General features: G+C 31.7%; 59 protein-coding genes and 1 pseudogene (2 of these 60 running past the window's edge). 38 read left to right on the forward strand and 22 right to left on the reverse strand.

Annotation, left to right across the window (positions count from 1 at the left end; all coding sequences use genetic code 11):
* The 3 genes and pseudogenes from trxA to BUE95_RS11000 form a co-directional block, all read left to right on the forward strand.
* Positions 1-310, forward strand: a pseudogene (gene trxA / locus BUE95_RS10990) (thioredoxin); its annotated part reaches 8 nt to the left of the window's first position; the annotation flags it as partial.
* A 31-nt stretch (positions 311-341) separates the two neighbouring features.
* A complete protein-coding gene (locus BUE95_RS10995; protein ID WP_073584436.1) occupies positions 342-731 on the forward strand; it encodes a rhodanese-like domain-containing protein in 390 nt (129 codons plus the stop codon).
* 6 nt (positions 732-737) lie between these two features.
* The gene (locus tag BUE95_RS11000; RefSeq protein WP_073584438.1) at positions 738-1,070 is read left to right on the forward strand and encodes a tRNA-binding protein; all 333 of its coding nucleotides are present in this window, start codon (positions 738-740) and stop codon (positions 1,068-1,070) included.
* Positions 1,071-1,130: 60 nt separating this feature from the next.
* Here BUE95_RS11000 and BUE95_RS11005 read toward each other — a convergent pair whose 3' ends face one another.
* From BUE95_RS11005 to BUE95_RS11015, 3 genes are all read right to left on the reverse strand, one after another.
* Positions 1,131-3,170, reverse strand: coding sequence for a M56 family metallopeptidase (locus BUE95_RS11005; RefSeq protein ID WP_084530284.1), 2,040 nt, complete (start codon positions 3,168-3,170; stop codon positions 1,131-1,133).
* 1 nt (position 3,171) lies between these two features.
* A complete protein-coding gene (locus BUE95_RS11010; protein WP_073584588.1) occupies positions 3,172-3,531 on the reverse strand; it encodes a BlaI/MecI/CopY family transcriptional regulator in 360 nt (119 codons plus the stop codon).
* A gap of 100 nt (positions 3,532-3,631) precedes the next feature.
* Complete coding sequence (locus tag BUE95_RS11015) at positions 3,632-4,858, reverse strand: MDR family MFS transporter (protein ID WP_073584442.1); 1,227 nt, start codon at positions 4,856-4,858, stop codon at positions 3,632-3,634.
* A gap of 84 nt (positions 4,859-4,942) precedes the next feature.
* On the opposite strand from BUE95_RS11015, the gene BUE95_RS11020 reads away from it, so the two are divergent.
* From BUE95_RS11020 to BUE95_RS11030, 3 genes are read left to right on the forward strand one after another with little or no spacing between them, the layout of a single operon-like run.
* The gene (locus tag BUE95_RS11020; protein ID WP_073584590.1) at positions 4,943-5,533 is read left to right on the forward strand and encodes a DUF1684 domain-containing protein; all 591 of its coding nucleotides are present in this window, start codon (positions 4,943-4,945) and stop codon (positions 5,531-5,533) included.
* A complete protein-coding gene (locus BUE95_RS11025; protein WP_073584444.1) occupies positions 5,526-6,173 on the forward strand; it encodes a TatD family hydrolase in 648 nt (215 codons plus the stop codon). The genes BUE95_RS11020 and BUE95_RS11025 overlap by 8 nt, the downstream gene beginning before the upstream one ends.
* Before the next feature lie 33 nt (positions 6,174-6,206).
* Positions 6,207-6,923, forward strand: a complete 717-nt coding sequence (locus tag BUE95_RS11030) for a tRNA threonylcarbamoyladenosine dehydratase (RefSeq protein ID WP_073584446.1) — start codon at positions 6,207-6,209, stop codon at positions 6,921-6,923.
* A 5-nt stretch (positions 6,924-6,928) separates the two neighbouring features.
* Here BUE95_RS11030 and BUE95_RS11035 read toward each other — a convergent pair whose 3' ends face one another.
* The 4 genes from BUE95_RS11035 to BUE95_RS11050 form a co-directional block, all read right to left on the reverse strand.
* Complete coding sequence (locus BUE95_RS11035) at positions 6,929-8,125, reverse strand: LETM1-related biofilm-associated protein (protein ID WP_073584448.1); 1,197 nt, start codon at positions 8,123-8,125, stop codon at positions 6,929-6,931.
* 2 nt (positions 8,126-8,127) lie between these two features.
* Positions 8,128-10,917 carry an excinuclease ABC subunit UvrA gene (gene uvrA / locus BUE95_RS11040; protein WP_073584450.1) on the reverse strand — a complete coding sequence of 930 codons (2,790 nt, stop codon included), beginning with the start codon at positions 10,915-10,917 and terminating at the stop codon, positions 8,128-8,130.
* Positions 10,918-11,076: 159 nt separating this feature from the next.
* A complete protein-coding gene (locus tag BUE95_RS11045; RefSeq protein ID WP_073584452.1) occupies positions 11,077-11,451 on the reverse strand; it encodes a PUR family DNA/RNA-binding protein in 375 nt (124 codons plus the stop codon).
* A 63-nt stretch (positions 11,452-11,514) separates the two neighbouring features.
* Positions 11,515-13,281 carry an ABC transporter ATP-binding protein gene (locus BUE95_RS11050; RefSeq protein ID WP_073584454.1) on the reverse strand — a complete coding sequence of 589 codons (1,767 nt, stop codon included), beginning with the start codon at positions 13,279-13,281 and terminating at the stop codon, positions 11,515-11,517.
* 193 nt (positions 13,282-13,474) lie between these two features.
* Between BUE95_RS11050 and BUE95_RS11055 the strand changes: the two genes are divergently transcribed.
* The 4 genes from BUE95_RS11055 (at position 13,475) to yajC (ending at position 16,368) form a co-directional block, all read left to right on the forward strand.
* Positions 13,475-14,578 carry a Glu/Leu/Phe/Val family dehydrogenase gene (locus tag BUE95_RS11055; protein WP_073584456.1) on the forward strand — a complete coding sequence of 368 codons (1,104 nt, stop codon included), beginning with the start codon at positions 13,475-13,477 and terminating at the stop codon, positions 14,576-14,578.
* An 84-nt stretch (positions 14,579-14,662) separates the two neighbouring features.
* Positions 14,663-15,604: a transcription antitermination factor NusB gene (gene nusB, locus BUE95_RS11060; protein ID WP_073584458.1), complete on the forward strand. Its 942-nt coding sequence runs from the start codon at positions 14,663-14,665 to the stop codon at positions 15,602-15,604.
* 11 nt (positions 15,605-15,615) lie between these two features.
* The gene (locus BUE95_RS11065) at positions 15,616-16,092 is read left to right on the forward strand and encodes a DUF1573 domain-containing protein (RefSeq protein WP_084530285.1); all 477 of its coding nucleotides are present in this window, start codon (positions 15,616-15,618) and stop codon (positions 16,090-16,092) included.
* Between the two features lie 6 nt (positions 16,093-16,098).
* Complete coding sequence (gene yajC / locus BUE95_RS11070) at positions 16,099-16,368, forward strand: preprotein translocase subunit YajC (protein WP_073584460.1); 270 nt, start codon at positions 16,099-16,101, stop codon at positions 16,366-16,368.
* 50 nt (positions 16,369-16,418) lie between these two features.
* Here yajC and BUE95_RS11075 read toward each other — a convergent pair whose 3' ends face one another.
* The 3 genes from BUE95_RS11075 to prmA all read right to left on the reverse strand — a co-directional run bounded on the left by BUE95_RS11075 (position 16,419) and on the right by prmA (position 19,156).
* Positions 16,419-16,991, reverse strand: coding sequence for a YdeI/OmpD-associated family protein (locus BUE95_RS11075; protein WP_073584594.1), 573 nt, complete (start codon positions 16,989-16,991; stop codon positions 16,419-16,421).
* 7 nt (positions 16,992-16,998) lie between these two features.
* Positions 16,999-18,240, reverse strand: coding sequence for a peptidase T (gene pepT / locus BUE95_RS11080; protein WP_073584462.1), 1,242 nt, complete (start codon positions 18,238-18,240; stop codon positions 16,999-17,001).
* A gap of 82 nt (positions 18,241-18,322) precedes the next feature.
* Entirely contained in the window at positions 18,323-19,156 is an 834-nt protein-coding gene (gene prmA, locus BUE95_RS11085) for a 50S ribosomal protein L11 methyltransferase (protein WP_073584464.1), read from the reverse strand.
* Between the two features lie 91 nt (positions 19,157-19,247).
* Here prmA and BUE95_RS11090 point away from each other — a divergent pair, with 91 nt between their 5' ends.
* From BUE95_RS11090 to ygiD, 4 genes are all read left to right on the forward strand, one after another.
* Positions 19,248-20,465, forward strand: a complete 1,218-nt coding sequence (locus BUE95_RS11090) for a porin (RefSeq protein ID WP_073584466.1) — start codon at positions 19,248-19,250, stop codon at positions 20,463-20,465.
* Between the two features lie 132 nt (positions 20,466-20,597).
* On the forward strand, positions 20,598-21,434 hold the full coding sequence (locus tag BUE95_RS11095; protein WP_073584468.1) for a CvfB family protein: 837 nt from the start codon (positions 20,598-20,600) through the stop codon (positions 21,432-21,434).
* Position 21,435: 1 nt separating this feature from the next.
* Positions 21,436-21,720, forward strand: coding sequence for a hypothetical protein (locus BUE95_RS11100; protein WP_073584470.1), 285 nt, complete (start codon positions 21,436-21,438; stop codon positions 21,718-21,720).
* A 110-nt stretch (positions 21,721-21,830) separates the two neighbouring features.
* Positions 21,831-22,664 (forward strand): 4,5-DOPA-extradiol-dioxygenase, encoded by an 834-nt coding sequence (gene ygiD / locus BUE95_RS11105; protein ID WP_073584596.1) that lies wholly within the window; start codon positions 21,831-21,833, stop codon positions 22,662-22,664.
* On the opposite strand, the gene BUE95_RS11110 is transcribed toward ygiD, so the two are convergent.
* Entirely contained in the window at positions 22,665-23,846 is a 1,182-nt protein-coding gene (locus BUE95_RS11110) for a serine hydrolase domain-containing protein (protein WP_073584472.1), read from the reverse strand.
* Positions 23,836-24,282, reverse strand: coding sequence for a PH domain-containing protein (locus tag BUE95_RS11115; protein ID WP_143165282.1), 447 nt, complete (start codon positions 24,280-24,282; stop codon positions 23,836-23,838). The genes BUE95_RS11110 and BUE95_RS11115 overlap by 11 nt, the downstream gene beginning before the upstream one ends.
* Positions 24,283-24,471: 189 nt before the next feature.
* Between BUE95_RS11115 and BUE95_RS11120 the strand changes: the two genes are divergently transcribed.
* The 11 genes from BUE95_RS11120 to miaE all read left to right on the forward strand — a co-directional run bounded on the left by BUE95_RS11120 (position 24,472) and on the right by miaE (position 34,007).
* Positions 24,472-25,311 carry a 1,4-dihydroxy-2-naphthoyl-CoA synthase gene (locus BUE95_RS11120; RefSeq protein WP_073584476.1) on the forward strand — a complete coding sequence of 280 codons (840 nt, stop codon included), beginning with the start codon at positions 24,472-24,474 and terminating at the stop codon, positions 25,309-25,311.
* 14 nt (positions 25,312-25,325) lie between these two features.
* Positions 25,326-25,916: a hypothetical protein gene (locus tag BUE95_RS11125; RefSeq protein WP_073584478.1), complete on the forward strand. Its 591-nt coding sequence runs from the start codon at positions 25,326-25,328 to the stop codon at positions 25,914-25,916.
* Positions 25,903-26,511 carry an outer membrane beta-barrel protein gene (locus tag BUE95_RS11130; RefSeq protein ID WP_073584480.1) on the forward strand — a complete coding sequence of 203 codons (609 nt, stop codon included), beginning with the start codon at positions 25,903-25,905 and terminating at the stop codon, positions 26,509-26,511. Before BUE95_RS11125 ends, BUE95_RS11130 begins: the two co-directional genes overlap by 14 nt.
* Positions 26,512-26,514: 3 nt before the next feature.
* On the forward strand, positions 26,515-27,093 hold the full coding sequence (locus tag BUE95_RS11135; protein WP_073584482.1) for a PH domain-containing protein: 579 nt from the start codon (positions 26,515-26,517) through the stop codon (positions 27,091-27,093).
* Positions 27,086-28,588, forward strand: a complete 1,503-nt coding sequence (locus tag BUE95_RS11140) for a PH domain-containing protein (RefSeq protein WP_073584484.1) — start codon at positions 27,086-27,088, stop codon at positions 28,586-28,588. Before BUE95_RS11135 ends, BUE95_RS11140 begins: the two co-directional genes overlap by 8 nt.
* A 166-nt stretch (positions 28,589-28,754) precedes the next feature.
* Positions 28,755-29,645 (forward strand): 1,4-dihydroxy-2-naphthoate octaprenyltransferase, encoded by an 891-nt coding sequence (menA, locus tag BUE95_RS11145; protein WP_073584486.1) that lies wholly within the window; start codon positions 28,755-28,757, stop codon positions 29,643-29,645.
* A gap of 38 nt (positions 29,646-29,683) precedes the next feature.
* Positions 29,684-30,361 carry a metal-dependent hydrolase gene (locus BUE95_RS11150; RefSeq protein WP_073584488.1) on the forward strand — a complete coding sequence of 226 codons (678 nt, stop codon included), beginning with the start codon at positions 29,684-29,686 and terminating at the stop codon, positions 30,359-30,361.
* Positions 30,362-30,467: 106 nt separating this feature from the next.
* Positions 30,468-31,664, forward strand: coding sequence for a tetratricopeptide repeat protein (locus BUE95_RS11155; RefSeq protein WP_073584490.1), 1,197 nt, complete (start codon positions 30,468-30,470; stop codon positions 31,662-31,664).
* A gap of 67 nt (positions 31,665-31,731) precedes the next feature.
* Positions 31,732-32,238, forward strand: a complete 507-nt coding sequence (locus BUE95_RS11160) for a TPM domain-containing protein (protein WP_159433512.1) — start codon at positions 31,732-31,734, stop codon at positions 32,236-32,238.
* 41 nt (positions 32,239-32,279) lie between these two features.
* A complete protein-coding gene (locus BUE95_RS11165) occupies positions 32,280-33,329 on the forward strand; it encodes an o-succinylbenzoate synthase (protein ID WP_073584494.1) in 1,050 nt (349 codons plus the stop codon).
* Positions 33,330-33,425: 96 nt separating this feature from the next.
* Positions 33,426-34,007, forward strand: coding sequence for a MiaE family protein (gene miaE, locus BUE95_RS11170; RefSeq protein ID WP_073584496.1), 582 nt, complete (start codon positions 33,426-33,428; stop codon positions 34,005-34,007).
* 110 nt (positions 34,008-34,117) lie between these two features.
* Here miaE and BUE95_RS11175 read toward each other — a convergent pair whose 3' ends face one another.
* Together BUE95_RS11175 and BUE95_RS11180 are read right to left on the reverse strand one after the other, a co-directional pair.
* On the reverse strand, positions 34,118-34,498 hold the full coding sequence (locus BUE95_RS11175) for a Rid family detoxifying hydrolase (RefSeq protein WP_073584498.1): 381 nt from the start codon (positions 34,496-34,498) through the stop codon (positions 34,118-34,120).
* Positions 34,499-34,509: 11 nt separating this feature from the next.
* Positions 34,510-37,080 (reverse strand): putative LPS assembly protein LptD, encoded by a 2,571-nt coding sequence (locus BUE95_RS11180; protein ID WP_234977651.1) that lies wholly within the window; start codon positions 37,078-37,080, stop codon positions 34,510-34,512.
* Positions 37,081-37,288: 208 nt separating this feature from the next.
* Here BUE95_RS11180 and BUE95_RS11185 point away from each other — a divergent pair, with 208 nt between their 5' ends.
* The 12 genes from BUE95_RS11185 (at position 37,289) to BUE95_RS11240 (ending at position 50,131) form a co-directional block, all read left to right on the forward strand.
* Positions 37,289-38,353, forward strand: a complete 1,065-nt coding sequence (locus BUE95_RS11185) for an N-acetylmuramoyl-L-alanine amidase family protein (protein WP_073584502.1) — start codon at positions 37,289-37,291, stop codon at positions 38,351-38,353.
* A gap of 13 nt (positions 38,354-38,366) precedes the next feature.
* The gene (locus BUE95_RS11190; protein ID WP_073584598.1) at positions 38,367-39,461 is read left to right on the forward strand and encodes an N-acetylmuramoyl-L-alanine amidase family protein; all 1,095 of its coding nucleotides are present in this window, start codon (positions 38,367-38,369) and stop codon (positions 39,459-39,461) included.
* Positions 39,462-39,496: 35 nt separating this feature from the next.
* Positions 39,497-40,450, forward strand: a complete 954-nt coding sequence (locus tag BUE95_RS11195) for an MlaD family protein (RefSeq protein ID WP_073584504.1) — start codon at positions 39,497-39,499, stop codon at positions 40,448-40,450.
* A gap of 10 nt (positions 40,451-40,460) precedes the next feature.
* A complete protein-coding gene (locus tag BUE95_RS11200; RefSeq protein ID WP_073584506.1) occupies positions 40,461-41,783 on the forward strand; it encodes a 4Fe-4S dicluster domain-containing protein in 1,323 nt (440 codons plus the stop codon).
* 49 nt (positions 41,784-41,832) lie between these two features.
* A complete protein-coding gene (locus BUE95_RS11205) occupies positions 41,833-42,624 on the forward strand; it encodes a (Fe-S)-binding protein (protein WP_073584508.1) in 792 nt (263 codons plus the stop codon).
* Position 42,625: 1 nt separating this feature from the next.
* Positions 42,626-43,231: a hypothetical protein gene (locus BUE95_RS11210; protein ID WP_073584510.1), complete on the forward strand. Its 606-nt coding sequence runs from the start codon at positions 42,626-42,628 to the stop codon at positions 43,229-43,231.
* A gap of 2 nt (positions 43,232-43,233) precedes the next feature.
* Positions 43,234-43,716, forward strand: a complete 483-nt coding sequence (locus BUE95_RS11215; protein WP_073584512.1) for an ABC transporter ATPase — start codon at positions 43,234-43,236, stop codon at positions 43,714-43,716.
* Between the two features lie 10 nt (positions 43,717-43,726).
* Positions 43,727-44,950 carry a phosphoserine phosphatase SerB gene (gene serB / locus BUE95_RS11220; protein WP_073584514.1) on the forward strand — a complete coding sequence of 408 codons (1,224 nt, stop codon included), beginning with the start codon at positions 43,727-43,729 and terminating at the stop codon, positions 44,948-44,950.
* 236 nt (positions 44,951-45,186) lie between these two features.
* Positions 45,187-48,012 carry a serine hydrolase domain-containing protein gene (locus tag BUE95_RS11225; RefSeq protein WP_234977652.1) on the forward strand — a complete coding sequence of 942 codons (2,826 nt, stop codon included), beginning with the start codon at positions 45,187-45,189 and terminating at the stop codon, positions 48,010-48,012.
* A gap of 37 nt (positions 48,013-48,049) precedes the next feature.
* A complete protein-coding gene (locus BUE95_RS11230) occupies positions 48,050-48,505 on the forward strand; it encodes a DUF1801 domain-containing protein (RefSeq protein WP_073584518.1) in 456 nt (151 codons plus the stop codon).
* Between the two features lie 64 nt (positions 48,506-48,569).
* Positions 48,570-49,700: an N-acetyl-alpha-D-glucosaminyl L-malate synthase BshA gene (gene bshA, locus BUE95_RS11235; RefSeq protein ID WP_073584520.1), complete on the forward strand. Its 1,131-nt coding sequence runs from the start codon at positions 48,570-48,572 to the stop codon at positions 49,698-49,700.
* Complete coding sequence (locus BUE95_RS11240; protein ID WP_159433513.1) at positions 49,700-50,131, forward strand: protease complex subunit PrcB family protein; 432 nt, start codon at positions 49,700-49,702, stop codon at positions 50,129-50,131. Before bshA ends, BUE95_RS11240 begins: the two co-directional genes overlap by 1 nt.
* A gap of 35 nt (positions 50,132-50,166) precedes the next feature.
* Here BUE95_RS11240 and BUE95_RS11245 read toward each other — a convergent pair whose 3' ends face one another.
* From BUE95_RS11245 to BUE95_RS11255, 3 genes are all read right to left on the reverse strand, one after another.
* The gene (locus BUE95_RS11245; protein WP_073584524.1) at positions 50,167-50,673 is read right to left on the reverse strand and encodes an outer membrane protein; all 507 of its coding nucleotides are present in this window, start codon (positions 50,671-50,673) and stop codon (positions 50,167-50,169) included.
* 58 nt (positions 50,674-50,731) lie between these two features.
* Positions 50,732-51,169, reverse strand: coding sequence for a DUF1456 family protein (locus BUE95_RS11250; protein ID WP_073584526.1), 438 nt, complete (start codon positions 51,167-51,169; stop codon positions 50,732-50,734).
* Positions 51,170-51,244: 75 nt separating this feature from the next.
* On the reverse strand, positions 51,245-52,033 hold the full coding sequence (locus tag BUE95_RS11255; protein WP_073584528.1) for an alpha/beta hydrolase: 789 nt from the start codon (positions 52,031-52,033) through the stop codon (positions 51,245-51,247).
* Between the two features lie 42 nt (positions 52,034-52,075).
* Here BUE95_RS11255 and BUE95_RS11260 point away from each other — a divergent pair, with 42 nt between their 5' ends.
* Positions 52,076-52,477 (forward strand): TerB family tellurite resistance protein, encoded by a 402-nt coding sequence (locus BUE95_RS11260; RefSeq protein WP_073584530.1) that lies wholly within the window; start codon positions 52,076-52,078, stop codon positions 52,475-52,477.
* A gap of 210 nt (positions 52,478-52,687) precedes the next feature.
* Here the strand turns inward: BUE95_RS11260 and BUE95_RS11265 are convergent, their stop codons facing one another.
* The 5 genes from BUE95_RS11265 to BUE95_RS11290 all read right to left on the reverse strand — a co-directional run.
* The gene (locus tag BUE95_RS11265; RefSeq protein ID WP_073584532.1) at positions 52,688-53,944 is read right to left on the reverse strand and encodes an OmpA family protein; all 1,257 of its coding nucleotides are present in this window, start codon (positions 53,942-53,944) and stop codon (positions 52,688-52,690) included.
* Positions 53,945-53,953: 9 nt separating this feature from the next.
* On the reverse strand, positions 53,954-54,703 hold the full coding sequence (locus tag BUE95_RS11270) for a hypothetical protein (RefSeq protein ID WP_073584534.1): 750 nt from the start codon (positions 54,701-54,703) through the stop codon (positions 53,954-53,956).
* 10 nt (positions 54,704-54,713) lie between these two features.
* The gene (locus tag BUE95_RS11275) at positions 54,714-55,130 is read right to left on the reverse strand and encodes a lipocalin-like domain-containing protein (protein ID WP_084530286.1); all 417 of its coding nucleotides are present in this window, start codon (positions 55,128-55,130) and stop codon (positions 54,714-54,716) included.
* Between the two features lie 3 nt (positions 55,131-55,133).
* Positions 55,134-55,619, reverse strand: coding sequence for a hypothetical protein (locus BUE95_RS11280; protein WP_143165283.1), 486 nt, complete (start codon positions 55,617-55,619; stop codon positions 55,134-55,136).
* 303 nt (positions 55,620-55,922) lie between these two features.
* A protein-coding gene (locus BUE95_RS11290; protein ID WP_073584542.1) for a response regulator crosses the window boundary here: on the reverse strand, positions 55,923-57,671 show its 3' portion. It continues 1,017 nt past the right edge of the window; 1,749 of the gene's 2,766 nt are visible here — the last part of the coding sequence; its start codon lies beyond the right edge, outside the window — the gene reads right to left on this strand; it ends in the stop codon at positions 55,923-55,925.

The raw sequence follows: 57,671 nt of genomic DNA on the forward strand, positions 1-57,671 counted from the left end.
TAAGATTATGAACACAAAATTTAATGAAATTATCGCCAGTAATAATTTGGTTTTGGTTGATTTTTATGCTGATTGGTGTGGTCCTTGTAAAATGATGTCTCCAATATTACAAGAGGTAAAATCAAATTTAAAAGATCATATTAAAATTATCAAGGTTAATGTTGACCAACATCAAGACTTAGCTCAGCATTTTATGGTGCGTGGTGTTCCAACACTTATGCTTTTTAAGCAAGGTAAGATGTTATGGAGACAATCAGGAGTGTTGCAAACAAATGATTTATTAAATATAATTGCAACTCATTTAAATTAATTTTTTATATTTAAAAACAAAAATTAAGATTATGAAATTAAAAGTAATTGGTTTGCTCTTTCTCTTCATTGGAGTGACATCTTGTTTAAAGAATCAAGTTGATGGTGTTCAAGTTTTAGACGCCACAACGTTTGAAAAAAAAATGAATCAACCCGAAGTGCAACTTGTTGATGTTCGTACCCCAGAAGAATTTGGTCAAGGTCATCTAGAAAACGCATTAAATATTGATTTTATGGCTGATGATTTTGATGCAAAAGCTGCGACTTTGGATAAGGAAAAACCCGTTATGGTATATTGTAAGTCTGGAGGAAGAAGTGCAAAGGCTTCTGCACGATTAAAAGCATTGGGTTTTAAAACGATTACCGACTTGGAAGGAGGTATCATTAATTGGACTAAAGAACAAAAGCCAACTGTTAAGTAATTTTCTATGTTGCATTGGAGTGATTTTGAAAAAGTAGAAATGCGCGTTGGTACTATAATAGCAGTTCATGATTTTCCGAAAGCAAAAAAGCCAGCTTATCAATTGACAATAGATTTTGGACGTCAATTGGGGATTAAAAAATCATCTGCCCAGATTACAGTGCGTTATTCAAAGGATGAATTATTAGGCAAACAAATTGTAGCTGTTGTTAATTTTCCTGACAAGCAGATTGCTGATTTTATGAGTGAATGTTTGGTTTTGGGATCGGTAGGAGAGGAGAATGATATAGTTCTTTTAACTACAGATAAGAAAGTTGAAAACGGTTTGAGAATAGGTTAATCTAGTATTCTTTGAATACAAAATCCCGATTTTGGACATTTTCAAAATCGGGATTTTTTGTTATTTGGTTTCAATAATTATTTTTTTGATTTTTTTCTTTTCTTTTGGAGATGTTTCATCTTCAATGATGATCAGGTCTTTAATTTTTTCAAACTCATAATTTTTAAAGAAATCAATATTGTCTTCTAGAATTTTACCTTTTAATTCTAATTTCAGTTGATTTAAAAAATGCGTTGGATAGCCTGGAAATTTAATTTTGTCACCATCAAAAACAACTACATTATCACCATTTTTTATGGTTATAACTCTTGGTTTAGGTTTGTCGCTACTAATCTTTTTGTATTCAAATGGTTTTAAGTCTTCATTCTTAGTTTCTAAAATAATGATGTCATTTTTAGTTTTACTCTTACTTTTATTGATGGTTATGTTTATATTTTTTAAATCTTTATAATCAATATTGTTTAATTCTGATTGTTTATATTCAACTCCATTAAATATTATTTTTGCTTTTGAAAGATCTATATTTTGTTCCTTAACTAAATCTTCTACAAATTTTTCAGTACTTGGTGGACCTACTTGATAACTTATTCCCCAACTAGTATTAGCTACTTTTTCTTCTTCTTTTTTAGTTGTAAACTCAAAATAAATTTCACCTTCTTTTTTGTCAATATTGTATTTTGATTTTAATTCTTTTTCATCTAGTTCTTTTAAAACATCTAATTCTTGGTCTAATGGAATTTTAATTTTTTCATTTTCTGATTGTAGTTTTCCGTTAATAATCATTTTTACTTTTTTTCCATTTTTAACCATGTCATCAACAGTCCAAGAGTTTTTATCATTTGAATTTTGAGCTTTTCCTACGATAGCAATTTCTTCGGTATCAGCTTCAGTGAATTTATAAGTTGGAGTTTCACTTAGTTTTTTAAATCCAAAATAATCTTCATTGTCTCTATTGTTACTTTTATAAAGTTCAATAGTTTCGATTGGAATAGATCGATCGATTTTATATTCTTTAATTTCTCCAGATTTGGTCTTAAAAATTATTTTGATAGCAGTTAAAGCGTCATTTTTATCTCTTTTTAAGTTTGAAATTTTTAAAGTTAAATCGGAATCTGAAAATATTTTTTCAATCTGCTTTAAATTTTCATTGCTCATTTTTGGAGTAATGATTACCGATACTTTTTCTTCACTTTTTGTGATTTCATTGGTGACAACTTCCTTCACTTGCGCCACTGTTTCAATTTGAAACAATAGCATAAAGCCAACTAATAAGGGAAGAATAATTCCGTACTTCCAAGCTTTTCTTTTGTGGGATTGATTTGTGTGTAACATAACGATTCGTTTTTTGATTAATGATTGATAAAATTGATTGGTAATGCTTAAGTCGTGTTGATGAGTCACTACTTTTAATAAAGTTCTTTGATATTCGTATTTGTTTTCGATTTGCTGAAAAGTTTCATTATCGGCAATAAATTCTAAGTTTTGAAGTATAGCTTTTCGATACAACCAAACGATTGGATTTGCCCAAAACAAAGCACAAAACAGTTTTGCAAGTAACACATCAATGGAATGTTTTTGCTTCACATGAATGCTTTCGTGGGTTAAAATATGTTGAAATTCTTCTTTAGAAAATCGATTGGGATTAATCACAATGTAATGAAAGAACGAAAATGGATTTTCGGTTGTGTCGGAATGAATTAAGACAAAATTGGTTTCTTTTTGTTTTCGATTTTTACGGATTCTATTAAAAAAGGATGCCAATTCAAAAGTAATTTTCAATATTAGCAAAATTGAAATTGCGATGTAAGTTGTAGTTATAATTAAAGACCAATCTAAACTTGTTTCCTGAGTAGGAGCTTTAATTGCATTGTTATTGATAGGAATTAACTCTTCATATATTACTGGAATTGGTGTTGGTTCCACCCAAATCGTTTTTGTAAACGTAATTAAAGGTAAAATCAAAGACAAAACCAAACCACCAATCAAATACCAACGATTGGATGTAAAAAAGGTTTCTTTGCGAAGAAATATAACGTACATCAAATAAAATAAAATGATGAGACCGTTTGCTTTTAGAAAATAGAGCAGTAGATTTTCCATGCTATTTCTTTTTTTCGATTAATGCTAAAATTTCACGAAGTTCATCTGCCGAAATCTTTTCTTCTTCAGCAAAAAAGGAAACTAAATTTTTGTACGAACTATTGAAATAATTTTCAATAGCGGTATTCATGAAGGTTTTTCGGTAATCTTCCAATTTAACTATAGGAAAGTACTGATGCGTTTTTCCGTAAGCATTATGACTTACATAGCCTTTTTCCTCTAAATTACGCACAATAGTAGAAAGCGTGTTGTAATGAGGTTTATCGTTAGTGATTTCTTCCATGATGTCTTTTACAAAAGCTTTTTTAAGCTTCCATAAAATATGCATGATTTCTTCTTCTTTGTTGGTTAGTTTTTGCATAGTCATAAATTTGTCATTCTGAGCTTGTCGAAGAACAAACGTATAACTATATTTTTAGTTTTACAACTATTTTTATAGTTATTTAACTAAATTTTTAGTTTTAAAGATTTCTTGGAGGTTCTTTTGCTACTAATTTTTTGGTCCAAATGAAAAGTAAAACTCCAATAACACCAAGAGTTCCCATGAAAAACCAGTTGGTTTGATAACTGAACAAAGAAATAATTTCCATTCCCGTTTTGGCACTTAAAATATGAGCCAAACTATAACTCATCGTAAAAATGGCCATGTAACGACCTTCGTGACCTTTAGGAGCGCGACTCATGGCAAAAGAATTCGAAAATGGAAAAGCGAACATTTCAGCAAATGTCATGAAAATCATCATGATAATTAAAATGCCAGCCCAATTATTCACTAATAACAAATAAATACTTATCGCCATTGCCAAACAACCGTAAGTAATGACTTTTAACTTGTTGATTTTGTGTTTTTCGATATAACTCACAATTGGCATTTCCATGAAGAAGACCAAAACACCATTTAATGTCAATAACAATCCAGTTTGAAATTCACTTAAGTTGAATTGTTCTTTGTGATATAACGGAATAGTTGTAAACAATTGGAAAAATAAAATTCCTGTAATTAAAGTTCCCGTTAAGAAAATCCAGAAAGGCGTATCTTTAAAAACAGAATGCGTTAACACTTCGCCCGGATGTTCCTTATCTGTGTATTTTGATTTTTTCTTCTCTTTAACTTTAATCCAAAAAATTAATATTGCTAAAATACAACTTGCACCATCTACCCAGAACAATCCTTTGTAGCCAACACTCATGATTAACAATCCACCAAGCGCTGGACCAGCTGCAAAACCTAAATTAATGGCTAATCGCACCAGCGTTAAAGCACGCGTTCTGTTTTCGGGTTTTGCATAAGCTCCTAAAGAGACAAACATGGCGGGACGAAACATATCGGCAACGGTCATGATTAAAAACATGGCGATTATTAAACCTTCGAAGCTCGTTATGAATTGTAAACCAAAAAAAGCAAAACCACTAGTTAATAAACTAAAAATCATGATTTTGTAAAACCCGATTTTATCTGATAGTTTTCCGCCTAACCAAGATCCTAAAATGGAACCGCAACCAAAACTCACCATAATCCATCCGACTTGACTGTACGAAAAATGCAAATCTTCTTTCAAGTATTTCGACAAGAACGGAAGTACCATAGTTCCGGCACGATTGATGAAAGTTATTAAGGTAAGAATCCAAATTTCACGAGAAAATCCTCTGAAATTATCTATGTATTTGTTGAAGGCGCGTTTTAACATGACTATATTTCTGCTGCAAAATTACTAAAGTTGCAAACAATTAAATGTTATAGAAATTATATATTTTTGTAAAAAATGAATCACATGAAAAAACTTATGATTTTCCTATTATGTTCGGTTTTTGCGTTTGCTCAAAAAGACTTGACTTCTGCTGAAAAATTTCAATTCGAACTAAATAAAAGTTATGCGGATTCATTAAAAAGTCCTTTAATGAAAGAAGATTTCAAATCTTTTAAAGGTTTGGATTTCTTTCCTTTGAATGAAAAATTCATTGTAGAAGCTACTTTTATCCGAACTAAAAAGGAGAAAGCTTTTGGAATGAAAACCACGACTTCAAGAACTCCATTATATATCAAATATGGTGAACTTCATTTTTCAATCGATGGTAAAAACTTAAAATTGAATGTTTACAGAAACCTTGATTTATCCAAAAAATCAGGCTATGAAGATTATTTATTTCTTCCTTTTTCTGATTTGACTTGTGGAAAGGAAAGCTACATTGGTGGACGATATGTAGATATGAAAGTTCAAAAAGGTAAAAAATGGATTATTGATTTTAATAAAGCTTATAATCCGTATTGTGCATACAATTATGAATATTCGTGTCCGATTGTCCCTTTAGAAAATGATTTGGAGGTCGAAATTTTAGCTGGAGTAAAGAAATTTCATGACTAAATTCATCAATCTACATACGCATAAATTTTCGAATCTTTCGGATGTGATTGAAGTCGTAAATCAATATCCATGGGAATTTAATACTTCGGTTCCAAATTATTCTATTGGAATTCATCCTTGGTATATTGATGAAAATCGTATACAAACCGATTTGGAAATTATTAAACAAAAGCTCAAATTAGAAGAATGTTTGGCATTGGGTGAATGTGGCCTAGATAAGCGAATTGAAATTCCGTTGGAGTTACAAATTTCAGTTTTCAAAAAGCAATTAGAAATTGTAAAGCAAACAAATAAACCTATCATTTTGCATTGTGTTGCGGCTTATGACGAAGTAATCGCTATGAAAAAAGAAATGAAAATCGAAAATCCAATGATTATTCACGGGTTTTCAAAAAATGAACAAGTGGCGAAATCACTTTTAAATAACGGTTTTTATCTTTCGTTTGGAAAATATTTACTTCGCAACAAAGATTTAGAAAAAGTATTTACTTTTGCACCCGAAAATAAAATTTTGTTAGAAACGGATACTATTGAGGAGTCCATTTATCAAGTCTATGAAAAAGCGGCTGCTATAAAAGGAATTTCATTAGAGCAGATGAAAGCTATCGTTTTTACTAATTTTTCAAAGATTTTCAGTTAAACAAATTAATTAATTTAACGATTCAAACCAATTATGGCAAAGTGGAAAGAAAGAGCAGTATTGTTATTTAAAGAAGAAGGTATTCAACGATTAGAAAACGCTAATGTTTTGGTTGTTGGATTAGGTGGAGTAGGGAGTTTTGCTGCTGAATTTTTGGCACGCGCAGGTATAGGAAAAATGACTATTGTAGATGGTGATGTGGTGGATATAACCAACATTAATAGACAATTACCAGCTTTGCATAGCACAGTGGGTGAACCCAAAGTGAAAATTGTTGGGGACAGATTACTAGATATTAATCCCGATTTAAAATTAACTCGAATAGAAGAGTTTTTATCTCCCGAACGCGCGTTTGAGTTGGTTACTCCTGAGTTTGATTACGTTTTAGACTGTATTGATAGTTTAACACCCAAAATCAATTTGATTGTAGCTTGTAAACGCAAAAAGGTAAAAGTAATTAGTAATATGGGTGCAGGTGGTAAGTTTGAAGCAGAAAAAGTTCGTGTTAAAGACATCAGTAAAACCGATTATTGCCCTTTAGCAAAGCAAGTAAGAAAGCGTTTAAAGTTAGAAGGGATTTCGAGTGGTGTTAAAGTAGTTTATTCCTTTGAACGACCTGATTATAACAGTGTAAAAATGACAGACGGTTCAAACTTTAAAAAATCGTTTTATGGAACAAATAGTTGGATGCCTGCTTTATTTGGTTTGCATGCAGCAGAAACTGTTGTTAAGTACCTCCTGAAAAAGTAAAGAATTTAATCGTCTAAATTCTCATTAAAAGCAGAAGGTAATAATTGTGGAATAAATTTTATTAAAATAGGTAATAACAATCCACCACCAGGAAGTAAAAAAATAGTTAACGATGGCACTGTTTTACAAATGTCTAATAACTGTTTTTTTACTTTCTTTTTTTCTTCTTTGCTCAAATCTTTTCTAGTTGATTTGGCTAAAAGTTGCATTAATTCACCACTTTCTTTAATTTCTTTAGTTAGTCGATCTTTATTGCGAATAATTAGTTTGGTAACATTTTTATTTGCTTGGTCGTAAAAATGCTTAATGGGATTCGAATAATTAAAAAAGGGAATCTCTGATTTGTACTTTTCTATAAAATCATTAATTTCATGTACGCTTTTATTTAGTAATGATGGATCTAATTCTAAATTTTGAGTCAATTGTTTTAGAAAAACAACCTCATTACTTTCTAATTTTTCATCGCTCCAAAGCGCCATTTGTGCTATATCCAATAAATATAACTTTTCCAGTAACGAAGTATGCCGCATCAACTTGATCTCCGATAATTCGATATTTTCAATGGTATTAAATTTCGTATAACGAATCGAATTTTCAAACAATTTCACCAATAATTCATCGTATTTTGACTTTCGTTCTTTAATTTTTAAAGCCAATGAAACAATTTTGATACAATCGGATTCTATATTTTTAAGGTAATCAGCTGGTAATGTTTCCTTTTTTAAATAATGTTCGAATGCTAACACATCGATGAATAAGAGTGCATTGGTAATAATATGCGAGAAATTTTTGCTAATTGTATTGTTATTGGTTTGAATTCGCTCGTCTATCACTTTTTCTAAACGCGAACTATACGAACCTTCTGGAAGTAATTTTTTTATAAAATTCAGATTTTCGGGCTGAATGATTTTGTAAAATTGATATACTGAATTAATGAAATCTTCTTTAGTTCCGTTTGATTTTACAATGCGATATAAAGAAAAAAGCGTGTTTAAAAACCCAACTTTTGTCACTTCATCGTATGACCATTTGGAAGTATTTATTTGATTTTGCAGTTGGTAACGCACCACATATCCATAAATGAAACCGGTAGACCTGCAATCTTCATAAAAAGACAAAATATCGTGATGAAAATCAATAAAATTAGCATTGTTTTCAGTGAAAAATTTGTCAATCCAACCGTTAGCAGAAGGGTTTATCATGTTTACAATTTTTCTTTTAAGTATTTTCCTGTAACCGAGTTTTTGTTTTTCGCTATCTCTTCTGGCGTTCCAAAAGCTACTAATTTTCCTCCGTTTTCACCACCCTCAGGACCTATATCTAAAATATAATCGGCACATTTAATTAAATCTAAATTGTGTTCAATCACAATAATGGAATGTCCTTTATCTAATAAAGCATCAAACGAAGCTAATAATTTTTTAATATCGTGAAAATGCAATCCTGTCGTAGGTTCATCAAATACAAATAATGCTTTATCTTTGATTGTTCCTTTTACTAAAAACGAAGCCAATTTAATTCGTTGTGCCTCACCACCAGAAAGGGTAGAAGAGGATTGTCCTAATTGCACATAACCCAAACCAACATCTTGTAAAGGTTGTAATTTTTGTGTGATTTTTGTCTGTTTATGTTCTGTGAAGAATGACAAAGCTTCATCGATAGTCATTTTTAAAATGTCATCGATATTTTTGTTTTCAAAAGTTACTTCTAAGACTTCTTTTTTGAAGCGTTTTCCGTTACAAGCTTCGCATTCCAAATGAACATCTGCCATAAATTGCATTTCGATGGTTACTTCTCCATCGCCCTTACATACTTCGCATCTTCCGCCATCTACGTTAAAAGAGAAATGTTTGGCTTGATAATTTCTTAGTTTGGAAACGTTTTGTTTTGCAAATAAATCACGAATATCATCGTAAGCTTTAATATACGTTACAGGATTCGAACGCGAACTTCTTCCAATAGGATTTTGATCCACATATTCAATATGTTTAATATGTGAGAAACTCCCGTCTAGTTCGGTAAATTGTCCGGCTTTTTCGCCAACACCTTCTAATTTTTTTTGAATCGCAGGAAATAGAATTTTTTTTACCAATGTACTTTTACCACTTCCTGAAACTCCTGTAATCACAGTCAAACATTCCAAAGGGAAAGTAAAATTTTCATTCTTCAAGTTATTTTCTCTTGCACCAATAACTTCAATATGATTTTTGAATTTTCTTCTGGTTTTTGGAACCGAAATTTCTGCTGTACCATTCAGGTATTTGGCAGTTAACGAATCAAATTTTAGGATTTCATCGTAGGTCCCTTGGGCTACTAATTCGCCACCATGTGTTCCTGCTTCTGGACCAATATCGATAATCATATCGGCAGCTTTCATGATGTCTTCGTCGTGTTCTACAACGATTACAGTGTTGCCTAAATCACGAAGATTTTTCAAAACATCAATCAATCGTTCGGTATCTTTTGGGTGCAGACCGATACTTGGCTCGTCTAAAATGTACATTGAGCCTACCAAGCTGCTTCCTAGCGATGTCGCTAAGTTAATACGTTGGGATTCACCTCCAGAAAGCGTATTGGAATTACGATTTAATGTTAAATAGCTTAATCCTACGTTGTGTAGGAAGTCTAAGCGATTGTTGATTTCAATTAGTAAACGCTTTGCTACTTTTGCGTCATATTCGTTTAATTTTAAATTTTTGAAGAAATTGATTAAGTTTACAATTGGTAAATCCACTAAATCAGAAATCGTTTTTTCTCCAACTTTGATGAAATTTGCCTCGTAGCGTAAGCGTTTTCCTTTACAAGTGCTACATTTTGTTTTTCCGCGATATCTTGAAAGTAAAACACGGTTTTGAATTTTATAATTTTTTTCTTCTAATTCAATAAAGAAATCATGTAATCCAGTAAAATACGAATTTCCATCCCAAATCAGCTGCTTTTGTTCGTCTGAAAGTTCGAAAAAGGGCTTGTGAATTGGGAAATCAAATTTATATGCATTGTTAACCAATTGATCTCTGTACCACCCCATACTTTCTCCACGCCATGGGAAAACGGCATTTTCATAAACAGACAAAGCCGTATTTGGAATTACTAAATCTTCGTCAATTCCAATAACACTACCATAGCCTTCACAGGTTGGGCAAGCTCCGTAAGGATTATTAAAACTGAATAAGTGAATATTTGGTTCTAAAAACGTAATACCATCTAATTCAAAATTTGAACTAAATTCCAAACGTTTTTGTGAATCGACTTCCTGTAAATAACAAACTCCTTTTCCTTCATAAAAAGCGGTTTGAACGGCATCGGCTAATCTATTATAAAATTCTTCTTCGTCTTTAACAACAATTCGGTCTACAATAAGAAGAATATCTTTGTTGTCGAATTGGTGTTGGTCAATGGTATCCAAACGAACCATTTCGTTATCCACTAAAATACGTGCAAAACCTTGTTGTAATAAGACTTTTAATTTGTCTTCCAAAGCTCTTCCATCTTCTAGATGAATAGGGGCAAGTAGCAACCAACGACTTTCTAATGCTAAGTCTTTAACTTGGTTAATAACATCAGAAACCGTATCTTTTTTAACTTCTTTTCCAGATACAGGAGAATACGTTTTGCCTATTCTTGCAAATAATAGTTTTAGGTAATCATAGATTTCGGTCGAAGTTCCAACTGTTGAACGTGCATTGCTGGTATTTACTTTTTGTTCAATTGCAATTGCTGGTGCAATTCCTTTGATATATTCTACCTTAGGCTTGTCTAATCTTCCTAAAAATTGACGCGCATATGATGATAAACTTTCTACGTATCTGCGTTGTCCTTCTGCATACAAAGTATCAAATGCTAAGCTCGATTTTCCAGAACCTGAAAGTCCTGTAATCACCACTAATTTGTTTCTAGGAATTGCCACATCTAAATTTTTAAGGTTGTGTAGTTGTGCTCCTTTAATTAGGATGTTTTTTTTTGGATCTAAAGTAGAAAAATCAGGTTTTTTCATTGCAATTTTTAATAGAATGGCAAAGATAACTCATTTATTGAAAATGTGTAAATGCAATTTAATAAATCAGAGTCAATAGTAAATTAAATGGTTTTTTGGGTTTAATATATAAAAAAAGAGCTGAATTTCGTCAGCTCTTTTGAATCTCATGATGAGAAATTAAATATCATCAAAATCGATATTGGTAAAACTTTGAGTTGATTTTGTTTCCTCTAGTTCATTTGTGTAAATTTCTTTTTTGAAATCTTTTTGGTGTCTTTCAGAAATCACTTCTTCTCCTTTTTGATCTAACACGAAATCAGTCATTTCGTCTAGAATTTCTCTGAAAGCTGCAAAATCTTCTTTGTATAAATAGATTTTGTGTTTTTTAAAGTGAAAAGAACCATCCTCTTCTGTGAATTTTTTACTTTCAGTAATAGTTATATAGTAATCATCAGCTTTTGTAGATCTTACATCAAAGAAATAAGTTCTTCTCCCTGCACGCAATACTTTAGAAAAAATTTCTTCTTTTTCTAACATTTCATTTTCTCTCATTTACTATTAAATTAATTAGTTAAGCCATCCAAAAATCCAAAAAAAAAATGGATTAAACAAAAATTATTCCAATTCTTTTTCAGAAAGTTGTTTGTTGTATAATTCTTTATAGTATCCGTCTATATTTAATAGTTGATTATGAGTACCTTGTTCTATAATTTTACCTTCGTCAAGAATTATTATTTGGTCTGCATTTTTTGCAGAAGATACTCTGTGACTTACTATAATAGTTGTTTTATCTTTACAATAATCTAATAAATTATTCAGGATGGTTTCTTCTGTCTCTGTGTCAACAGCGCTAAGAGCATCATCAAGAAGTAATATGGGAGCATTTTTTATTAAAGAACGTGCAATTGAAACCCTTTGTTTTTGCCCGCCAGATAGAGTTATTCCTCTTTCTCCCAATACGGTTTCGTATTGGTCGTTGAATCCTATTATGTTATCGTGGACTACAGCCTTTTTCGCTGCTTCAATTACTTCTTCATCAGTTGCATTTTCATTTCCAAACTTAATATTGTTCTTTATACTATCAGAAAATAAAAAAGCATCTTGAGGAACAACGCTTATTTGGTTTCTTAAGTCAAATAAATTCAAATCTTTTATGGATTTGTGATCAATTAAAACGTTGCCTTCTGTGGCATCATAAAGTCTACTAATCAGTGTCAAAATTGTTGATTTTCCAGAACCTGTTTTCCCTAATATAGCAAGTGTTTCTCCTTTTTTTATAGCGAAAGAAATATTTTTTAAAGCTTGAATTTCAGTATCTTCATAGGTAAAGGAAACATTTTTAAACAAGATATCACCCTGAATGGTAGTAGGTTTAGTAGAGGTGTTTTTAATTTCAGGTTCTTCTTTCAAGAATTCATTAATTCGTTTTTGCGAAGCTTCAGCTTCTTGAATTAATGAGGAAACCCATCCCAAAGAAGCTACTGGCCAAGTTAACATATTTATATACAATATAAATTGGGCAATAACCCCTATACTAGCGACGGCAGGATCTCCATTCATATACATAGAACCTCCAACAAATACTACTACTAAGTTGCTTAAACCTATTAAAAGAATCATTAAAGGGCCAAAAAGAGAATTTACTTTAGCTAAATCCATTGCTTTAGATTTGCTCAACGCTGTAAGCTCTGTAAAATCTTCCTTCTTTTTGTCTTCTATTGCATACGCTTTAATTACTCTTATACCAGAAAAAATTTCTTGGGTAATTGAAAATAAGTTGGATAAATTTTGTTGAAAAGCACCGCTTTTTTTGTGAATTTCAGAACTTATCTTAAAAATACCATATGACAGAAGGGGTAAAGGAAGTAAAGAGTAAAGGGTTAACTTAGGTGAAATGTTATACATATAAATCACAACTATTGTAAATCGCATTAGGGTGTTAAGAGAATACATAACGGCAGGCCCTACATACATTCTAACTTTCCCAACATCTTCACTAATACGATTCATTAAATCACCTGTTCTATTTCTTTTATAAAAACTTTGAGATAGGTTTTGATAATGATTGAATATTTCATTTTTTAAATCAAATTCTACATAGCGTGACATTACTATTAACGTTTGACGCATTAGAAAGGTAAAGAAACCAGCTATGATAGTGGTGACCAATATATAAAAAATGTTTTCAAGCAAAGCGACCTTAAGTGAGGCAACATCTTTATCTGAGGAATTGATGTAATCTTCAATTACTTTTATTGAATTACCTATCAGTTCAGGAGTAAATAAAGAAAAAATTTGTGCAATTATGGTTATGAGTAAACCTAATAAAAAGCGATATTTATATTTAATAAAATATTTGTTTAAATATTGTAATTCTTTCATAGTATTTTTGTTTGTTGTAACATTTTCATACCTAAATAATCAAAACGCTAATGTATTGATAATGAAGGATTCTGATTTAGAACAACATTTAATTGCTAAATTATTAAAAAAAACATAATTTATAGATTCATTTTAAAATTATTCGTAATATTGTAATTAAATATTGAATAATTTTCAACTCAATTCATAACACATGACAGCAGATTTATTAAAAGCAAGTGAGCTTCATAAAGTAGACCCGGTTTTTGGTCAAGTATCTTTTGATGGTCATGAACAAGTTGTATTTTGTAACGACAAAGATACAGGTTTAAAAGCAATTATTGGTATTCATAACACAGTTTTAGGACCAGCATTGGGTGGAACTAGAATGTGGAATTATACAAACGAATGGGAAGCATTAAATGATGTTTTACGTTTATCTCGAGGGATGACATATAAAAACTCAATTTCTGGATTGAACTTAGGTGGAGGAAAAGCGGTTATCATTGGTGATGCTAAAACTCAGAAAACACCAGAATTAATGCGTCGTTTTGGACAATTTGTCGATTCATTATCAGGAAAATACATTACAGCGGAAGATGTAGGAATGGAAACCAAAGACATGGATACCGTTAACGAAGTAACAAAACACGTTGCAGGTATTTCTGTTGAAAGAGGTGGTTCTGGAAACCCTTCTCCTGTAACAGCTTACGGAGTTTTCATGGGAATGAAAGCAGCAGCTAAATATAAATTCGGTTCTGATAATTTAGAAGGTAAAAGTGTTTTAGTACAAGGAATTGGTCACGTAGGTGAAGTTTTAGTACAACACTTAACAGAGAGTGGCGCTATTGTAACAATTACAGATATTAACGAAGATAGAGTTCACCAAGTAGGAGCTAAGTACGGAGCAAAAATTTTTACAGGTGCTGATTTATATAGTGCTGATGTAGATATTTATGCCCCATGTGCTTTAGGAGCTACTATTAATGATGCTACAATCAATAACATAAAAGCATCTATTATAGCTGGAGCAGCTAATAACCAATTAGCTAATGAAGCAGTTCACGGAAAAATCTTAAAAGAAAAAGGGATTCTTTATGCTCCTGATTTTTTAATCAATGCAGGAGGTGTTATTAATGTGTATTCTGAGTTAGTAAAATGGACAAATGCCCAAGTTATGGAAAAGACGGAGAATATTTATAACACTGCATTGGAGATTTTCAAATTTGCAGATGATAATAATATCACAACGCATCAAGCAGCTTTCTCTATGGCACAAAAACGAATTGATGATGCAAAAAATGAATTAAAGAAGTAATTCATTTTAAAATAAAATTGTATTTTTGCAGAGCGGAAAAGGAAACTTTTTCGCTCTCTTAATTTTATAAAGTTCTTAATTAGTATGTTAAACAGAAGACATATCCGAGTTAAAGTGATGCAGAGTATTTATTCTATGCACCAACATCAATCTGATCATTTGGATAAAGAAGAAAAATTCCTTTTTCAAAGTATTGAAAATACACAAAATTTGTATCTTTTACTACTTTCCGCACTTATTGAAATCAAAAAGAAAGAAGAGGAATTTATTGATTTGGCTTCGAAAAAACATTTAGCAACTAATGAAGAACGCAATCCTAATTTAAAATTCATCAAAAATAAAGTCTTGGTTTTATTAGCTACGTCGGAAGCTTTAGAAACGGCTTTAGATGATAATACTATAAACAACTGGAAATTAAATGATGATATAATTTTGTCTTTAATTGAAACGATTAAAGCGAGTGAATTGTATCAAGATTACATGCAAAAACCATTTGTTAGCTTTGAAGATGATAAGAACTTTATTATCGATTTATATACTGAAGTTATTGCCCCAAGTGATCGTTTATATGATTATTTGGAGGACCATAAACTGACTTGGGTAGATGATTTACCAGGAATTAATACTTTAATTTTAAAGCAAATCAAGCAATTAAAGTCGGAACATGATGTTCTAGTAATTCCGAAGGTATTTAAAGATGCTGATGATAAAGAATTTGTAAAGAACTTGTTTCGAAAAACAGTTTTAAACGAAGTTGAATTGTCAAAAGAGTACATTGATAAAACACCCAATTGGGATGTGGAGCGTATTGCCGAAATTGATACGATTATCTTAAAAATGGCTATTTGTGAGTTGTTGAAGTTTCCATCGATTCCGACAAAAGTAACAATTAACGAATATTTAGAAATTGCAAAAGAGTATTCTACACCAAAAAGTAGTATTTTTATAAACGGAATTTTAGATAATTTAGTGAAAGAATTTACACAAGACGGAAAATTAAAAAAATCAGGTAGAGGTTTATTATAAAAAGTAAAATTATGATTAAAAAATCAATTAGATTATTCGTTGTTTCATTAGTTTTTTTGACTACTGCATGTAAAAAAGAAAGTATATCAGATAAAATTACGGATGCTGATATGAAAGCAATTCAAGAACAAAATGTAATTGCTGGTAAACTTTCTAAAGTAGCATTTGATAAAGAGATTCACGATTTTGGAACAATAAATGAAGGACAAATAGTTGAAACTCAGTTTCTTGTTAAGAATGTTGGTGATGCAGATTTACTAATTTATGAAGCTAAAGGGAGTTGTGGTTGCACGGTTCCTGAGCCACCAAAAGATCCTATCAAGCCAGGAGAATCTGCTCCTATAAAAGTTTCTTTTGATTCAAAAGGAAAACCTGGGGCACAAGAAAAAACGGTTACTATTAAAACCAATACACCAAACGGGTTTGAAATTTTTAAGATTAAAGCAAATGTAACACCATTGGCTGGTATACCAGCATCAACTAAATAAATTATTATGACTCCAGAATTAGGAATTCAATTAGTATTAATGATTGCTGTGTTTTATTTTTTACTAATAAGACCACAACAGCAAAGAGCAAAAAAAGAGAAAGCATTTGAAAGTGGATTAAAAGTAGGTGATAGAATTATCACTAAAGCAGGTATTCATGGAAAAATTGCAGAATTAAATGAGGATAGTATTGTTTTAGAAACTATGGCAGGTAAAATTAAAATGGAAAAGTCTGCTATTTCATCTGAATTAAGTGCTAAATTAGCCTCTAAGTAGTAATTATAGTGTCAAAAAAAGGCCGAAATTCATTGAATTTCGGCCTTTTTTTATCTGTATTTATCATTTAATCCTATTCCATCATTGATCATTGTCATAACTTTTTCTAAACGAGAAAGTTTGGTTTTTTCTAGTTTGGCTGACGTTATAAATTCAATAAATTCTCTTTGTTTGAATGGGGAAAAGGTATTGAATTTGTTTAAAAGCTCAGCATTCTCGCTCAATTTGTTTTGAAGAATTATAGGAATTACTGTTTCTTTTTTTTCTTTGGGAATAATTAATCCTTTTTTCTCGATTTCAATGGCTTCATTGAGATAAGCGAGTATCCTTTTTTCATCTATTTCTGCTGCAGCATAAAATCGCATTTGACGAAGTGATTTCGTATTTTCTTCATTTGCATTGATAAGTAATTTTCTGTCATCATTGAGAAAAACACCGTTGTAAAACCAAATGCCAAAATACGATTTGAAGCCACCAATTCCAATCACATTTTTATTGTTGTATGTATAAACTATACCGCCCCATTTTGTGACTGGAATGAGTGATGTTTTATGAATTATACTTTTTAATTGTTCTAATTCATTTTCCCATTTATTGGTTTTACTCCACTTGTTTTCTTTCACAAGGTATTTATTTTTTTGCAGCTGTGATTTCAACTATTTTAACAATTACTTCAGTTGCTTTCATCATGCTTTCTACAGGAACATATTCATATTTTCCATGAAAATTATGACCCCCAGCAAAAATGTTAGGACAAGGCAATCCTTTATATGACAATTGGCAACCATCTGTTCCGCCGCGTATTGGTTTAATAAGTGGTTTAATTCCTAACTCTTTCATTGCTTTTTCAGCAATTTCCACAATATGAAAAACAGGTTCAACTTTTTCTTTCATGTTGTAATACTGATCTTTGACTTCAGCAATTACAATTTCAGCTCCAAATTGGTTTTCCCATTTTTTATTAAATCTATGGGCTAATTTGTGAATAAATTCTTTTCTTTTACGAAACTTCTTTGCAGAATGGTCTCTAATGATTAGCTCGACAGTTGTTTCTTCAATGCTACCTGAAATTCCTACTACATGGAAGAAGCCTTCATATCCTTTAGTTTTTTCTGGGATTTCTTTTTTGGGTAATTTAGAAATGAATTTTGAAGCTAAAAGCATGGAGTTAATCATTTTTCCTTTGGCATAACCAGGATGAACACTTTTTCCTTTAAAGATAATTTTAGCTCCAGCTGCATTAAAGTTTTCATATTCTAATTCTCCAATTTGACTTCCATCCATGGTATATGCCCAATCACATCCAAATTTCTCTACATCAAATTTGTGTGCACCGCGACCAATTTCTTCATCTGGAGTAAATCCTACACGAATTTTACCATGCTTAATTTCTGGATGTTGGATTAAATATTCCATTGCAGATACAATCTCGGTAATTCCAGCTTTGTCATCTGCTCCTAATAGCGTGGTTCCATCAGTTGTAATTAGGGTTTGTCCCTTGTATTGTAAAAGATCTTTGAAATAATTTGGCGATAATATGATATTTAGCTCCTTGTTTAAAACAATATCACCTCCATCGTAATTTTGAATAATTTGAGGTTTCACGTTTGCTCCAGTAAAATCTGGTGTAGTATCATAATGAGCAATGAAACCAATCGTAGGACATTCTTGTTCTATATTTGAAGCTAAAGTAGCCATGACATAACCATTTTCATCAATAGTTACTTCTTCTAGTCCAATTTTTTTAAGCTCTTCAACTAAAAGATTGGCTAAGACTAATTGTTTTTTTGTACTTGGAGTTGTATTTGAAGAAGCATCCGATTCGGTATCGATTGTTACATAGCTAATAAATCGGTCAATAATATGTTGCATAATGATGTTTTTTACAAATATATGAAATAGAACGGGTTTATTTTTTTCGTATTCTTTAAAATATGTGAGAGTTGAAATTGAGTTATTTGATAAACTTCAAAGCAACCCAATTATTACGTTCAAATTGTTTTACATATGTTAATCCATTAGAAGTACAACTTTCAGAAATTACTGGGATATCTTCAGTATAAAATCCGCTTAAAAATAAAATTCCGTTATTATTTAGACAAGAGGCATATTGTTGCATATCGTTTAGTAAAATGTTACGATTGATATTGGCAATAATTACATCATATTTTTTTTCTTTTAGTAATGAAGCATCCCCTTCGTAAACTGTAATATGTTTACAGTTATTACGCTCTGCATTCTCAATGGAATTTAAATAACACCAATTATCAATATCTATTGCATCGATAGGTTGGGCTCCTTTCATTTCGGCTAAAATGGCTAAGATGGCTGTTCCACATCCCATGTCTAAAGTTTTCTTTCCATCTAAATCTGTTTCTAACAAATGTTTGATCATCATATGAGTTGTTTCATGATGACCGGTTCCAAAACTCATTTTGGGTTCTATTACAATGTCAAATTCAGCATTTGTTTTTTCGTGAAAAGGAGCTCTTACATGACATTTTCCATCTACATCAATAGGTTCAAAATTTTTCTCCCATTCTTCATTCCAATTTACTTGTTCAATTTCCTCAAAGGTATATTCGATTTTGAACTCTGAATTGTTTAGAATTTGGATGTCTTCTAATATTTTGGGATCCCATAAATCTTTTTGAACAAAGGCAGAAATTCCAGTTTCAGTTTCGATAAAGCTTTCAAAGGCTTTTTCACCCAATTCTGCAATCAAAATTTCACTTCCTAATTCAACTGGGTCTATTGTAAAATGATATCCAATATATATATTTGACATAACGTTAATTTTTTGCAAAGGTAATATTTACTTAACATACTTAACCTTGTTTTAATGTTAAGTTTGCGCAAAATAAACAACAACATAACAAATGAAAAAATTAGTAACCCTTTTATTGCTTGTAATCAGCTTTATTGCTGTTGCTCAAGACGTAAAAGTAACCACAAAAGACAACGATTTAAAATTAGCGGCTCTGCCTTATTACAACTATGGTAAAGGACTAGGAATTACTTCGCCTGATAGTTTATTTCAGTTAAATATTCGTTTTAGAATGCAAAATCGTGTTACTTACTTTGAAAATGAAGGTGAAGATCCTGCTTATTCAGGAGAAATTAGACGTTTGCGTTTGCGATTTGATGGATATGTAGGAAATCCTCATTTTCTTTATGTAATTCAATTGTCTTTTGCACCAGGAGATGTAGGTGAAGTTCAAGAAGGTGAAAACATCAATATCATTCGTGATGCGGCAGTTTTTTATCGTCCTAATAAACATTGGAGTTTTCTTTTTGGTCAAACCAAATTACCAGGAAACCGTCAACGTGTCAATTCATCAGGAGCTTTACAGTTAACAGACAGAAGTATTAATAATGCACGTTTTACAATTGATCGTGATTTTGGTTTTCAAGCTTATTATTTAAATGAGAATACAGATAAATTTTCATACAATGTAAAAACGGCTGTTTCAACAGGAGAAGGAAGAAACTGGACAAAATCTGCTGATGACGGAGTGGCATTGACTGGAAAATTAGAGTTAATGCCTTTTGGATCGTTCAAAAAAGACGGGACCAATTTTGAGGGAGATGTAGCACGTGAGGAAAAACCAAGATTATTATTATCAGGGGCATTTCACCAAAATAACAGAGCTAGAAGAACTCAAGGACAATTAGGTGGCGATTTATTTGAACAAAAAACAATGAAATCGGTATTATTAGATGCAATGTTCAAATATAATGGTTGGGCATTTATGTCGAGTTATATGTCGCGTTCTGCTAAAGATCCAATTGCTTTTAATCCAGAAGATATAACAGAATTCAATTATGTTCCAGTTGGAAATGGAATGGACTATCAATTGAGTTATGTTTTCCCAACGAATTACGAAATTATTGGTCGTTTTTCAACTCAAAATATGCATAAAGATATTAAAGCATTAACACCAGATTCCAAACAATATTCGTTAGGTCTTACGAAATATTTATGGGAACATGCTTTTAAATTACAAGGTGAAGTTACGTTAAGCGATTTGAATTATTTAGACGGAAGCAATAAACAAAATTGGTACGTTCGTTTTCAATTAGAAATAGGAATCTAAGTTTTAGACATATAGCACAAAGCCACAAGTCAGTGATTGATTTGTGGTTTTTTTGTTTTCATTATTTCGGAATTCTAATTTCTAAATTCTAATTTTTAAATTGCTTACCTTTGCACTTTATTTATTTCATTTATGTTACATATAGGAGAGTTCAATACGTTAAAAATACTTAGAGATACTAAAGTTGGTTTATTTTTAGGAAGTGAAAACACACAAGAAGATGATGTTTTATTACCTAACAAATACGTGCCAAAAGAATTTACTATTGGAGATGATTTAACCGTATTTGTGTATTTAGATCACGAAGAACGTCCTGTTGCAACTACGTTAAAGCCTTACATCAAGTTGAACGAATTTGCGCATTTAAAAGTGAATTATATCAATAAATTTGGAGCTTTTTTAGATTGGGGATTAGAGAAAGATTTGTTTGTTCCGTTTAAAGAACAAGCGCGTCCAATGGAAGAAGGTAAACGTTATTTGGTTTATATGTTTTTAGATGAAAAAACAAATCGTTTAGTAGCTTCGAGTAAAACCAATCAGTTCTTGAATAATGAAAATTTAGATTTACAACGTAATGAAGAAGTCGATATTTTAATTTCACACATTACCGATGCTGGGATCAATGTTATCATCAATCAAAAGCACAAAGGATTAGCGTATAAAAATGAAGTATATGATGCTGTAAAACCTGGAATGAAAACAAAAGGTTATATTAAGAATGTTCGTCCTGATGGTAAAATTGACGTGTTACTTCGTAAAATAGGAGTAGAAGCAATCGAACCTTCTTCTCAAGTTATATTAGATGAATTGAAAGCCAATCGCGGTTTTTTACGATTAACGGACAATTCACATCCTGAAGATATTAAAACGGTATTGAAAATGAGTAAAAAGAATTTCAAAAAAGCCGTTGGAAATTTATACAAACAAAAGTTAATCGAGATTAAAGAAGACGGAATTTACTTGGTGTAACATGTCAGCAAAAAATAAACTATATCTTTTTCTAAGTATTGTCGTTTTGTTATTGACATTTGTTGCTATACTCCAAAATTTTGAAACCGTTCACTTTATTGGTTTTGAAACTGAAATCATTTGGATTCCTATTTGGATAGGTGTTGTAATTTTACCTCTTTTAAATTTATATGAAATTGCTGTAAATACTGAGGGTTATAACAAGTATTATTGGTTAGCACTTGTAATTAATTTAATTACTATTTTCTTCATTTTAAGATATTTCGAAATAGCGTTACTTTCCTAAATTTTTCATTATTAGTGTTTTTTTAAATGTTTTATCACTACATTTGTATATACAAATATTAATTTATGAATCGCAAGAATTTCATAACTTTACTTTCAGGAGGAATCGCTATGGCAAGTATACAACCGTTCTATGATTGGACAAAAGGATTAGGAGAAGAAGAGGAGAAGAAGCCCGTTTTATTCATCGGACATGGTTCACCTATGAATGCTATTGAAGATAATATATTTTCAAAACGTTGGCAACTAATGGGGAAGGAAATCCCAACACCAAAAGCAGTTGTAGTCGTTTCGGCGCATTGGTTAACAAAAGGAACTCTAGTAACCGCAATGCCAAATCCAAAAACGATTCACGATTTTGGTGGTTTTCCTCAAGCCTTATTTGATGTGCAATATCCAGCGCCGGGAAGTCCAGAATTGGCAACTGAAATTCAAAAATTAATCACAAATCCAGCAGTAGAATTAGATCATGATTGGGGTTTAGATCACGGTACTTGGTCTGTAGTAAAACATATGTTTCCTGATGCCAATATTCCTGTGCTACAATTGAGTATTGATTATTACAAACCAGCTGCATATCATTATGAATTAGCAAAACAATTGCTTTCTCTCCGAAAAAAAGGAGTTTTAATTATTGGAAGTGGCAATATGGTACACAATTTACGAATGATAGCATGGGACAAACTCTACGAACCGGAATACGGATTTGATTGGGCTTTGGAAATGAACGATATCTTCAAAAATAAAATTTCAAATGGTTTTCATAAAGAATTAATTCAATATGAAAAATTGAATAAAGCCGCAACTTTAGCAATTCCAACTCCTGACCATTATTATCCTTTGTTATACATTTTAGCCCTACAAACGGATAATGATAAAGTTGAATTCTTTAACGATAAAGTTGTTGGTGGTTCGTTAACGATGACTTCAGTTAAAATAGGTTGATTATTCCCCTTCTTCTGTTTTGAATTGAAAAGGATAGTCTCCAAATATAGGTGCTAGTCTTTTTGTTTGATAAGGCTTTCTTGTAAACTTATTTGAAATGGCAATGATAGTAACAGAGTCTTTAGGTAATGTTACATAGGAAGAAGTATTTCCATGCCACCAACCATTGTGAAAGAAATACTTTTGGCCTGTTTCAAATTCTACCATTCGAATCCCTAATCCATAGTTCTTTATTCCTTTTTTTTCGTAGCTGTATCCTTTGAACATCTCTTCTTTCATGGCAGCACTTAAAAATTTATCTGAGTACAATGCCAAGTCAAACTGTAATAAATCTCTTGGTGTTGAATAGATGTTTTTATCACCATATACTTGATCTAAGTATTCAAAAGCCAATCTGAAATAATTGTTTTTGTAGGACTGACTTATACTGTCTTGCTTCGTTAGATCATCAAATACAAATGTGTTTTTCATTCCTAACGGATCAAAAATCATATCTTGTAGTACTTGAGGATATGATTTTTTTTCAACTTTTTCTATGATTAATGCTAACAACGCATAATTGGTATTGCAATAGCTAAAACGAGTTCCCGGTTTTGATTCTAAATTTATATTTTTAGAAGCTAGAAGCGTCAACACATCTTGATTGGTAAGCGGTTGTTTTTTGTCCCAAATTCCTTTATCATTAGTGAAATAAGCATAGTTTCTAAGCCCACTTCTGTGATTTAGTAACATTCTAATGGTGGTTTCTTCATTCGGAAATTCAGGTAGTATAGATTTAACATAGTCATCCAATTCTATTTTTTTGGCATCAACTAGTTTCAGAATGGTAACTGCCGTAATTACTTTAGAAACGGAGGCTATATGTAGTGGCGTATTTTCTTTAATAGAGTCGTTATTTTCTTTGTAGGCATATCCACTATAATTTTCGAATAAAATTTCACCATTTTTTGCAACCAAAAAGGAACCGCTAAAGTTTTTTGGATCAAAGCGTTCGTTGAAAAACACTTCAATGTCATCTGCCGTTTTTTTCTTGTAAACCGTAGTTAAACGTGAAAAATTAACGGCATATTCAGAGACGTTACCTTCAATATCTTTAACTGTAGATTCTTTGGCTTTATCTGGTTTATTTTGACAATTAACAAGTGATAAACTTAGGAGTAACACTATTATTTTATTCAACATAAGGCGAATTCTTAAACGTAATATTGGGATTTAGGGCTTGCAATTTAGTAATAAATTCTTGTTGTTTTTCAGGAGAAATGTAAATATCATCGTATTTATTAAAGGTTATTATTAAACCACGATGACTCAGTGCTGGTTTACAAAGAGTTGGTACATAAATCCCCTTGTGATATTCAATTTTATTGATTTTAGTAATATCAATTTTCCCATAAAATGGCCCCGATTTCCAATGTAGATCTGAGTTTAGAATTTCATAGTAAGTGCTTTTGAAGCACCATACAAAAAATAAAATCACCAAAAAATGTATAGAAAATAAAACAACAAATGGTTCATAAGAATCTTCAAAAAGAGCAGGAATTGTTAATAGCAATAAAAATAAAAGTACTCCAACATAAATATACCTATTCAATTTACTTACTACCGATTTGAAAATCATTGCTATAATATTTTGGAAATCATCAAATTGAAAATCATCATAAAAATTCAAATTGTAACTTTTGTTAATAGTTACACAATATTCTAATTATCTACTTTTGAACTTGCAATATAATGCAAAAAATGAATTATTTTTACAGAAATTTACATTTAACATAATTTACAATTATCTACTTAAATACTTGAAAAGATGAGCAAAATCGAATGGAAAACCGTAAGAGAATTTGAAGATATTACTTATAAAAAATGCAATGGTGTTGCCCGAATTGCTTTCAACCGACCAGATGTTAGAAACGCATTTCGTCCGAAAACAACTAAAGAATTAATTGAAGCCTTTTACGATGCGCAAGAAGATACTTCCATTGGAGTGGTGTTGCTTTCTGCCGAAGGACCAAGTTCTAAAGATGGCATTTGGAGTTTTTGTAGTGGTGGCGATCAAAAAGCTCGTGGTCATCAAGGTTATGTAGGAGAAGATGGTTACCATAGATTGAACATTTTAGAAGTGCAACGTATGATTCGTTTTATGCCAAAAGCCGTAATTTGTGTTGTTCCGGGTTGGGCTGTTGGTGGCGGACACTCGCTTCACGTAGTTTGTGATTTAACGTTGGCGAGTAAAGAACACGCGATTTTCAAACAAACCGATGCTGATGTAACGAGTTTCGATGGTGGTTACGGTTCTGCTTATTTAGCTAAAATGGTCGGACAAAAGAAAGCGAGAGAAATTTTCTTTTTAGGTAGAAATTACTCGGCTCAAGATGCTTTTGAAATGGGAATGGTAAATGCCGTAATTCCGCATGCGGAGTTAGAAGATACGGCTTACGAATGGGCACAAGAAATTCTTGCAAAATCACCAACCTCAATCAAAATGCTAAAATTCGCTATGAATTTAACCGATGATGGAATGGTAGGTCAACAAGTTTTTGCAGGTGAAGCAACTCGTTTAGCTTATATGACAGACGAAGCAAAAGAGGGAAGAGACGCGTTCTTAGAAAAACGTAAACCAAATTTTGAAAAGAAATATTTGCCTTAATTAATCAAATTTTAATGATAAAATTAAAATCGTATTATTTTATTTTAATTGTTGTTTTTTTAACAATTCTATATTCTGTTTTTTCATGGATAATGAATTCAATAGAATATAATAATATCATAAAGTTTTTTTGTGTTTTAATAATTATTGTGGAATTATCTTTTCATTCATTTTCTAAATGGAAATCTTATAAAAACGATTGGAAGATAATCGGCAGAACAAAATACAATTTAACAGGTTTTAATTTTTTTATGATAATAGTTCTTATTTTTTCAATTCTAATTCAATTATTTGTTTTCGTAAGAGATAATCAATTACCTGATTTTAGTTTTTTTTATATAGTAGTTTTAAGTTCTATGAACCTCAAACAATTAAACTACCATTTGATTGTCAAACAAAATTTTGTAACAATTATTGAAAATAATTATTTTGAAGATTATTCAAAGCCTGACATAAAGTATATAGCAATTAAAAATAATAATTTAGCTATTGCACTTATGAAATCGGATAAGGTTTTTAATTTTCCAATTGAAGATTTCAAAGAGAATGAGTTAGAAGTATTAAATCAATTTATTGAAGTTCAAAATCTTTATGACTATAAATAATATATTAAAAAAAATCGCATTCGGATTATTAGTATTGTTGGGTAATGTATCATTAGCCCAAGAAAATACTGACGATAAAAAAGAGACAAAATTTCAAGTAGGAGTTCACTACGTTGGAAATTTTCGTAATGAAAACATTATTAGTGATGGTTTTAATGGTATAGTTGGAATTTCTACTAATTATGCAATTTACCAAGATGAAATGATTTCAGTTTTTGGTGGTTTGAATATTGATTATTTACAATCTCGAGATTTATTTTTACAAAATGATATCCTAATTTGGAATCCCAATGCAAGTATCGAAGTTGATGTTTTCAAAGGAAAATTAAGACCTTTCTTTGGATTGGGTTATGCTTTCTTTTCGAATGATTTCAAATTTACAACTGGTATTTTTGATCCTATGGATCCTGCGATTACGGTACGTGAGAAAAAACTAAATTTTAATGGTTTGACAATTAATCCAGGTATAAAATATCATGTTTCTAATTTGTTTTTTCTTGAAGGAAGTTATAAATATTTTCCAATAAATTCTAGTGATTTTGATGGAACTGCAAATACTCATTTTGTTTATTTAGGTCTTGGTTTTAAATTTTAAAGTATGAACGTATTCACCAATAATCCCATCGACATAACCCAACTTCCAAAATTCGAAGAAGTGCAATTGAAAGGTTTAAATCCGAAGTATATTACGGTTTTGCTTTTTAATTTTTCATTGCTTTTAACTTTGGTTATTGTAGGATTTTCAGCTTTGTTTTATTTTAAACGAGATGCTTTTTCCAATGCAATTTGGATAGCAATTTTAGTTGGAGTCGTTTTGTTTTTAGTAGGATTAGTAGTGTTCACTAAATTTAGTTTTCATAAAAAAGGATATGCTTTTAGAGAGCACGATGCCATTTATAAATCAGGTTTGATTTCTGAAACTACTACGATTATTCCTTTTAATAGAGTTCAACATGTGGCTTTGCATCAGGGATTTATTTCTAGAAAATTAGGTTTGGCTTCTGTCGAATTGTTTACAGCTGGCGGTAGTAGTTCTGATTTAGAAATTCCAGGGTTACTTTTAGCAGATGCACAGCTTATTAAGAATTTGGTTTCCCAAAAAATCAATCCGCCTAGAAAGGACAAATTAAACGAAGTAGTATCAACAGAAACTCTATTAACTGAAGAACATGAATAAATCTGTTGATTTTTCTCAACCGCAAAGGCAATCGCTTCCGGGGATTTTGGTCATGTTTGCCAATTCCTTGCAGAAGACGGTTCGTGCTTTATGGCCAATGTTGTTAATTTGGTTGGTAAAGTTTGACACGCTCAACAAACTCGTCTTTTTTGGAAGTGTTGCAGGAGTAGTAGTTTTGATAGGAGTTATTTCGTATTTACAATATCTGTTTTTCACCTTTCATATTGATGAAGAAAACGGCGAATTTGTCATTCAAAAAGGAGTTTTAAATAAAACCAGAATTACGATTCAGTTGCATAAAATCCAACAAGTTAATATCAATCAAAGCTTAATTCAACGCTTGGTAGGTGTCCACAAATTAGAAATTGATACAGCAGGAAGCGATAAAAAAGAAGCTTCTATTAGTGCTATTTCGCATGAGTTAGCAACGATTTTAAAGGAACGCTTAATCAATCATTCCCAACTTGAAACAATCGAGAATACTGAAAATATTAGGGAAGAAGTAATTCCAACATCCCTCATAAAAATAGGATTGCCAAGTTTGATTAAAATCGGATTTACTTCGAATTATATTAAAAGTTTTGCTTTAATTTTTTTGTTTTTTACCACGATTTTAGAGAATTTACAACAATTGAACTCAGAAGTAATTGATGAAGATAAAGTCACAAATTATTTAGATACGTTACCTATTATCACTTCGTTTTTAGTGATTGTTGGGTTTTTTATCGGACTCGTTTTAGTGGTAAATTTGGTTCGAACGATTCTCAAATATTTCGATTTCACGATTCAAAAAAGTAAGCAAGCCATTATTTTATCTTACGGATTACTTTCAACAAAAAACACCTTGTTGAATCCGAATAAAGTTCAAAAAATTAAAATTACACAAAACTACTTTCAAAAGAAGTTGGATGTCATTACTATTGGTATTCACCAAGCTTCAAGTGACGTAGAAAAAGTAAAAGAAAAAGACCAAATTGAAGTCCCGGGTTGTAATGAAAACGAGCGCGATGCAATTCTAAAATTGTTATTAGGGCAATTACCCCAAAAAGGAACGATGTATTTACCGAATTGGAGAAAATTAGCGGTCAATACTTTTTTCTTTTTATTAGTTCCAATAGCCATTTCCTTATTCCTAAATCACAAAACGGAATTCGTAACCTGGACAGAATGGTTCATTTATGCTGCATTTTTTTGTGTTTTTGCAGGAGTTATGCTTTGGTTTTCGTTTAAAAATTACAAACTTTTTGTTTCAGAAGATTTTATCATCAAACAAAATGGTGCTTGGGATATCGATACCACAATTATAGAACCATATAAAATTCAAGCCATCGAAACCCAACAATTATTTTGGCAAAAAGCAACGAATATCGGTTCGGTAACACTATCAACTGCAGGAGGAACCGTAAGTTTTACCACAGGAAATTACACCGAAATCAAGCAATTGGTGAATTATTGGTTGTATGAAGTAGAAACTTGGGAAAAGAATTGGATGTAGATAAGTTGGGAGTTATGAGAAGAAAGTAGGGAGTCTGAAGTATTGATTGTTAACTTAGGTCTGTCATTCCGAGCCTGCTAGGAATCTCCTTCGAAGTAGGCTTACATTTGAGCGTAGCGAAAACCAACAAACTTGAAACTTTTAACTTGAAACAAAAATATTAAATATGAAACACTGGATACAAGCCGCACGATTACGAACCTTACCACTTTCCGTTTCTGGAATTATTGTGGGAAGCGCTTATGCCTATTATCAAGGATTTTCCGATTGGAGAATTGTGATTTTGGCGTTATTAACTACGTTAGGATTACAAGTATTATCTAATTACGCCAACGATTACGGAGATGGTGTAAAAGGAACGGATGCTAACCGAATCGGAGAAAAACGTCTTGTAGCAGCTGGAGTTATCACGGCCGATCAAATGAAAGGAGCAGTAATCATAACGGCAGTTTTGACATTCATCATTGCGTTGTTATTGATTTATGTAGCTTTTGGAAAAGAAAATTTTGGGTTAAGTCTGATTTTTATCTTGTTAGGAATTGGTTCCATAGGAGCAGCCATTAAATATACGGTTGGAAAAAGCGCTTATGGTTATAGTGGTTTTGGTGATGTGTTTGTGTTTATTTTCTTTGGATTGGTTTCCGTTGTAGGTTCTAACTTTTTGTTTACCCATTTTATTGATTGGAAATTATTCTTACCCGCAACAGCCATCGGATTATTGAGCGTGGCGGTACTGAATTTAAACAACATGCGCGATATTGAAAACGATAAAATAGCGGGGAAGAATACGTTGGTAGTTAAAATGGGATTGGAGGTAGCTAAAAAGTATCATGAATTTTTAATTTTAACTCCTTTCATTTCGATACTTGTATTTTCGTTAATTACAAAATTGAGTTTCTATACTATAATTCTTGTTTTTTTTATGCTTGCAATTCATTTAAAAACAGTTAAAAAAGCAAAAAAATACGAAGATTTCGATCCTGAACTAAAGAAAGTAGCCTTAAGTACCTTTGCTTTAAGTCTATTATTTTGGTTAACTTTAATCTTTTTAAACTAATCACTATTTACTAATCACTTTTCACTAAAATTAAAACTATGAAAATCACATTTTACGGACACGCTTGTATCGGAATTGAAGTTAATGACGTTCACATTTTAGTGGACCCCTTCATTTCTGGGAATCCAAGGGCTTCGCATATTGATATCAATACGTTGAAAGCCGATTTTATATTATTAACGCATGCGCATCAAGACCATATTTTAGATGTAGAGGCGATTGCTAAACGTACAGAAGCGGTGATTGTTTCTAACTACGAAATTGCTTCACATTACGGAAACATAGGTTTGAATTACCATCCCATGAATCACGGCGGAAGTTGGGATTTTGAATTCGGAACAGTAAAATATGTAATCGCACATCACACGTCATCTTTTCCAGATGGAAGTTATGGCGGACAACCTGGTGGATTTGTTATTGAAGGCGAACGCAAAAACATTTACATCGCAGGAGACACGGCTCTAACTATGGATATGAAGCTAATTCCAATGCGAACTAAGTTAGATTTAGCGATTTTACCTATTGGAAGTAACTTTACTATGGATGTAGAAGATGCCATTATTGCTTCTGATTTTGTACAATGCGATAAAGTGTTGGGTTATCATTTTGATACGTTTGGTTATATCGAAATCAATCACGAAGAAGCAAAACGTAAGTTTTTCGATAAAGGGAAAGACTTGATGTTATTGGAAATTGGAGCAAGTATTGAATTGTAAATTTTGGTATAAAAATTGAAATCTGTATTAAACACATAGATACATAGATTTTACTCTTCAAATTGGTGAAAATTTGTGCAATTTGTGTTTAAAAAAATGAAAATTAATGAATAAACTTTTTTACTTCGTATCAGCCTTATTATTTTCAACTTCGTTTTTTGCTCAAAAAGATGGTTTTTGGGATAAAGAACGAGCAACCACAAAAGAAATAACACTTTCAGCTGGAAAACGCACTTTAATCAAAACAGAAGATTTGCCTGTTGGAACAACCGAATTCGTTTATAGAGTGACGGTTTTAGACGAAAATCAGAAATTGACTTCGAGTTTGGTTTCGGTGTTGAAAGCCATTCCTGATCCTACTGGAATTAGTCAGGGAACTGCTGGGGCGATTCATTTAACATCAGCTATTTCTGGTGATGACAAATGTACGTTTGCTTTGTTTCAGGAAGCGAATGCCGCTAATTTGTTTCTAAAAGAGGGTAAAACCGATAACGCTTGTTGGGAACAAAAAGAAAAAGTAAACAAAGAGGCTAAGTTGATTTCGTCTTCTTCATTATGCTTAACCAATTTGCCTAATTTATGGTTCGGATTTGAAAGTCAAAATTGGGTCATGAAACAAAAAATCGTTTTAGAAGTCGTGCCTTGGGTAGATTATAAAGCGAGCAGAGGTTGGGATAAAAATGCTAAGAATGAAATTTTAACCTTGGCAAAAAAACTTCCTGTAGTTTCAAAACTGACAAAAAAAGATGCCTTTTATGCCGCTTTTATTGAAAATATAAATAAAAAGTACACGTATCGAGAATATGCTGAACTTTTAGCAGTAGAGCGAACTAGCGCTATCGAAAAGCTTACCGAAGAAAGTTTAAAAGGAACGGGAGAAGTAAAAGCGTATTATGATATCATTCGAGAGCAATCAAATGTAGCTTTTAAAAAAGGAAATTATGAAGAAGCCATTTCCATTATTTCCACCGAAATGTTTGCCAAAAGTAGAGCTACTTATATTGATTATCGCATTTTAGGCGATTATTATCTGTATTCCAAACAATTCACAAAAGCCGAAGAAACCTACAATAAAGGCTTGAAATTAAATCCAACCGAAATCCATTTTCAGTTGAATTTAGCTCACGTTTATTTGTTTACGGATAGAATTTCAGAAGCCAAAGATATTCACAAAAAATATGCTCACGAAAGTTTATCCAACGGTAAAACTTGGATAGTGCAGATAAAATCCGATTTCAAAGATTTTGAAAAACATAGATTACCAACCGATAATTTCAAGAAAATCTTGAGAGTTTTAGAATAGTTTATCAATGTCAAGTTCGAGTATAAAAATAGTTTTTCAGGGTTTAATTTTATTATTTGCTTTTTCAATGAAATCTCAAACAACTGATTCATTGAAGTTAGAAAGTAAAAAATCAGTTTCTTTAGAATTATATAGACAAGTGTTTTGGGATAATTTACCTAAACCACATAATTGGATTAACGATTATGAGAATCTATTTTCAAATGAAGAAGAGACTAAATTGAATCAAATTATTTCCGATTTCGAAAAAGAAACCACAGTTGAAATAGCTATTGTAACGATTGATACCTCTAAAGTTTCTAAAGATAAGTTTGAAGACTTATCGCTTCATATTACCAGAACTTGGGGTGTTGGAAAAAAAGAAAAATCAAATGGAATTTTAATAGCCATTTCTAAAGGATATCGACAAATAAGAATTCAAAATGGAGACGGAATTTCGCTTGTTTTATCAGATGATGAAACCGCAGAAGTTATTCAAAATCAATTCTTTCCTTATTTTAAAAAAGAGGAATATTTTGAAGGTACTAAAGCTGGAATTTTAAGGTTGATAGAGCTTCTAAGAAAACGATTATAACTATTGACACATTCTCAAATTGAAAATTGACACATTGACAAATGAAAGCAACTTACAAAAAATACATCCTGAATTTCAAACGTCCAAGCGGGACTTCTCGTGGGGTAATGACGGAGAAAGAAACTTGGTTTTTATTGTTAGAAGAAAAGGGTAAAATCGGGATAGGAGAATGTGGTATTTTACGAACCCTTTCTATTGATGATAGACCCGATTATGAGGAAAAATTACAATGGGTTTGCCAAAATATTCATTTAGGAAAAGATGAATTATGGGACGAATTGATGGAGTTTCCTTCTATTCAGTTTGGAGTGGAAATGGCGTTTTTGTCGTTGCAATCTAAAATGCCTTTCGATTTATTTCCTTCTGAATTTACTGAGGGCAAAAACAATATGTTGATAAATGGTTTGGTTTGGATGGGCGAGGAGCAGTTTATGAAAACCCAAATTGAAGAAAAATTAGCGCAAGGATTTTCTTGTATTAAGCTGAAAATTGGAGCGATTGATTTCGAGAAAGAATTGGGATTGTTACGATTTATTCGTCAAAATTTTGATGCCAAAACTATTGAAATTCGTGTCGATGCTAATGGAGCATTTGATTCTAATGAAGCTTTAAATAAATTACATCAATTATCTGAATTTAAATTACATAGTATAGAGCAACCTATTAAATCGAATCAAATTCAAGAGATGAAATTACTTTGTCAGCAAACACCATTTCCAATCGCGTTAGACGAAGAGTTAATAGGTGTTTTTGGAATTGAGAATAAGCAAAAATTATTAGAAGAAATTCAGCCACAATACATTATTTTAAAACCAAGTTTAGTCGGTGGTTTCAAAGGAACATTAGAATGGATTTCGATTGCAGAAAGTTTAAATATCGGTTGGTGGATTACTTCAGCATTAGAAAGTAACATCGGATTAAACGCAATCACCCAATTTACGTTCACCTTAAATAACCCTATGCCACAAGGTCTAGGAACAGGTGGTTTGTATACCAATAACTTCGATTGTCCGTTGGAAATTGAGAAGGGACATATACAGTTTAATGTTCAAATGCATTGGGATATTTCTAATTTAGGAATTTCACTTTAAATACAATAATTTTGCACTATTAATTTGGTTAAGTAATAGTTTTAAAGTTGTCAAAATCAACTTTTCACTTTTACTTTTCACTTTTTACTTAAAAATATGTTTCGTTTAAAATTACCAACCGACCCAAGATGGGCTAATATTGCTGAAGGAAATTTAGAAGAAATTCTAACCGATCACGCATGGTGTGAATTGAAAGCATCCTCTAACGCGATTATGTTAATCAACATGTTGCCGGAGTTTACCGAAATTACTACTGAGTTAACTTCAATTGCAAAAGAAGAATTAGATCATTTTGAGCAAGTACATGAGATTATCAAATCACGTGGTTGGGTGTTAGGACGTGAACGAAAAGATAGTTATGTAAACGATTTATTCAAATTCATGAAGCCAGGCAATCGCAAGCATTTAATCGTAGAGCGTATGTTATTTGCGGCAATGATTGAAGCCAGAAGTTGCGAACGATTTAAAGTGCTTTCGGATAATATTCAAGATGAAGAATTAGCTGTTTTTTACAGAGAATTAATGATTTCGGAAGCCAATCACTACACTTCATTTTTGCAATTCGCACACGAGTTAGCAGAAGAAGGTTACGACGTTAAAAAGCGTTGGGAAGAATGGTTAGAATTTGAAGCCAAAGTAATTGCAAGTTACGGAAAATCAGAGACGATTCATGGCTAAAAAAAACACTCTCAGTAACAGGGACTTTCAAAAAGTATTTGTGCTGAGAGTAGTAATTGTTATCTTTATTTTAGTAATATCCTTCTGATTTTTTTAAAATAATATGAGTATTATTTTACGGCAATCATGGAAATTTCAATGTTTACATTTTTTGGTAAACATGCCACTTGAACTGTTTCTCTTGCATGTGCAGTAGCCTCATTAAAGTAACTACCGTAAACAGCGTTTATTTTTGTAAAATCTCCCATATTCATAATGAAAATTGTTGTTTTAATTACATTTTCAAAAGTCATGTCCGCAGCAGCCAAAACAGCTTTCATATTTTCCATAACTTGTTTGGTTTCGATTTCTATAGTATCTAAAACCAATTCCATAGTTTCTGGATGTAAGGCTATTTGTCCTGAGGTATATAGTGTGTTTCCGATTAAAACTGCTTGATTATAAGGTCCAATTGGAGCAGGAGCTTTCTCTGTGTAAATAATTTTTTTCATATTAAGTTGGATTATCGTAAGACTCTATCTGGAAGCTGACGCTTATCATATTTAATGTCACTAAGTATTGAAGATGAAATACCGATAAAGAAACCCCAGTAGGTATTGGTGCCAAAGGGTACCCAATTGAAACTCATTCTCCAGCTTTCTAAATCGCGCTCGAATCGCAGTTGGGTAAAAGTAATTCCTTTTTGAACAAAGTCGTAACCAGAGGAAAATCCTACCTTCCATCTAGGTGCTAATTCAAAATTTCCAGCAACCATTAATGAGTTTGATGAAATCTCATCCTGGCGGTTGTTATTATTATAGGTTATAGAATAGGCTAATTGTAAATCCCAAGGCAATTTGGTGTTGTACCATTCAGGTGATTTTTCTTCTTTTTTATCGCCACTTTTATCAAAGAGACTTTGTCTGGTATCACTCAAGTCAGTAGATCGACCAAATAAATCATCTCCAGTACCACCATTTTGAGTATTTTGTTTGTCGGCATTACTTTCGTTTTTAGTGTCTTCACTTGAAAAACTGTAGTTAATAGTTAAGTTTGAACTGGTCATTCGCAGAAGACTCCCTCCATTATCTATATTAAACACATCGATACGTCTTCCAGAATTGTCAATAGCATACGGATCTAATGTTGTTGCAAAATTGACGTTCATCTTTTGATTAAAAAGTAAAGTTCCACCACTAATTCTAACAGGAGCTAGAGCTAATGAATCTGCGGCAATATTATAATTAGTAGAGAGATTCAAGTTGTTCAAAAGCATAACTTTTTTTGTTTCTCCCTTCTTGCTTTTTTCATCTTTTACTTTTGCTTCAAAAGTATTACTCATGGAAAAACCAATATTGTTTGAGTAATTTCTTCCAGGTGCACCAAATAGTCCACCATCAAATTTTGTATATTCAGCTGTAGTTAAGCCAGTAGCATCAATGGCATAGGTGTCATAATATTGTTCAAAACTTGGAGTGTAACCGTAGGATATATTAGGTCTTATAGTATGTCTAATTGCTTGTATTTTTTTATCTTCACCAAAGTTGAATGTTCCATAAACTGTTGTTCCAATTCCTAAATTAAAATTGTACGTTCGAAAGGATTCAAATCCATTCACATTCTCAGTAATTACTTTGTTATCAGATGGACTGTAAAATTTTTCGATGGTATTCAAGGCCCAAACTTCATTATAAGTAGCCCCTGCTGAAACACTTAGGTATTTTAATATTTTAAAATTCGTATTTACAGGTATGGTGTGTTGGAATCCAGTTCTAGCATTCTCAAACATTTCTGGTTTAAAGAAAAGTGAGTCTATAGTCCTAATCCTGTTTTCCCCTCTCAAGTTGTATTGAAAACTTATATTTTTAAAAAAACCTTTTTTAATACCATCTTTCGGTGCAAATGGAAAAATTCTATCCACACTGGCTTGTAGTGTAGGTAGTGTCATATCAATTTGCTGCGTGTTTGTATTTTGGGAATGGGTAGCTGATAAAGATAAATTAACTTGAGGAATCGTTTGGAAGGTTTTGGAGTAAGATACCGACGAACTTAAGTTGTTGTTTAAGCTGGCTCCGATATTATTTAAATTAACCGATTGTCTAAAATATTGACTACTTCCTAAATTGACAGACGCTGAAAACCTAGAATTCGCGGCTGCTTTAGCATCCTGACTATGGGACCATTGAATGTTGTATTGACGTGATTTTACGTAATCGGGAAAACCTCTTTCACTTTGAATGTTGTTCTCAAAACGTAGATTTACTCTACCGTTAAATTTATATCTTTTCGCGTAACTACTCTCTGCTCTTAATCCGTAACTACCATTAGTGTAATAATCTCCAAGAATAGCTAAATCATAATGATCACTCAGAGCAAAATAATAGCCTCCATTTTGTAAAAAATAGCCTTGACGATTATTTTGTCCAGGTGTAGGGACAATAAAACCAGAAGTACTAGTTTCAGTCATTGGAAAATAAGCAAATGGTAAGAATAGCGGTGTTGGAACATCCGCTATTACCAAATTAGTAGGTCCCACTACCACTTTTTTCTTGGGTACAAATTTCACTTTAGTAACAAAAAAGTAATATTCCGGATCATCTACGTTTTTAGCAGTTGTTAACCGAGCCGACTTCATAAAGATGACAGAATCGTTTTCTCTTTTCGCTATTTCTGCTTTTATGTTCATCTCACCTTGACTCGTTCTAGAATTCCAAATCAATGCTTTTCCACTTGTGTTGTTATAGACAATTGAATCGGGTTCGACTACATTAGATCCTTGTGTAAATACAGGTCTTTGGGTATAATTCCCAGCAGAATCTTTAATTCTCCCAGCATAGACTTGCTTTTTTTCAAAATCATATACAATTACACCTGCTTTAATATCGAAGTCCGTATATTTTATTGAAGCTTCATTGTATAGCGTAAGTTGTTTTTTCTTTTGATCCATTTTCTCGTAATCTTTCGCTTTCATATTTACTATTCCATCTAAGAACACTTTCTTCTTTTTGACAGAATCTTTTGCGATTGAATCTTTTGCGATTGAATCTTTGATTTTTGGAGCGTCAGCTGCTGTTATTTTTATAGAATCTTCCAACTTTGTTTCTTGAGAAATAACAAAATGAGATCCTAACACTAGAAAAATTAATGAAAAAACGATATGATTTAACTTTGTATACAATGCTTTTAATAGTATTTTTGTAAAAATTTTGGCTCACTTTTTGAAGTGTCAAACTTACATATATTTTTTTGCAAAAATAATCTTTTAATAAAATTATAACTCATACCTATCAATCAATTGTTTTATGCCATCTAAAAAAAAATGTATTTATTTGTCTTTCATTCTTTTATTCTTTGCAATCACCATTGGATTTAGCCAAAATCCATCAAAATTTAAGGTTGTTTTAGATGCGGGTCATGGAGGGAAAGATCCAGGAACCATAAAGAACGGTATTAAAGAAAAAGATATTGTATTAGATGTTGTGCTCAAAATTGGTAAGATTTTGGAAAAGAGTAATGAGATAGAAGTGGTATATACTCGTAAAACAGATGTATTTATTGGTCTAAAGGAACGAGCAAATATTGCAAATAAAGCAAAAGCTAATTTATTCATTTCCATTCATTGTAACGGAGTTAAAAGTACCGCTGCAAAAGGAACAGAAACGTTTGTAATGGGAATGTCTCGTACAGATACCAATTTAGATATCGCAAAAAAAGAAAACGGCGTTATTTTTCTAGAAAAAGATTACAATGAAAAGTATAAAGGTTTTGATCCTAATAACCCAGGTACTTTATTAGGATTGAAAATTTTACAAGAAGAATTTTTAGATCAAAGTATTCGTTTGGCTTCCGAAATTGAAAATAACTTTGTAAAAGATAACAATCGTTTTTCTAGAGGAGTAAAACAACAGCCAATATGGGTATTAGATGCTACAGTCATGCCTGGAGTTTTAATTGAATTGGGTTTTGTTTCCCATCCAGTTGAGGGTAAGTATTTGAACTCCTCTAAAGGTAGAATTGAAATGGCAACATCTATTTCAGCTGCTATTTTAAACCATAAAATAAGTTTTTTTAACGGAGCTGATGCAGGTATAGTAACATCAGACAAAACAAATACTAATGTTGTAGGTAATACAACTTCTAAAAGAGATCAAACCTATTATAAGGTTCAAATTGCTGCTGGTACAAGAAAGTTAACCACAAAGCCTTCCAATTTTAAGGGATTGAAAAATATTACTGTTGAGAAAGATAAAAAATTATACAAGTATTTTTACGGAGAAGAGACCGACTATGATGCTTGTAAAGAGAAATTAGAGGAAGCAAAAAAGAAAGGATATTCTTCAGCTTTTATTGTTACGTTTAAGAATTAAGAATCAATTGCATATGTTAAAGAGAATTGTTTTTGTTGTGATTGCAATGGGTGTTTTTTCAGGGAACAGCCAAAACCAAAAGTTTAAGGTTGTATTGGATGCCGGACACGGAGGAAAAGATTATGGTGCTGTTTATCATGGGAATATAGAGAAGAATATATCACTTAAAACATCGCTACGTGTTGGGGCTATTTTAGCGAATGACCCTCAGATAGAAGTCATTTACACTAGAAAAACAGATGTTTTTATCGAATTGCAAGAACGTGCGAATATAGCGAACAAATCAAAAGGAAGCATTTTTGTATCCATGCATTGTAATGCCAATAAAAATCAGGCTGCCTCTGGAAATGAAACTTATGTCATGGGTATTACCAGGAATGCATCCAATTTAGAAGTAGCAAAAAATGAAAATGAAGTAGTTACATTAGAAACCGATTATAAAATTAAATATGATGGTTTTGATCCGAATTCCCCTGAATCCGTAATCGGAATTTCGATTCTTCAAGAAGAACATTTGGATCAAAGTATCGAGTTAGCGGGAAGAGTTCAAGAGTTTTTTACAAAAAAAACAGATAAAAAAAACAGGGGTGTTAAACAAGCAGGGTTTCTAGTACTTCGTCAAATTACGATGCCAAGAGTTTTGGTAGAAATGGGATTCGTATCTAATAAAGAAGAAGGAGCGTTTTTAAATTCGGAACAAGGACAAGAGATTTTAGCGGAAGCAATTGCAGGAGCAATTTTGGACTATAAGAACGAATTTTTTAATCCCTACAATAATGAAAATACTTTTGAACCAAGTCAAGAATCAATAGTAAAGGAAATCCAAGAAACTACCCCAGAAAAGGCTATTGAAACTGGAATTGTTTTCAAAATTCAAATTGCTGCTAGCACAAAAGATCTAGCACTAACACCATCAAATTTCAAAGGTTTAGCTCCTGTTTCAGTTGAAAGTTCTGGAAAAATGAATAAATATTTCTTTGGGTTAGAAAAAAGTTATGCTACTGCTAAACAAAAGTTAGAAATTGCGAAACAAAAAGGGTATGCGTCTGCATTTATAGTGGCTTATAAAGATGGAATAAAAATAAGCCTCGCCGATGCAATAAAATAAAATAAAAGTTTATTTTTGTTAAAAATTATTACGCTTTGAAATTAACAAGAGAAATCAAAACCGCTGTCCTCGTTATTGTATCTATACTATTATTCATTTGGGGATATAATTTTTTAAAAGGTAAAGACTTATTTAATAGTAGCACTAGAGTTTATGTAGTATATGATAATGTCGCTGGACTAGTAGATTCAGCTCCAGTTACGTTGAACGGATTGGCTATTGGAAAAGTAAATTCGATTAACATCCAACCGGATGGGAAATTATTGGTTGAAATGCAAATTAATACTGATTTTCCTATTTCTAAATCCAGTATTGCTGAAATCTATGATTCTGGTTTAGTGGGAGGAAGACAAATTGCGATTAAACCTAATTTTCAAGATAAAGATTATATCAAAACAGGAGATTATTTAAAAGCTAGTAGCAAATTAGGAATAACAGATGCTTTAGCACAACAATTGGAGCCATTGCAATACAAAGTTCAAAAATTACTTGACAATGCAGATGCTATGGTTTCTAATATCAATGATGTTTTAGATGCAGGTACTAAGCAAAATTTAAAACATAGTATTGCAGAATTAAATAAAACACTTTCAGAATTTAGTGGAGCTTCAAAAAACATCAACGAATTGCTTTCGGAAAACAAAGCAAAAATTAGCGCTACAATGACTAACTTAGATAAAACTTCCGCTAATTTTTCTAAGATGTCTGATTCGCTTGCCAATGCTAATTTAGGTCAGACCGTTAAAAACCTTGAGAAAACGCTAGCAAGTGTTGATAAAATAATGGCTGATATTGAAAAAGGGAACGGAACTATAGGGAAATTAATGAAGGACGATGCTATGTATACTAATTTCACTAAGACTTCAAAAGAATTAGAATTATTATTACAGGATCTTCGTTTAAATCCAACACGCTATGTAAATGTTTCTCTTTTTGGTAAGAAGAACAAACCTTATGTGGCACCAGTAAACGACACAATCAAAAAGTAAATTTTATACGATGAGTTTTTTAGATAATATTTTATTCGCATTGCTTTTAGCAGCAGGTATCGGTTATTTTACAATTAATGTAAAAAAACTAATCCGCAATATAAAATTAGGTCAAGATGTAGATCGCACTGATAATCCTTCAGCGCGTTGGAAAAACATGACTATGGTGGCATTAGGACAGTCTAAAATGGTGAAGCGTCCAATTGCTGGATTTTTGCACATTGTAGTTTATGTTGGTTTTGTAATCATCAATATTGAAGTAATCGAAATCATCATTGACGGACTTTTTGGAACCCACAGAGTATTGTCATTTATGGGTGGATTTTATGATTTTTTAATAGGTTCGTTTGAGATATTAGCTTTATTAGTTTTAGTTACTGTTATCATTTTCTGGATAAGAAGAAATGTAACTAAGATAGGTCGTTTTGCAAGTGCCGATTTAGATGGAAAGCCTAGAAATGACGCGAACTACATTTTGTATTTTGAAGTTGTTTTAATGACGTTATTCTTACTGATGAATGCAGCTGATTTTCACCTTCAGAATTTAGGGATTGGACATTATAATCAAGCGGGTAGTTTTCCAATTTCTCAATATATTGCTCCTGTTTTCAATGGAATGAGTGAAGGTTTAGTAGTAATTATTGAGAGAACAGCTTGGTGGTTGCATATTGCAGGGATATTAGTTTTTTTAAACTATTTATATTTTTCTAAACATTTACATATTTTATTAGCATTTCCAAATACGTTCTATGCGGATTTAAATCCTAAAGGGAAATTGAATAATTTACAGAGTGTTACTAACGAGGTTAAATTAATGATGGATCCAAGTGCCGACCCGTTTGCTGCACCTGCTAATCCTGATGCAGTTCCCGCTAAATTTGGAGCTTCAGATGTTCAAGATTTAAATTGGGTACAATTATTAAACGCATACAGCTGTACAGAATGTGGTCGTTGTACCTCTTCATGTCCAGCCAATCAAACGGGTAAAAAATTATCGCCTCGTAAGATTATGATGGATACGCGCGATCGTTTAGAAGAAGTGGGAAGAAATATCGATTTAAACAAAGGTGTTTTTGTGGATGATGGAAAATCTTTGTTAAATGATTATATTACTCCAGAGGAATTATGGGCTTGTACAACTTGTAATGCATGTGTAGAAGAGTGCCCTATTAATATAAGTCCGTTATCAATTATTATTGATATGCGTCGTTATCTAGTAATGGAACAAAGTGCTGCACCAATGGAATTAAACAATATGATGAGTAATATTGAAAATAATGGTGCCCCTTGGCCATATAATCAAATGGATCGTTTAAACTGGATAAACGAATAATCAATAAATCCTGTTAAATAATAATCTAACTATCATAAATAGTATATATATGTCAGAAAATTTAATTGTACCAACAATGGCCGATATGATGGCTGAGGGCAAGCAACCTGAAATTTTATTTTGGGTGGGTTCTGCTGGTAGTTTCGATGACAGAGCAAAAAAAATCACAAGAGCTTTTGTTAAAATTTTAAATAAAGCAAATGTAAACTTTGCGGTTTTAGGGACTGAAGAAAGTTGTACAGGAGATGTAGCAAAGCGAGCTGGTAATGAATTCTTGTTTCAAATGCAAGCTTTAATGAATATAGAGTTGCTTAATGCCTACGAAGTAAAGAAAATTGTTACTTGTGATCCTCATTCTTTTAATTGTTTGAAAAATGAATATCCTAGTTTAGGGGGCAACTATGAAGTTGTGCATCACACACAGTTTATTCAACAACTTCTGAAAGAAGGGCGTATAAACTTCAATAAAGAAACTTATAAAGGAAGTCGTATTACATTTCATGATCCATGTTATTTAGGGAGAGCGAATAATGAATATCAAGCTCCAAGAGAAATTTTATCGCAAACCAATGCTGCAATTGTTGAGATGAAACGAAGTAAGAGTGCTGCGTTATGTTGTGGTGCTGGTGGAGCTCAAATGTTTAAAGAGCCTGAAAAAGGAAATATGGAAATTAATGTTTTAAGAACTCAAGATGCTCTCGAAACGACTCCAAATATTATAGCTACTGGATGTCCTTATTGTAATACAATGATGACCGATGGAGTAAAATTTGCTCACAAAGAGAATGAAGTTAAAGTGTTAGATATTGCTGAAATAATTGCTAATGCACAAGATTTATAATATGAAAAAATTACTATTACTATTTGTTATTTTTGGAAATGTTGCTTTTGCTCAAAAGTTGACAAAAGATGAACTGTCTGAAAAATTAGCTGAAAAGGCTTGTGCTTGTGCTGAAAAACAAGAGATTACTAAAGAAAATTTCGAATTAACAATTGGAATTTGTTTACTAGAAGGGATAAATGCTTTTGAGAAAGATGTTGAAAAACATTATGGTAAAGACATTATTACAAATAGTGAAAAAATGGAAGAATTGGGGTATGAAGTTGGAAAGAGAATGGGGTTAAAATGCCCAACAGTTTTTCAGTTTATGATTGATGAAGAAAGTGCTGGTGGAGAAGAAGATTTTGAAACGGAAGAACTTTCTGTTAGTGGTAAAGTATCTGAGATTAAATCAGATCAGTTTATTTCCTTTGTTGTAAAAGAAGATTCTGGAAAAAACAATCCATTTATCTTATTGAGTAATTTTGATAATTCTTATTTGTTAACAGACAAAGTATTAAAAGTATCTGATGCTGTTGATGTTTTTTATTATGAATTAGAATTATTTGACGCTAAATTAGGGAAATTTGTATCGTATAAAATCGTTACTGATATCATAAAGAAATAGTCATGTTTGTACCATTTGATACCTTGCCTGAAGAGTCAAAAATTTGGATTTATCAATCCAACAGGAAATTTTCTGATGATGAAATTCAAGAAATTGAAAACGATTTGACTTCTTTTTTAGAAAATTGGACTGCACATGGTCAACATCTTGAAGCTTCTTTTGTAACACGTTATAATCGTTTTATAATTATTGCCGTAAATCAAGAAGTACAAGCTGCAACAGGTTGTTCTATTGATGCCTCTGTTCTGTTTATCCAAAATTTAGAACAAAAATATGGTGTAGATTTATTAGACAAAATGAATGTTACTTTTAAAATCGGCGATCATGTTGCTTTCAAACCCCTTATTGAGTTTAAAAAAATGGCCAAAGAAAAAGCTGTTTCAGAAAATACCATAGTATTCAACAATCTCTTAAATACATTAGGAGAGTGGCAAGATTTCTGGGAAGTTCCAGCGAGCGAAAGTTGGCATAGTAGGTTTTTTTAAACTCCTTTTTATGGATAGTGATATTTTTTTATTAAGTATTTCTGGGCAAGATAAACCTGGATTAACCTCTACATTAACTGCTGTTTTAGCAGAATATGAAGCTAATGTTCTCGATATTGGTCAGGCGAACATTCATGATACGCTTTCTTTAGGTATTTTGTTTCAGATTAAATCGGGAAAAAAGGCCGCAGCTGTTTTAAAAGATATCTTATTCAAATCATATGAATTAGGAATTAAAGCCAAATTCAAACCCATTTCACTTGAAGATTATGAGAAATGGGTGCAGCTACAAGGAAAGGATCGTTATATTGTTACCTTGCTAGGTGAAAAACTAACGGCCGAACAAATTTCTCAAGTCACTAAAGTAATCTCGGAAAAGAATTTAAACATCGATGCAATCAAACGATTAACCGGTAGGGTTTCTTTGGTAAAAGAAGATGATTATCCGAGATCTTCAATCCAATTATCCATTCGAGGTGAAATACATGATAAATCGGTTTTTACTGAAAAGTTTATGGCCATATCATCTGAATTGAACTTGGATATTGCCTTTCAAGAGGATAATATCTTCAGAAGAAACCGCAGATTGGTTTGTTTTGATATGGATTCAACTCTCATTCAAACGGAGGTTATCGATGAACTGGCCGAACTTGCAGGTGTTGGTAAACAAGTAAAAGCGATTACTGAGTCTGCTATGCAAGGTGAAATCGATTTTCAAGAGAGTTTCAAACAAAGAATGCTACTCTTAAAAGGTTTAAAAGAAGAAGTTTTGCATGAAGTTGCTTTAAATTTACCGATAACCAAAGGAGCCAGAAGATTGATAGATACTTTAAAATCATATGGTTTTAAAACTGCAATCTTATCTGGGGGATTTACTTTTTTTGGAAGATATTTACAAAAAGAATTGGGTATTGATTACGTTTATGCAAATGAACTAGAAATCAAAGATGGTATTCTAACAGGTGGTTACATAGGAGAAATAGTAGACGGAAATAAAAAGGCTGAGTACCTAAAAGAAATCGCAATAAAAGAAGGAATTCACATCAATCAAACTATTGCTATTGGTGATGGGGCTAACGATTTACCCATGTTAAATCTTGCGGGCTTAGGAATTGCATTTCATGCCAAGCCTAAAGTAAAAGACAACGCACAAAGTTCTATCTCTAGTATTGGTTTAGACGGTGTTTTATACTTATTAGGTTATCATGACCGTCATATCGATTTGATTAACTAAGTATCTCAAATGTTTCTCGACAAAAAGGTACTCAAGTTAACAACTTTCTTCATAAAATAAACCTAAAACACTTTATTTTAAAGATAAGTTATAGTATTTTGCCATAAATTTAGTTTTACGTTTAAAATACCAAATCATAATTTATGCAAAGAGTTTATACACTACTATTTTTGGTAGTTTTCCTACATACTTCTTTTTCTCAAACTATACCTAAATCTGTGCTAGCGAACGAAAAAATGGTTTCACAACAAATTTGGGTTGATAGTATCTACAATCAATTTTCATTTGAAGAAAAAGTGGGACAATTGTTCATGGTTGCCGCTTATTCTAATAAAGACGAAGTTCATAATAAATCAATTGATAAATTAGTAGAAGAATATAAAATTGGAGGATTAATTTTCTTTCAAGGAGGTCCAGTGCGTCAAGCGAAATTAACCAATCGCTATCAAGCAAAAGCTGATGTACCTTTGTTCATTGGAATTGATGCTGAATGGGGATTGAGCATGCGATTAGACTCTACCTATCGCTACCCGTGGAACATGACACTTGGAGCTGTTCAGGACATGAAATTAATTGAGAAAGCTGGAAATCAAATGGCAAAGCAATCGAAGCGAATGGGAATTCATTTTAATTTTGCTCCAGTTGTAGATATCAATACAAATCCTAAAAATCCAATCATTGGAAATCGTTCGTTTGGTGAAACAAAGGAAAATGTTACTACAAGAGCAATTGCATTAATGAAAGGATTACAAGATGAGGGCGTTTATGCAACAGCAAAACATTTCCCTGGTCACGGAGATACTTCTACCGATTCACATCATACATTACCCGTTGTAAATTTCGATAGAAATCGCTTGGATGAAGTCGAACTTTTCCCATATAAAGAATTGATTAAAAATGGATTAGCAAGTGTGATGGTGGCGCACTTGAATGTGCCAAGTTTAGAACCAAGAGCAAATTATCCAACTTCAATTTCCTATCCAGTAGTTACTGATATCTTAAAAAATGAATTGCAGTTTGAAGGCTTAATTTTTACGGATGCCTTAAATATGAAGGGAGCAAGTAATTTTAAGAAGCCAGGTGATATCGATTTAGAAGCTTTTTTGGCAGGGAACGACGTACTGTTATTTGCTGAAAATGTTCCTGTTGCGATAAAAAAATTCAAAGAAGCTTTTGATAAAGGAATCCTAACAGAAGAGCGTTTGATGTATTCGGTTAAGAAGATTTTATCTTTCAAGTACAAAGCGAATTTAAATAATTATCAACCTATCGTTTTAGATAATTTATATCAAGATTTGAATGCTGCTGAATTTGATGCTTTGAATTATAAATTATATGAAAATGCCATAACGGTATTAAAAAATCAGGATAAATTAATACCTGTTTCTACTATTGAAAAAGAGAAAATTGCTTATATTAAGTTAGGAAATGATGCATCTGATACCTTTTTGGCTAATTTGAGAAATTACGCTTCAATTAGTGAAATTACCAACAAAAATTTAGATTCGGTTTTGGTTGCATTACAAGACTATACGAAAGTTATTATTGGATATCACAAGCAAGATGGTGCTTGGAGAAATCACAATTTAAACTTCAAAGAAATGCTATGGATTAATCAAATTGCGAAACAAAATGATGTGATTTTAACTTGTTTTACGAAACCTTATTCATTAACTAATTTGAAGAACTTCGAAGATATTGAAACGATTGTTTTAGCCTATCAGAACAACGATATTGCTCAAACGATAACTCCTCAAATCATCTTTGGCGCTATGGGAGCAAAAGGGAAGTTACCGGTTTCAATTGATGACGAATTCAAAGTAAATGAAGGCATAGAAACTTTAGAGATAAAGCGTTTAGGATTCTCAATTCCTGAGAATGTAGGGATGAATTCTAAAATCTTAACAAAAATTGATTCGATTGCAAATTATGCTGTTTCTAAGAGAATAACACCAGGAATTCAAGTAGTTGTGGCAAGAAAAGGAAAAGTAATTTATCAAAAATCATTCGGAAATCACACGTATGAATCAAATGAGAAAGTTAAGAATACCGATCTGTATGATATAGCTTCTTTAACAAAAATTGTAGCTACTTTACCCAATTTAATGCAAGAGTTTGATAAAGGTCATTTAACCTTAGAAACAAAACTACGAACGATGTTGCCTGTAGCGAAACATTCTAATAAAGCTAATGCTACTGTCTTAGATATGTTAACACATCAAGCGCGTTTTCAGCCTTGGATTCCGTTTTATAAAGCTACGTTAGATAGTTTAAACCGACCAAGTACACTGTTTTACAGAAGTGTATATTCTCCTGAATTTCCAATTCATGTAGCCGAAAAATTATATTTGAGAAAGGATTATAATGATACTATTGTAAAGACTATTTTGGAAAGCGAATTACTCCCCAAAAAACAATACAAATACAGTGACTTTTCTTTTATATTATTTAAAGAATATTTAGAATATCACAATAAAAAATCACTTGAAGACTTAGCACTTGCTAATTTTTATGAACCTTTAGGAGCCAATTCGATCATGTATAATCCGTTACAAAAAGTACATTCTAGCAGAGTGATACCCACAGAAATGGACACCTATTTTAGACATCAATTGGTTCAAGGTTATGTTCATGATATGGCAGCAGCAATGCAAGGTGGTATTTCAGGTCATGCAGGTTTGTTTGCAAATGCTTTGGATGTTGCCAAAGTAATGCAAATGTACTTACAAAAAGGAGTTTATGGTGGTCGCACTTTTTTTTCAGAAGAAACCTTTACGACCTTTAATACCTGTTATTTCTGTGAAGATGGCAATAGAAGAGGGGTTGGGTTTGACAAACCACAATTAGGAACGGAAGGGCCTACATGCGGTTGTGTTTCTTTGACAAGTTTTGGACATACAGGTTTTACAGGAACGATGACTTGGGCCGACCCTGAAAAGGAAATTGTATACGTTTTCTTATCTAACAGAACGTATCCAGACTCGAACGCTGTAAATAAATTATCTAAAGAGAATATAAGAGAAAACATTCAGCGAATAATTTACGAAGCGATTATTGAGTAATTTTTGTAAATTTAATACGCAATTCAAAATAGCAATCATGACATCGGAAGCAAAAACAGTAGCGCAATATATTAGTGAAGCTCCAGAAGATAGAAAAGAAGCCTTACAAAAACTTAGAAATATAATTTTAGAAAACCTTCCTAAGGGTTTTCAGGAGGGAATGGGTTATGGTATGGTAGGTTATGTTGTGCCGCATTCAATTTATCCTCAAGGCTATCATTGCAATCCTAAACAGGCTTTACCTTTTATGGGATTTGCGAGTCAAAAAAATAGTATTAATTTCTACCATATGGGGATTTATGCGAAACCTGAATTATACGAATGGTTTGTATCCGAATATCCAAAACATTCGAAACAAAAATTGGATATAGGGAAGAGTTGTTTGCGCATCAAAAAGCCTGAAAATATTCCATTTGAATTAATTGGAGAATTGGTAAAGAAGATTACTGTTGAAGATTGGATTGCAACTTACGAATCTGCTTTTAAAAAATAATTTTAACAAATGTTTTATAATTGCCAATTCTATAAGTGGTAATTTTATTTCAAAATTTATGTAAATGAAAATTGCTATAGTTTGTTATCCTACCTTTGGAGGAAGTGGTGTTGTGGCAACCGAATTAGGTTTAGAATTAGCCAAAAGAGGTCATGAAATTCACTTCATTACTTACAGTCAGCCTGTGCGTTTGGCTTTGTTGAATCCGAATGTACATTATCACGAAGTTCACGTTCCAGAATATCCGTTGTTTCATTACCAACCTTATGAATTAGCATTATCTAGCAAATTGGTAGATATGGTAAAATTGTATAAGATAGATGTATTACACGTACATTATGCCATTCCTCATGCCTATGCAGGATATATGGCGAAGCAAATGTTAGCGGATGAAGGCATACATATTCCAATGGTAACTACATTGCATGGAACCGATATCACATTAGTGGGAAATCATCCCTTTTATAAACCTGCGGTAAGTTTTAGTATCAATAAATCAGATGTTGTAACCAGTGTTTCTCAAAGCTTAAAAGACGATACCTATCGATTATTTGATATTAAGAAAGAAATTGAAGTTATTCCAAATTTTATTGAGCTCAACAAAGAGAAATTAAAAGAGAATATTCCTTGTCATCGTTCGTTGATGGCACCTGCTAATGAAAAAATCATCACTCACATTTCTAATTTTAGAAAGGTAAAACGTATTGAAGATATTGTTCGCATTTTTTATGAAATTCAGAAAGAGGTTCCTTCTAAATTAATGATGGTAGGAGAAGGACCAGAAAAAGAGAATGCCGAATACATGTGTGAACAATTAGGAATTCAAAACAAAGTCATTTTCTTTGGGAATAGCAACGAGATCGATAAAATTTTATGTTTTTCCGATTTATTTTTATTACCATCTGAAACAGAAAGTTTTGGATTAGCAGCATTAGAAGCTATGTCGTGTAGTGTTCCTGTCATTTCAAGTAATTCTGGGGGGTTACCCGAGGTAAATAAAGATGGTTTTTCTGGATATTTAAGTGATGTTGGTGATGTGGCTAAAATGAGTCGGGATGCCATCGCGTTATTGAAAGATGAAACCCAACTAGCACAGTTTAAGATAAACGCCTTAGCTACAGCTAAACTTTTTGATATTCAAAATATCGTACCGTTGTACGAACAAATTTATTTTAAAGCTTTAAATTCTAAATGATGAATAAAATTATTCCTTTTTTTGCTGTAATATTGTTTTCATGTAATCCAACTAAAGATGTTGTTAACGATGATTCATATCGAATTATTTATGAAAGAAGTTATGGAGGTCAGGACAAGAAAGGACATGTCCATATTAAAGACAATGAAAGCTACATTCAATTGATTGAATCCTTAAAAATTGATGAGTCTGAGTTGAATCAATTAGCAGTTGTAGATTTTAAAAAGAATGATGTCATTGTGCTTTTTCAAGGGCAACAAGCTACTGGAGGATTTGCCATTTCGATTGATTCGATTAAAATGGATGATGGTGTTTTGAAAATTAAATCAAAAGAGAAAACACCCGAAAAAGGGGCTATGGTAACTATGGCTTTGACTTCTCCTTATTGTATTGCTTTGATTCCAAAAGTACAAACGATAATAATAGAATAAAAAAAGGCTCAAATTAATTTGAGCCTTTTTTTTATTTAGTTGAATCTATAACGGATTCCAAGCGCTAAGTCTGGACCAAAATTATCTTCTCTGTAATCATCAGAGTTAAAGTATAATTCTGGACGGATATCTAAAGATAACTGAATTGGAGCTTCTTCAAAATTGTATTCAATACCTAAGTTACCTGCAACAAATACAAAAGTTCCACTGTCTTCGATTCTATTACCTCCGATAGTTCTATCATAACTCCAACTACCAATACCACCACCTACACCAGCATACCAATTAAAACCACCTTCAATGTTCCATACCCATTGATAAATACCGGTCAATTTAAAAGCATCTACATCATTGCTGTTTCTCCAGCCTAAGTCTAACTCTAAACGATTGTTTTTTCCTAGACCTCTTTGATAAGAAATCTCACCTCCAAAACCGTCATTATCACCTAAACGTAAACCTAATGCGTTTTTAGAAATGTCTTGTGCTTGTGCGCTGAATGCTAAGCCTAGTAGCATAATAGCAGATAAAATTACTTTTTTCATATTAAATGTGTTTTAGCAAATGTAGAAAAATTTCTACAAATAGAAAATTTAATAATTACTATTTATTTTTTGTTTTGCCGGAATTAAATTTAAAACGTTCTACTGCACTTTCTGGTTTTTGTTTTTTTGCAGAAGGTTTACCTTGTCCAAACGGTTTTTTATCACCAGAAGTTTTTGGTTTAGTTATTTTTTTTACTTCGGCCTTTTTCTCTTCTCTTGGTAAAGCGGTTTTATTTTTAGCAATTTGTGCAAGAACTTCTTTTGGGTTTTTAGGCTCTTCTTTTGTGCCTCTAAGATGAATAACCAATCCGTTTAAGAAATTTCGTAACAATTGGTCGCCACATTCCATGAAGTTAGGGTGATCTTCACTTCTAAAAACATTTGCGAGTTCTCCTTTTGAAACTCTAAAATTAACCAAGTTTAATATTTCAATGATTTGATCATCTCGTAATTGTAAAGCTACACGTAACTTTTTGAAAATATCGTTGTTATTCATTTCCTATCTTTTATTATTTGGATATCAGATTAAAGTATTTAAAAATTGTATAATTAATTCACAACTAGTAACAATTTAAAACAGCCAAAGGTACGCTTTTCCAAATGCATTACGCCATAATTTTTCATTATGTTTACCACCTTGTATCACCACTTTTTTTGTTAGCTGCATACAAGAACATCTTTTATCATTGATCAAATCAATCATTTTGTTCATTTCATCAACCATTGTTGGACTTTCACTATCCCCACAAAGGAAATAGAGTTTTGTTCTCAGTTTTTTGGTGTTTTCGGTTAAGGTATAGATGGCATTGGAGTACCAAAATGAAGGCGAGAAAATGGCCGCTTTTCCAAATACTCTTGGATATTTTAAAATGGCATAGTAGGAAGCTAAACCGCCTAGGGAACTACCTGCTATTGCAGTATTGTTTTTACCTGATTTCGTTCTATAATTGGTGTCAATATATGGTTTTAATGTTGTCACTATGAAATCGAGATAAGCAGCAGCTTTTCCACCACCGTATTTTTCATTAGGAAATGGAGTTAGTTCCTCTAAACGCTTTTCATTGCCATGTTCAATTCCTACTATAATAACTTCTGCCTTTAAAGAATCTAAGGTTTCGTCGATTCGCCATTCACCAGCAAATGCCGATTTATCGTCAAATAAGTTTTGCGCATCGTGCATATACACAACAGGATACTTCTTCTTGGTTGTTTCATAATTATGCGGTAAGTACATCCAAATTTTCTTAGAAGTTTGTAGTTGAGAGGCTTCTATTGTAAAAGTAATTACTTTACTTTGTGACCAACTACCAACAAATGTTAATAAAAAAAAGACATAAATTAAGAAATACTTCATTTTCATTTTTATATTTGGAACCTACAAAGACATAAAAATAGTATTTTGATGGACAGCTACCAAGAAAAAATCAGTTTATTACAAGAAATGATTGCGTTTGCATTAATCGATGGCGAGTTGCATGATCGTGAGTATGATTTCTTGGAAATGGTAGCTATGGAGTTGGAAATCGATAAAAAAGTTTTTCATCAATTATTTGAAAATAGAGGAGAAGTTACCGTAATAAAAGATGAGTTCCACCGAATTTGTCAGTTTTATCGTTTGGCTTTATTAATGCATTGCGATGGTGTTTTGCACGATGCCGAACAAATTAAAATCAACGAAATTGGTATTAACATGGGATTGAATCCGTATGCGATGAAACGCGTGTTGCAATTGATGAAAGAATCACCAACAAGAATGGTCGAAGGCGAAATCTTGTTGGCAATTTTTAGTGAGCAGCATAATTAATTGGAATCATCAATTCATTAGTTAATCTTTGAGCTCTTAATTCATTTTTTTTGTTTCTTTAATCTGACATACATATTCTTTTCTATACGCTGAACCCGTTTCGTTTGACGGACTAGTAAATTAAATGGATTAGGAATAGCTCCTGTAACCATTCCTAAAGCAGTTAAAGGAGCTATCCAAAGACTACTTTGTGCCTAATTTCATTTTGAACTATTTTAAAGTTTGAAACTCTACACGTCTGTTTTGCGCTTTACCTTCTGAAGAAGTATTATTTGCAACCGGTTCGTTTTCACCTCTTCCTTGAAACATAAATCGTGATTTGTTCAAGCCTTTATTATCAATGAAATAATTCATTACAGCGGCAGCTCTAGATTTCGAAAGAGTCATGTTTTTAACTTCATCACCATCACTATCGGTATGTCCAATAATATTTAATCGGATAGAAGTGTCTTCTTGTAAAACTTTTGCCATTTTATCTAAAAACTCATACGATTCTTTTTTCAATTTATCAGATCCAGAATCGAACAGAATTTTTGTTGTTGAAAATCCACCTTTCAATAACATCGAACGAATGTCTTCAACTTCTTCTGTAATTTTAACATTTGAAATTGCTACAATATGTTTTTCTTTTGGATCGGTTCCTTTTAAATAAAATTGGATATAATTTCCAAAGTTATTACTCAAAAAAGAAGGCAAATCTATAGCCTTTTCATTATTGATAAAAACTCTCAATCTATTTTTGTTGACAACTACTGTAAAATGCGTGATTGTATTAAATTTTTCTTGCATTTTAAACGGAATTTTGTTGTCAATCTTTCCGTTGTTTTTACCCCAATTTTGAATGTTTATTTGGTTACAAACAGTTGAACCTTTCCATAATGAAAATCCAAATTTACCACCATTCTTTGGTTTACTTAAAGTTGATTCATTAGAAAATACTAATCCAAAATTAGAACCTGAAAGTCCTTTGTAGTCTAAATTTTCAGTCACTAAATCAAACTCTAAAGCGTAATTTTCTGGTAATTTGGATGTTTTAGCGATATAAGTTCCATTAGGATTTAATTTGAACGCTTTTTCACCATTTACTTTGATAATTTCTCCTCCTGAATTAGTATTCCAATTTACTGGAAAATCTCCATAATTATCCTGTTTGAAATTGTCTGTGAATAGGATTTGACCATCTGGAAAGAAGTTACTTCCTGTCACAATTTCATTATTTGATCTTGTTGAAGTAGATTTTTCACTTGATTCTTTTTTTGATGATTTTTTCTCTTTTTGGGTAGGTTTTTCTTCAAAAACTTCATCTAAAGCTTTATCTGTTTTTTTTTCGGTTTCCTTTTCTACACGTCTTTCAACTGTGCGTTCAGCAGCTTTTTCGGCTTTCTTTTTTAATTTATCTAGTAATTGAGCTTGTGAAAAACTAATGCTTAATAAAACAACAAGAGTAAGAATTGTTTTTGTTTTCATAGTTTAATTTTATAGGTTTCTTTTTTGATAGGTTAAATCTATTTGTCTTCCGCCACCAACAAAGTTGTAAATTACAGAGGAGATATTTCCATTAGTATCGCGATTGTTAATAACATCAAAGTCTTGAACACCAAATTGAAAATGATTGATTTGTCTTTGATTGAAATAATAAAAGAGTTCGCCTCCACTAAATAAGGCTAAATCAAATTGTAAAGCAACTTGTGATTCAACATTTTTAAAGACTCCTTCTTCATTAGAATCTAGAGTTAAAACTATGTTTGAAGTAAGATAAGAAAAGGAGTATTGATATGGATTTCCTGATTCATCAAGTTGTACACTACTTGATTCTGTTCCGTCAATTAAAGTATAGGTGTTTGACGGCGCATCATAATTAATCAAGTAGGTTTCAGTTGATCCGTCGGTTTCATCAACAATAGAAGATAAAATTCCAGATGCGTTATACACAAATGTTCTAACATCGGGACCACCTAAAAACCCAGTATTGGAAACACTTGTAATTTTTCCGTTGGTATAAGAGTATTGTTTTGTCTTAATTTCATTATTGTCTTCTAAAATAATTTCAGAAATTCTATTGTTACTATTATAACTGATACTAATTGATTTATTGTTAATACTATTAGTATAATCTGTTAGTTCGATGTTAGTTGGAAAGTAACCTTTTGCAGAGTTATCATCACTGCTACAAGATAAGACTGTAGAACAGGTGAGTATAATCATTATTCGTTTTAGATTTTTCATAATTATTTTTTTATCCTTGTGTTTTATCAAATGTTATTGTGTTATGTTCACTACCGGATTCATCTCTTAGAATAAGTTGTGAATCAGAAATTTGGACAATAACTAATGAAGAATTGGTTTCAGTTCCATAAGTAATTGATAATTGACTATCACTAACTAATTCGAAAGAACCCGAATTTACTAAAGTAATTTCGCATACGTTTTCGGCATTTAAGTTATAACTTTCTGTATAAGCATTTCCATTTTGAAAAAACTCTATAAAGGTGTTTTTTTCACAATCATTTAATGGTGATAAACTCATCGATTCAAAATACCATCTCCCAGAAGTTAACGACTCTCTTACAGAAGGATTGCTTTCATCATCATTATTACATGATAATAGCATTAATAGGCATGTTAGCGTGAAAATTGTTTTGAATGTTTTCATAGTTTAGTTAAATAAAGAGTTAATTTCATTTCCTTGAAGAATAATTTGATGATTATTAAAATTTATATCATCATTATTTGAATTTCCGTCTAACGTGATATCTGGATCCATAACAATTCTTAAAATGAATTCGGGTTGAAATTCAATTGTAGTATCCCAATTTCTATCATAAAAAAATGTAGTTTCTTCACCAGCATTCATGGTTGTGAAGTTTAATGCTATTTCTTCTGTTTCTGTTGTTGTTCCTAAAGGTCTTTCATAAATTGCAACATATTGTTGTTGAATAGTAGATGAAAAATTAGCGTTTCCTATGTTTTTAATTTTTCCACTAATTCTAACTACACCTGTTGTTGCACTTGATTGTGATACCAAAGTATAAGTAAGTCCTTCGGCTTTTAAGTCTACGAATGAGGAAGTAGAGTCATCATCGGAACATGAAAGGAATCCGAATAATATACTGCAAAGTAAAATTGATTTGATAGTTTTCATAATTGTCATTTTTTAAATTTTGTTTTTTTAATGATTTTATTTTTGTGAATGATATTGAGTTCGTATTCGCCTTTTTCTAATTGATTAATATTGAGTGAGATTTTTTGCGAGGAAGGTTTCTCCAAATAGGTTTCATAATTAAATTTCTTTTTGGCAGGCATTTTATTTCTTTTTGTTGAAACAAATTTATTCATGAATAAAAGAAAGCAGTAGGAGAGATGTAACCATTATATGGAATTATGTAACAGCAATAAAAAAGCCTCTAAAATAGAGGCGTTGAATAGATTCTTTAAATATGAAATGTTACTTTTTTTGATAATCAGAAGGGGACAAATAATACATTTCTTTAAAACATTTAGAGAAATATCCTACATCATTAAATCCAACATTGTAGGCGATTTCTGAAATATTTAGTTTATCATTTTTAAGTAAATCAGCAGCCATTTTTAAACGTTCATTTCTAATAAATTCGGTTGCAGAAACTCCAAATAATGATTTTAATTTTCGATGCAATTGCATACGACTCATGTGCATTTCTTCTGCAAAAATTTCCGCATTAAATTCTGAATTGGGAATTGCAGTTTCTAAAACCGTTTCTAATTTGGCTATGAATTTTTCATCAACGGAATTAATAACAACTTCTGTTGGTTTCAAAATTAATTCCTGACTATAGCGTTCTTGTAGTTTTTTGCGTTCTTGAATTTGTTGGGAAACCGTTGCTTTTAAAACTTCATGATTAAAAGGTTTTGTTAAAAATACATCAGCTGTGCTTTGTAATGCTTTTAAATGGGTGTCATCTGACGATTTTGCGGTTACTAAAATAACTGGAATAAATGAGGTAAGCTCGTTAGATTTAATTTGATTACTAAATTCAAATCCATCCATTTCTGGCATGATTAAATCGGAAATAATACAATCGGGAATTTCTTTTTGTGCTAGTTTTAGCGCTTCTTTTCCGTTAGTTGCCTCTAAAATTTGGTAATTAGTTGCAAAAATATCTTTAATAACTTCTCTTATTGATGCATTGTCATCAACTACAAGTAAAATGGGCAATTCAGAATTATGATTGGTTTCAGAGATTATATCTGAAATAATTTCAGTTTTACCTTTTTCTTCAATTATAATTGCATTTGCTAAATTTTTATTAAGCGGAAGTTCAACAGTAAAACTAATTTGTTGATTATTAAAATTGGTTTTAATAGTTCCTTCATAAAGTTCAACTAAATCTTTAACTAAGGCTAAACCAATTCCAAAACCTGAAATGGCATTATTTTTTTGATAAAAACGTTCAAATAATTTCTTGTAATCGGATTCTTTTAATTGGCTATTATAATTTCGAACTTGGATAATTAAGTTTTGGTTTTCTTTTTTGGCTATGAAGTCAATTGGTTTTCCTTGTTCGTTGTATTTAAACGCATTATCTAAAAGATTACTAGTAATTTTTGTGAAGATGTCTTTATCGAAATGTGTTTCAAAATCTAAGTTTTCAGTTGTAAAAGTAAATGCTTGATTTTCTTCTTTTGCTTTAAAAGAGAAAGGTTCAATTATAGATTGGAAGAAATGTTTCAAATTCCCTTTTTTCAAAATAATTTGAAGCTTTCCATTATCAATTTTTGATAATTCTAAGAGTTGGTCAACGAGTTCTAACAAGCGATTGGCATTGTTATCAATTAAGTTTAGTTGTTTGTTTTGCTCTTCGTTTGTAGTGTTACTTTGTAATTGTTGAACTGGACTTTTAATTAAAGTAAGAGGTGTCCTAAATTCGTGTGAAATATTAGCGAAAAAGCGAGATTTAAGTTCGTTTAATTTGTTTAGTTTTTGAGCGGTTTTTATTTTGTTTCGGTAACCATAGAATAGGAATAATCCACTAATCAATAAAAGTCCAGCAATTGCAATATAGATATATTTTTGTTTTTCAGAGAGTTCGTTTTTTGTTTTTAAAAGTTCAATTTCTTGTTCTTTTTTTTCGGTTTGATATTTAGTTTCTAAATCATTAAAAAGCTGATTGTCATTTTTTTGTTCTAAACTATCTCGATAGGTAATATAATTTTC

The sequence above is a fragment of the Flavobacterium cucumis genome, from assembly GCF_900148835.1.
GTDB lineage: Bacteria > Bacteroidota > Bacteroidia > Flavobacteriales > Flavobacteriaceae > Flavobacterium > Flavobacterium cucumis.

What these genes read in the sequence shown, in the direction of transcription:
- BUE95_RS10995 (WP_073584436.1), top strand. Translation starts at nt 342, where the DNA reads ATGAAATTAAAAGTAATTGGTTTGCTCTTTCTCTTCATTGGAGTGACA.
- BUE95_RS11000 (WP_073584438.1), top strand. Translation starts at nt 738, where the DNA reads ATGTTGCATTGGAGTGATTTTGAAAAAGTAGAAATGCGCGTTGGTACT.
- BUE95_RS11005 (WP_084530284.1), bottom strand. Translation starts at nt 3,170, where the DNA reads ATGGAAAATCTACTGCTCTATTTTCTAAAAGCAAACGGTCTCATCATT.
- BUE95_RS11010 (WP_073584588.1), bottom strand. Translation starts at nt 3,531, where the DNA reads ATGCAAAAACTAACCAACAAAGAAGAAGAAATCATGCATATTTTATGG.
- BUE95_RS11015 (WP_073584442.1), bottom strand. Translation starts at nt 4,858, where the DNA reads ATGTTAAAACGCGCCTTCAACAAATACATAGATAATTTCAGAGGATTT.
- BUE95_RS11020 (WP_073584590.1), top strand. Translation starts at nt 4,943, where the DNA reads ATGAAAAAACTTATGATTTTCCTATTATGTTCGGTTTTTGCGTTTGCT.
- BUE95_RS11025 (WP_073584444.1), top strand. Translation starts at nt 5,526, where the DNA reads ATGACTAAATTCATCAATCTACATACGCATAAATTTTCGAATCTTTCG.
- BUE95_RS11030 (WP_073584446.1), top strand. Translation starts at nt 6,207, where the DNA reads ATGGCAAAGTGGAAAGAAAGAGCAGTATTGTTATTTAAAGAAGAAGGT.
- BUE95_RS11035 (WP_073584448.1), bottom strand. Translation starts at nt 8,125, where the DNA reads ATGATAAACCCTTCTGCTAACGGTTGGATTGACAAATTTTTCACTGAA.
- uvrA (WP_073584450.1), bottom strand. Translation starts at nt 10,917, where the DNA reads ATGAAAAAACCTGATTTTTCTACTTTAGATCCAAAAAAAAACATCCTA.
- BUE95_RS11045 (WP_073584452.1), bottom strand. Translation starts at nt 11,451, where the DNA reads ATGAGAGAAAATGAAATGTTAGAAAAAGAAGAAATTTTTTCTAAAGTA.
- BUE95_RS11050 (WP_073584454.1), bottom strand. Translation starts at nt 13,281, where the DNA reads ATGAAAGAATTACAATATTTAAACAAATATTTTATTAAATATAAATAT.
- BUE95_RS11055 (WP_073584456.1), top strand. Translation starts at nt 13,475, where the DNA reads ATGACAGCAGATTTATTAAAAGCAAGTGAGCTTCATAAAGTAGACCCG.
- nusB (WP_073584458.1), top strand. Translation starts at nt 14,663, where the DNA reads ATGTTAAACAGAAGACATATCCGAGTTAAAGTGATGCAGAGTATTTAT.
- BUE95_RS11065 (WP_084530285.1), top strand. Translation starts at nt 15,616, where the DNA reads ATGATTAAAAAATCAATTAGATTATTCGTTGTTTCATTAGTTTTTTTG.
- yajC (WP_073584460.1), top strand. Translation starts at nt 16,099, where the DNA reads ATGACTCCAGAATTAGGAATTCAATTAGTATTAATGATTGCTGTGTTT.
- pepT (WP_073584462.1), bottom strand. Translation starts at nt 18,240, where the DNA reads ATGCAACATATTATTGACCGATTTATTAGCTATGTAACAATCGATACC.
- prmA (WP_073584464.1), bottom strand. Translation starts at nt 19,156, where the DNA reads ATGTCAAATATATATATTGGATATCATTTTACAATAGACCCAGTTGAA.
- BUE95_RS11090 (WP_073584466.1), top strand. Translation starts at nt 19,248, where the DNA reads ATGAAAAAATTAGTAACCCTTTTATTGCTTGTAATCAGCTTTATTGCT.
- BUE95_RS11095 (WP_073584468.1), top strand. Translation starts at nt 20,598, where the DNA reads ATGTTACATATAGGAGAGTTCAATACGTTAAAAATACTTAGAGATACT.
- BUE95_RS11100 (WP_073584470.1), top strand. Translation starts at nt 21,436, where the DNA reads ATGTCAGCAAAAAATAAACTATATCTTTTTCTAAGTATTGTCGTTTTG.
- ygiD (WP_073584596.1), top strand. Translation starts at nt 21,831, where the DNA reads ATGGCAAGTATACAACCGTTCTATGATTGGACAAAAGGATTAGGAGAA.
- BUE95_RS11110 (WP_073584472.1), bottom strand. Translation starts at nt 23,846, where the DNA reads ATGTTGAATAAAATAATAGTGTTACTCCTAAGTTTATCACTTGTTAAT.
- BUE95_RS11115 (WP_143165282.1), bottom strand. Translation starts at nt 24,282, where the DNA reads ATGATTTTCAAATCGGTAGTAAGTAAATTGAATAGGTATATTTATGTT.
- BUE95_RS11120 (WP_073584476.1), top strand. Translation starts at nt 24,472, where the DNA reads ATGAGCAAAATCGAATGGAAAACCGTAAGAGAATTTGAAGATATTACT.
- BUE95_RS11125 (WP_073584478.1), top strand. Translation starts at nt 25,326, where the DNA reads ATGATAAAATTAAAATCGTATTATTTTATTTTAATTGTTGTTTTTTTA.
- BUE95_RS11130 (WP_073584480.1), top strand. Translation starts at nt 25,903, where the DNA reads ATGACTATAAATAATATATTAAAAAAAATCGCATTCGGATTATTAGTA.
- BUE95_RS11135 (WP_073584482.1), top strand. Translation starts at nt 26,515, where the DNA reads ATGAACGTATTCACCAATAATCCCATCGACATAACCCAACTTCCAAAA.
- BUE95_RS11140 (WP_073584484.1), top strand. Translation starts at nt 27,086, where the DNA reads ATGAATAAATCTGTTGATTTTTCTCAACCGCAAAGGCAATCGCTTCCG.
- menA (WP_073584486.1), top strand. Translation starts at nt 28,755, where the DNA reads ATGAAACACTGGATACAAGCCGCACGATTACGAACCTTACCACTTTCC.
- BUE95_RS11150 (WP_073584488.1), top strand. Translation starts at nt 29,684, where the DNA reads ATGAAAATCACATTTTACGGACACGCTTGTATCGGAATTGAAGTTAAT.
- BUE95_RS11155 (WP_073584490.1), top strand. Translation starts at nt 30,468, where the DNA reads ATGAATAAACTTTTTTACTTCGTATCAGCCTTATTATTTTCAACTTCG.
- BUE95_RS11160 (WP_159433512.1), top strand. Translation starts at nt 31,732, where the DNA reads ATGAAATCTCAAACAACTGATTCATTGAAGTTAGAAAGTAAAAAATCA.
- BUE95_RS11165 (WP_073584494.1), top strand. Translation starts at nt 32,280, where the DNA reads ATGAAAGCAACTTACAAAAAATACATCCTGAATTTCAAACGTCCAAGC.
- miaE (WP_073584496.1), top strand. Translation starts at nt 33,426, where the DNA reads ATGTTTCGTTTAAAATTACCAACCGACCCAAGATGGGCTAATATTGCT.
- BUE95_RS11175 (WP_073584498.1), bottom strand. Translation starts at nt 34,498, where the DNA reads ATGAAAAAAATTATTTACACAGAGAAAGCTCCTGCTCCAATTGGACCT.
- BUE95_RS11185 (WP_073584502.1), top strand. Translation starts at nt 37,289, where the DNA reads ATGCCATCTAAAAAAAAATGTATTTATTTGTCTTTCATTCTTTTATTC.
- BUE95_RS11190 (WP_073584598.1), top strand. Translation starts at nt 38,367, where the DNA reads ATGTTAAAGAGAATTGTTTTTGTTGTGATTGCAATGGGTGTTTTTTCA.
- BUE95_RS11200 (WP_073584506.1), top strand. Translation starts at nt 40,461, where the DNA reads ATGAGTTTTTTAGATAATATTTTATTCGCATTGCTTTTAGCAGCAGGT.
- BUE95_RS11205 (WP_073584508.1), top strand. Translation starts at nt 41,833, where the DNA reads ATGTCAGAAAATTTAATTGTACCAACAATGGCCGATATGATGGCTGAG.
- BUE95_RS11210 (WP_073584510.1), top strand. Translation starts at nt 42,626, where the DNA reads ATGAAAAAATTACTATTACTATTTGTTATTTTTGGAAATGTTGCTTTT.
- BUE95_RS11215 (WP_073584512.1), top strand. Translation starts at nt 43,234, where the DNA reads ATGTTTGTACCATTTGATACCTTGCCTGAAGAGTCAAAAATTTGGATT.
- serB (WP_073584514.1), top strand. Translation starts at nt 43,727, where the DNA reads ATGGATAGTGATATTTTTTTATTAAGTATTTCTGGGCAAGATAAACCT.
- BUE95_RS11225 (WP_234977652.1), top strand. Translation starts at nt 45,187, where the DNA reads ATGGTTTCACAACAAATTTGGGTTGATAGTATCTACAATCAATTTTCA.
- BUE95_RS11230 (WP_073584518.1), top strand. Translation starts at nt 48,050, where the DNA reads ATGACATCGGAAGCAAAAACAGTAGCGCAATATATTAGTGAAGCTCCA.
- bshA (WP_073584520.1), top strand. Translation starts at nt 48,570, where the DNA reads ATGAAAATTGCTATAGTTTGTTATCCTACCTTTGGAGGAAGTGGTGTT.
- BUE95_RS11240 (WP_159433513.1), top strand. Translation starts at nt 49,700, where the DNA reads ATGAATAAAATTATTCCTTTTTTTGCTGTAATATTGTTTTCATGTAAT.
- BUE95_RS11245 (WP_073584524.1), bottom strand. Translation starts at nt 50,673, where the DNA reads ATGAAAAAAGTAATTTTATCTGCTATTATGCTACTAGGCTTAGCATTC.
- BUE95_RS11250 (WP_073584526.1), bottom strand. Translation starts at nt 51,169, where the DNA reads ATGAATAACAACGATATTTTCAAAAAGTTACGTGTAGCTTTACAATTA.
- BUE95_RS11255 (WP_073584528.1), bottom strand. Translation starts at nt 52,033, where the DNA reads ATGAAAATGAAGTATTTCTTAATTTATGTCTTTTTTTTATTAACATTT.
- BUE95_RS11260 (WP_073584530.1), top strand. Translation starts at nt 52,076, where the DNA reads ATGGACAGCTACCAAGAAAAAATCAGTTTATTACAAGAAATGATTGCG.
- BUE95_RS11265 (WP_073584532.1), bottom strand. Translation starts at nt 53,944, where the DNA reads ATGAAAACAAAAACAATTCTTACTCTTGTTGTTTTATTAAGCATTAGT.
- BUE95_RS11270 (WP_073584534.1), bottom strand. Translation starts at nt 54,703, where the DNA reads ATGAAAAATCTAAAACGAATAATGATTATACTCACCTGTTCTACAGTC.
- BUE95_RS11275 (WP_084530286.1), bottom strand. Translation starts at nt 55,130, where the DNA reads ATGAAAACATTCAAAACAATTTTCACGCTAACATGCCTATTAATGCTA.
- BUE95_RS11280 (WP_143165283.1), bottom strand. Translation starts at nt 55,619, where the DNA reads ATGAAAACTATCAAATCAATTTTACTTTGCAGTATATTATTCGGATTC.